Annotated in this window: 53 protein-coding genes, 1 other RNA gene and 2 pseudogenes (1 of these 56 cut by a window edge); 34 read left to right on the top strand and 22 right to left on the bottom strand. The window is 50.0% G+C overall.

Features of this window, described 5'->3' with window-relative positions:
* The 8 genes from BLW37_RS16740 to BLW37_RS16705 form a co-directional block, all read left to right on the top strand.
* Positions 1 to 34: the final stretch of a pilus assembly PilX family protein gene (locus BLW37_RS16740; RefSeq protein WP_091344946.1), read on the top strand. It extends 470 nt beyond the left edge of the window; 34 of the gene's 504 nt are visible here — the last part of the coding sequence; the start codon falls outside the window, past its left edge; its stop codon occupies positions 32 to 34.
* An 18-nt stretch (positions 35 to 52) separates the two neighbouring features.
* Positions 53 to 3487, top strand: coding sequence for a pilus assembly protein (locus BLW37_RS16735; RefSeq protein ID WP_091344945.1), 3435 nt, complete (start codon positions 53 to 55; stop codon positions 3485 to 3487).
* 8 nt (positions 3488 to 3495) lie between these two features.
* Positions 3496 to 3903 carry a type IV pilin protein gene (locus tag BLW37_RS16730; protein WP_091344944.1) on the top strand — a complete coding sequence of 136 codons (408 nt, stop codon included), beginning with the start codon at positions 3496 to 3498 and terminating at the stop codon, positions 3901 to 3903.
* A gap of 82 nt (positions 3904 to 3985) precedes the next feature.
* Positions 3986 to 4444, top strand: coding sequence for a hypothetical protein (locus tag BLW37_RS16725; protein WP_091344943.1), 459 nt, complete (start codon positions 3986 to 3988; stop codon positions 4442 to 4444).
* Positions 4441 to 5406 carry a PilW family protein gene (locus BLW37_RS16720; RefSeq protein ID WP_091344942.1) on the top strand — a complete coding sequence of 322 codons (966 nt, stop codon included), beginning with the start codon at positions 4441 to 4443 and terminating at the stop codon, positions 5404 to 5406. The genes BLW37_RS16725 and BLW37_RS16720 overlap by 4 nt, the downstream gene beginning before the upstream one ends.
* Positions 5407 to 5409: 3 nt before the next feature.
* A complete protein-coding gene (locus BLW37_RS16715; RefSeq protein ID WP_091344940.1) occupies positions 5410 to 5772 on the top strand; it encodes a PilX N-terminal domain-containing pilus assembly protein in 363 nt (120 codons plus the stop codon).
* Entirely contained in the window at positions 5765 to 6604 is an 840-nt protein-coding gene (locus BLW37_RS16710) for a hypothetical protein (RefSeq protein ID WP_091344938.1), read from the top strand. The genes BLW37_RS16715 and BLW37_RS16710 overlap by 8 nt, the downstream gene beginning before the upstream one ends.
* The gene (locus BLW37_RS16705; protein ID WP_091344936.1) at positions 6604 to 7020 is read left to right on the top strand and encodes a type IV pilin protein; all 417 of its coding nucleotides are present in this window, start codon (positions 6604 to 6606) and stop codon (positions 7018 to 7020) included. The genes BLW37_RS16710 and BLW37_RS16705 overlap by 1 nt, the downstream gene beginning before the upstream one ends.
* A 24-nt stretch (positions 7021 to 7044) precedes the next feature.
* Here the strand turns inward: BLW37_RS16705 and BLW37_RS16700 are convergent, their stop codons facing one another.
* On the bottom strand, positions 7045 to 7536 hold the full coding sequence (locus BLW37_RS16700) for a pilus assembly FimT family protein (protein WP_139243742.1): 492 nt from the start codon (positions 7534 to 7536) through the stop codon (positions 7045 to 7047).
* Positions 7537 to 7627: 91 nt separating this feature from the next.
* Positions 7628 to 8458, bottom strand: a complete 831-nt coding sequence (nadE, locus tag BLW37_RS16695; RefSeq protein WP_091344934.1) for an ammonia-dependent NAD(+) synthetase — start codon at positions 8456 to 8458, stop codon at positions 7628 to 7630.
* A gap of 85 nt (positions 8459 to 8543) precedes the next feature.
* Between nadE and glnB the strand changes: the two genes are divergently transcribed.
* A complete protein-coding gene (gene glnB, locus BLW37_RS16690) occupies positions 8544 to 8882 on the top strand; it encodes a nitrogen regulatory protein P-II (protein WP_091344933.1) in 339 nt (112 codons plus the stop codon).
* Positions 8883 to 9011: 129 nt separating this feature from the next.
* Here the strand turns inward: glnB and BLW37_RS16685 are convergent, their stop codons facing one another.
* Positions 9012 to 10544, bottom strand: coding sequence for a cryptochrome/photolyase family protein (locus BLW37_RS16685; RefSeq protein ID WP_091344931.1), 1533 nt, complete (start codon positions 10542 to 10544; stop codon positions 9012 to 9014).
* A 137-nt stretch (positions 10545 to 10681) separates the two neighbouring features.
* Between BLW37_RS16685 and BLW37_RS16680 the strand changes: the two genes are divergently transcribed.
* From BLW37_RS16680 to BLW37_RS16670, 3 genes are all read left to right on the top strand, one after another.
* Positions 10682 to 11095, top strand: a complete 414-nt coding sequence (locus BLW37_RS16680; protein WP_091344929.1) for a TraR/DksA family transcriptional regulator — start codon at positions 10682 to 10684, stop codon at positions 11093 to 11095.
* Between the two features lie 67 nt (positions 11096 to 11162).
* Positions 11163 to 11858, top strand: coding sequence for a ZrgA family zinc uptake protein (locus BLW37_RS16675; RefSeq protein WP_245785762.1), 696 nt, complete (start codon positions 11163 to 11165; stop codon positions 11856 to 11858).
* A gap of 78 nt (positions 11859 to 11936) precedes the next feature.
* Entirely contained in the window at positions 11937 to 12413 is a 477-nt protein-coding gene (locus tag BLW37_RS16670; RefSeq protein WP_091343718.1) for a hypothetical protein, read from the top strand.
* 112 nt (positions 12414 to 12525) lie between these two features.
* On the opposite strand, the gene BLW37_RS16665 is transcribed toward BLW37_RS16670, so the two are convergent.
* Entirely contained in the window at positions 12526 to 13542 is a 1017-nt protein-coding gene (locus tag BLW37_RS16665; RefSeq protein WP_281248660.1) for an IS1595 family transposase, read from the bottom strand.
* A gap of 358 nt (positions 13543 to 13900) precedes the next feature.
* On the bottom strand, positions 13901 to 14125 hold the full coding sequence (locus BLW37_RS16660; RefSeq protein ID WP_425426628.1) for a hypothetical protein: 225 nt from the start codon (positions 14123 to 14125) through the stop codon (positions 13901 to 13903).
* Between the two features lie 230 nt (positions 14126 to 14355).
* Between BLW37_RS16660 and BLW37_RS16655 the strand changes: the two genes are divergently transcribed.
* From BLW37_RS16655 to gapS6b, 3 genes are all read left to right on the top strand, one after another.
* A complete protein-coding gene (locus BLW37_RS16655; protein ID WP_091343714.1) occupies positions 14356 to 15315 on the top strand; it encodes a hypothetical protein in 960 nt (319 codons plus the stop codon).
* Between the two features lie 274 nt (positions 15316 to 15589).
* Positions 15590 to 15946 carry a GapS6a family protein gene (gene gapS6a, locus BLW37_RS16650; protein WP_091343711.1) on the top strand — a complete coding sequence of 119 codons (357 nt, stop codon included), beginning with the start codon at positions 15590 to 15592 and terminating at the stop codon, positions 15944 to 15946.
* Positions 15947 to 15949: 3 nt separating this feature from the next.
* Positions 15950 to 19246 (top strand): GapS6b family protein, encoded by a 3297-nt coding sequence (gene gapS6b / locus BLW37_RS16645; protein WP_091343709.1) that lies wholly within the window; start codon positions 15950 to 15952, stop codon positions 19244 to 19246.
* 7 nt (positions 19247 to 19253) lie between these two features.
* Here the strand turns inward: gapS6b and BLW37_RS16640 are convergent, their stop codons facing one another.
* Both BLW37_RS16640 and BLW37_RS16635 read right to left on the bottom strand, forming a co-directional pair.
* Positions 19254 to 20765, bottom strand: a complete 1512-nt coding sequence (locus BLW37_RS16640) for a hypothetical protein (protein WP_091343707.1) — start codon at positions 20763 to 20765, stop codon at positions 19254 to 19256.
* A gap of 296 nt (positions 20766 to 21061) precedes the next feature.
* The gene (locus tag BLW37_RS16635; protein WP_091344927.1) at positions 21062 to 21601 is read right to left on the bottom strand and encodes a DUF3299 domain-containing protein; all 540 of its coding nucleotides are present in this window, start codon (positions 21599 to 21601) and stop codon (positions 21062 to 21064) included.
* 48 nt (positions 21602 to 21649) lie between these two features.
* Between BLW37_RS16635 and BLW37_RS16630 the strand changes: the two genes are divergently transcribed.
* Positions 21650 to 22363, top strand: a complete 714-nt coding sequence (locus tag BLW37_RS16630) for an ABC transporter ATP-binding protein (RefSeq protein WP_171907658.1) — start codon at positions 21650 to 21652, stop codon at positions 22361 to 22363.
* Positions 22357 to 23613 carry an ABC transporter permease gene (locus BLW37_RS16625; protein ID WP_091344925.1) on the top strand — a complete coding sequence of 419 codons (1257 nt, stop codon included), beginning with the start codon at positions 22357 to 22359 and terminating at the stop codon, positions 23611 to 23613. The genes BLW37_RS16630 and BLW37_RS16625 overlap by 7 nt, the downstream gene beginning before the upstream one ends.
* Here the strand turns inward: BLW37_RS16625 and BLW37_RS16620 are convergent.
* Positions 23597 to 24352, bottom strand: a complete 756-nt coding sequence (locus BLW37_RS16620) for a substrate-binding periplasmic protein (protein WP_091344923.1) — start codon at positions 24350 to 24352, stop codon at positions 23597 to 23599. The two genes, BLW37_RS16625 and BLW37_RS16620, sit on opposite strands and share 17 nt — an antisense overlap.
* 278 nt (positions 24353 to 24630) lie before the next feature.
* Here BLW37_RS16620 and BLW37_RS16615 point away from each other — a divergent pair, with 278 nt between their 5' ends.
* The gene (locus BLW37_RS16615) at positions 24631 to 26274 is read left to right on the top strand and encodes a diguanylate cyclase (RefSeq protein ID WP_091344921.1); all 1644 of its coding nucleotides are present in this window, start codon (positions 24631 to 24633) and stop codon (positions 26272 to 26274) included.
* A 30-nt stretch (positions 26275 to 26304) separates the two neighbouring features.
* Here the strand turns inward: BLW37_RS16615 and BLW37_RS16610 are convergent, their stop codons facing one another.
* From BLW37_RS16610 to BLW37_RS16600, 3 genes are all read right to left on the bottom strand, one after another.
* Entirely contained in the window at positions 26305 to 27330 is a 1026-nt protein-coding gene (locus BLW37_RS16610) for a metal-dependent hydrolase (RefSeq protein WP_091344919.1), read from the bottom strand.
* The gene (locus tag BLW37_RS16605) at positions 27330 to 27725 is read right to left on the bottom strand and encodes a cupin domain-containing protein (protein WP_091344918.1); all 396 of its coding nucleotides are present in this window, start codon (positions 27723 to 27725) and stop codon (positions 27330 to 27332) included. The genes BLW37_RS16610 and BLW37_RS16605 overlap by 1 nt, the downstream gene beginning before the upstream one ends.
* 89 nt (positions 27726 to 27814) lie before the next feature.
* Positions 27815 to 28090: a Rossmann-fold NAD(P)-binding domain-containing protein gene (locus tag BLW37_RS16600; RefSeq protein WP_091344916.1), complete on the bottom strand. Its 276-nt coding sequence runs from the start codon at positions 28088 to 28090 to the stop codon at positions 27815 to 27817.
* A 177-nt stretch (positions 28091 to 28267) separates the two neighbouring features.
* Between BLW37_RS16600 and BLW37_RS16595 the strand changes: the two genes are divergently transcribed.
* Both BLW37_RS16595 and rluF read left to right on the top strand, forming a co-directional pair.
* Positions 28268 to 30208: a bifunctional 2',3'-cyclic-nucleotide 2'-phosphodiesterase/3'-nucleotidase gene (locus BLW37_RS16595; protein ID WP_171907657.1), complete on the top strand. Its 1941-nt coding sequence runs from the start codon at positions 28268 to 28270 to the stop codon at positions 30206 to 30208.
* A 23-nt stretch (positions 30209 to 30231) separates the two neighbouring features.
* Positions 30232 to 31011: pseudogene (gene rluF, locus BLW37_RS16590) on the top strand (23S rRNA pseudouridine(2604) synthase RluF); the annotation flags it as partial.
* A gap of 50 nt (positions 31012 to 31061) precedes the next feature.
* Here the strand turns inward: rluF and BLW37_RS16585 are convergent.
* Positions 31062 to 31931, bottom strand: a complete 870-nt coding sequence (locus tag BLW37_RS16585) for an MBL fold metallo-hydrolase (protein WP_091344909.1) — start codon at positions 31929 to 31931, stop codon at positions 31062 to 31064.
* Between the two features lie 83 nt (positions 31932 to 32014).
* On the opposite strand from BLW37_RS16585, the gene BLW37_RS16580 reads away from it, so the two are divergent.
* The 3 genes from BLW37_RS16580 to BLW37_RS16570 all read left to right on the top strand — a co-directional run bounded on the left by BLW37_RS16580 (position 32015) and on the right by BLW37_RS16570 (position 34207).
* On the top strand, positions 32015 to 32905 hold the full coding sequence (locus tag BLW37_RS16580; protein WP_091344907.1) for a MaoC/PaaZ C-terminal domain-containing protein: 891 nt from the start codon (positions 32015 to 32017) through the stop codon (positions 32903 to 32905).
* A gap of 106 nt (positions 32906 to 33011) precedes the next feature.
* A complete protein-coding gene (locus BLW37_RS16575) occupies positions 33012 to 33590 on the top strand; it encodes a hypothetical protein (protein ID WP_245785761.1) in 579 nt (192 codons plus the stop codon).
* Between the two features lie 209 nt (positions 33591 to 33799).
* A complete protein-coding gene (locus BLW37_RS16570; protein WP_091344904.1) occupies positions 33800 to 34207 on the top strand; it encodes a YccF domain-containing protein in 408 nt (135 codons plus the stop codon).
* 125 nt (positions 34208 to 34332) lie between these two features.
* On the opposite strand, the pseudogene BLW37_RS16565 reads toward BLW37_RS16570, so the two are convergent.
* From BLW37_RS16565 to smpB, 3 genes and pseudogenes are all read right to left on the bottom strand, one after another.
* Positions 34333 to 34632 (bottom strand): annotated as a pseudogene (locus BLW37_RS16565) (type II toxin-antitoxin system VapC family toxin); the annotation flags it as partial.
* Between the two features lie 92 nt (positions 34633 to 34724).
* Positions 34725 to 35085, bottom strand: a transfer-messenger RNA (tmRNA) gene (gene ssrA / locus BLW37_RS16560).
* 155 nt (positions 35086 to 35240) lie between these two features.
* Positions 35241 to 35720, bottom strand: a complete 480-nt coding sequence (gene smpB / locus BLW37_RS16555; RefSeq protein WP_091344902.1) for an SsrA-binding protein SmpB — start codon at positions 35718 to 35720, stop codon at positions 35241 to 35243.
* Positions 35721 to 35824: 104 nt separating this feature from the next.
* Here smpB and BLW37_RS16550 point away from each other — a divergent pair, with 104 nt between their 5' ends.
* Positions 35825 to 36268 (top strand): type II toxin-antitoxin system RatA family toxin, encoded by a 444-nt coding sequence (locus BLW37_RS16550; RefSeq protein ID WP_091344898.1) that lies wholly within the window; start codon positions 35825 to 35827, stop codon positions 36266 to 36268.
* A complete protein-coding gene (locus BLW37_RS16545) occupies positions 36261 to 36614 on the top strand; it encodes an RnfH family protein (RefSeq protein WP_091344897.1) in 354 nt (117 codons plus the stop codon). The genes BLW37_RS16550 and BLW37_RS16545 overlap by 8 nt, the downstream gene beginning before the upstream one ends.
* An 83-nt stretch (positions 36615 to 36697) precedes the next feature.
* On the opposite strand, the gene BLW37_RS16540 is transcribed toward BLW37_RS16545, so the two are convergent.
* The 3 genes from BLW37_RS16540 to nadK all read right to left on the bottom strand — a co-directional run bounded on the left by BLW37_RS16540 (position 36698) and on the right by nadK (position 39782).
* Positions 36698 to 37057 (bottom strand): outer membrane protein assembly factor BamE, encoded by a 360-nt coding sequence (locus BLW37_RS16540; protein WP_091344895.1) that lies wholly within the window; start codon positions 37055 to 37057, stop codon positions 36698 to 36700.
* 62 nt (positions 37058 to 37119) lie between these two features.
* The gene (gene recN / locus BLW37_RS16535) at positions 37120 to 38787 is read right to left on the bottom strand and encodes a DNA repair protein RecN (RefSeq protein ID WP_091344894.1); all 1668 of its coding nucleotides are present in this window, start codon (positions 38785 to 38787) and stop codon (positions 37120 to 37122) included.
* Between the two features lie 113 nt (positions 38788 to 38900).
* The gene (gene nadK, locus BLW37_RS16530; protein ID WP_091344892.1) at positions 38901 to 39782 is read right to left on the bottom strand and encodes an NAD(+) kinase; all 882 of its coding nucleotides are present in this window, start codon (positions 39780 to 39782) and stop codon (positions 38901 to 38903) included.
* Between the two features lie 140 nt (positions 39783 to 39922).
* Here nadK and hrcA point away from each other — a divergent pair, with 140 nt between their 5' ends.
* The 7 genes from hrcA (at position 39923) to BLW37_RS16495 (ending at position 49683) form a co-directional block, all read left to right on the top strand.
* Positions 39923 to 40936, top strand: coding sequence for a heat-inducible transcriptional repressor HrcA (hrcA, locus tag BLW37_RS16525; protein WP_091344890.1), 1014 nt, complete (start codon positions 39923 to 39925; stop codon positions 40934 to 40936).
* 68 nt (positions 40937 to 41004) lie between these two features.
* On the top strand, positions 41005 to 41598 hold the full coding sequence (gene grpE, locus BLW37_RS16520; RefSeq protein WP_091344889.1) for a nucleotide exchange factor GrpE: 594 nt from the start codon (positions 41005 to 41007) through the stop codon (positions 41596 to 41598).
* 100 nt (positions 41599 to 41698) lie between these two features.
* A complete protein-coding gene (locus BLW37_RS16515) occupies positions 41699 to 42634 on the top strand; it encodes a sugar kinase (RefSeq protein ID WP_091344887.1) in 936 nt (311 codons plus the stop codon).
* 92 nt (positions 42635 to 42726) lie between these two features.
* Entirely contained in the window at positions 42727 to 45543 is a 2817-nt protein-coding gene (locus BLW37_RS16510) for an FAD-binding and (Fe-S)-binding domain-containing protein (RefSeq protein WP_091344885.1), read from the top strand.
* Between the two features lie 87 nt (positions 45544 to 45630).
* Positions 45631 to 47541 carry a molecular chaperone DnaK gene (dnaK, locus tag BLW37_RS16505; RefSeq protein WP_091344883.1) on the top strand — a complete coding sequence of 637 codons (1911 nt, stop codon included), beginning with the start codon at positions 45631 to 45633 and terminating at the stop codon, positions 47539 to 47541.
* A gap of 56 nt (positions 47542 to 47597) precedes the next feature.
* Complete coding sequence (dnaJ, locus tag BLW37_RS16500; RefSeq protein ID WP_091344881.1) at positions 47598 to 48731, top strand: molecular chaperone DnaJ; 1134 nt, start codon at positions 47598 to 47600, stop codon at positions 48729 to 48731.
* Between the two features lie 136 nt (positions 48732 to 48867).
* Positions 48868 to 49683 carry a M48 family metallopeptidase gene (locus BLW37_RS16495; protein ID WP_091342560.1) on the top strand — a complete coding sequence of 272 codons (816 nt, stop codon included), beginning with the start codon at positions 48868 to 48870 and terminating at the stop codon, positions 49681 to 49683.
* A 14-nt stretch (positions 49684 to 49697) separates the two neighbouring features.
* On the opposite strand, the gene BLW37_RS16490 is transcribed toward BLW37_RS16495, so the two are convergent.
* Positions 49698 to 51041, bottom strand: coding sequence for a Na+/H+ antiporter NhaC family protein (locus BLW37_RS16490; protein WP_245785698.1), 1344 nt, complete (start codon positions 51039 to 51041; stop codon positions 49698 to 49700).
* A gap of 460 nt (positions 51042 to 51501) precedes the next feature.
* Between BLW37_RS16490 and BLW37_RS16485 the strand changes: the two genes are divergently transcribed.
* The gene (locus BLW37_RS16485; protein WP_171907595.1) at positions 51502 to 52416 is read left to right on the top strand and encodes an SGNH/GDSL hydrolase family protein; all 915 of its coding nucleotides are present in this window, start codon (positions 51502 to 51504) and stop codon (positions 52414 to 52416) included.
* Between the two features lie 56 nt (positions 52417 to 52472).
* On the opposite strand, the gene BLW37_RS16480 is transcribed toward BLW37_RS16485, so the two are convergent.
* Complete coding sequence (locus tag BLW37_RS16480; RefSeq protein WP_091342556.1) at positions 52473 to 53402, bottom strand: SPFH domain-containing protein; 930 nt, start codon at positions 53400 to 53402, stop codon at positions 52473 to 52475.
* Between the two features lie 26 nt (positions 53403 to 53428).
* Positions 53429 to 53860 carry an NfeD family protein gene (locus BLW37_RS16475; protein ID WP_091342554.1) on the bottom strand — a complete coding sequence of 144 codons (432 nt, stop codon included), beginning with the start codon at positions 53858 to 53860 and terminating at the stop codon, positions 53429 to 53431.
* Positions 53861 to 54071: 211 nt separating this feature from the next.
* On the opposite strand from BLW37_RS16475, the gene BLW37_RS16470 reads away from it, so the two are divergent.
* Positions 54072 to 55226 carry an iron-containing alcohol dehydrogenase gene (locus tag BLW37_RS16470; protein WP_091342552.1) on the top strand — a complete coding sequence of 385 codons (1155 nt, stop codon included), beginning with the start codon at positions 54072 to 54074 and terminating at the stop codon, positions 55224 to 55226.
* A gap of 31 nt (positions 55227 to 55257) precedes the next feature.
* Here the strand turns inward: BLW37_RS16470 and BLW37_RS16465 are convergent.
* A partial coding sequence (locus tag BLW37_RS16465; RefSeq protein WP_171907656.1) for an InlB B-repeat-containing protein occupies positions 55258 to 57268 on the bottom strand: 2011 nt, incomplete at its 5' end.

Below are 57268 nucleotides of genomic sequence, written 5' to 3'. Positions count from 1 at the left end.
CGGTATTATGTTGCAAGTTTTGTTTCGTCGCTAACGAACACAGGAGCTAGAAATGGCCACGTTAAAATCCAGTCAGTTGTACTGCCTTATTGCAAGCCTTGGATTAGGGCTATCGGTTGCTGAAGCTTCAGTAGCGATTTCCAATATGCCTTTGCAAACCGGGAGCGCGGTAGAACCAAACATCTTGTTTATCATTGATGATTCAGGTTCCATGATGTGGGAAACCATGCCAGATCAGTTGACGACCCACTTTGGCACAGATCTGAATAATCGCTATGCGATGTGGATGTTTCCCCGCGTAGCTGGGTTGTTTGGTTCCGGGGATTACAACAACACCCGAGTGGTTCGCTTTGCGGGCAACACAGCCGCACACTTTCGTTCCCCGCGCAATAACACCATGTATTACAACCCAGCCTTTACTTATCAGCCCTGGTCAAATGCAGATGGTACTTTGATGGCCAATTCAACTCCAGCGGCAGCGCTGAATCATCCATTGGGGGGCTTTGGTAGCAGAAACTTGACTGCCAATAATACCCAATCAGCTCGCTGGATCAATGAAGATGGGACTCATACCAGTGAAAGCCAGACTTTTTTCCCCGCGGTTTATTACCACTACAACGGCAGTGATCATTTATGGCTGGAAAGCAGTTACGAGCGTGTTGAAATCCGGCCAGCCAATGCACCTTTCTCCGGCCATGGACGTGAGGTAGTGTATGCCGATGGTACCCGTAATCGCACCGATTGTGCCGTTGCCAATGCTTGTACCTATGAAGAGGAAATTCAGAACTTTGCCAACTGGTATACCTACCATCGAAACCGCTTGTTTGCCTCACGAGGAGGTATAGGCCGGGCTTTTGCGTCTCAGGGAGAGAATTTGCGTGTTGGTTATGGGACTATCAATAAAGGCAGTTCAACCATTGATGGAGTAGCCACCCGTACAGTGGTTCGGGGAGTGCGGCGTTTTGCCGGCGCGGATAGAGATGCGTTTTTTCATGAGTTGTACACTCGTCCCGTTCCAGCTCAGGGCACTCCACTTCGTTTAGCGTTGGATGGTGCTGGTCAGTATTTTTCCAGAACCGATAGTCGTGGCCCATGGGGGTTAAACCCGGGTTTTGGTACTGAACCAACCATAGAGCATCTCACCTGCCGGCAAAGCTTCAGTATTTTAATGTCGGATGGGTATTGGAATGGCACGACGCCTTCCGGTATTGGCAATCAGGATAACAGCAATGGTCCTTTGCATAGTCGCCCGGAAGGTGACCCCTATCAGTATACTCCCAAAGCGCCATTTGCCGATGGTCATTCGAACACGTTGGCGGATGTAGCTATGAAGTATTGGAAAAATGATCTGCGACCAGATCTTGATAATAGAGTGCCTGTAGCAAGTGACAGTATCAACCCTGCTTTCTGGCAGCATATGGTGACTTTTACGGTTGGACTTGGTGTTCAGGGCAGTATTGATCCACAAGAGGCTTTTGCTGCCATCGATACTGAAACGTTCATTGAGTGGGATGATCCTACCACTTCAAATGCCGCAAAGATTGATGATATGTTGCATGCTGCAGTAAACAGTCGTGGAGGTTTTTTTAGTGCCAATGATCCGGATACATTCGCTAAAGAGCTAACTGAAGTTTTAAACAACATTCAAAATCGTCAAGGCTCAGCATCGAATTTGGCTGGAACCACGACATCGCTGGAAACTGATCAAATGGTATTTCAGGGGCGCTTTCGATCTGGTGAATGGTCAGGTGAGCTTTGGGGCTATGATGTAGATGCTATTGGCTCAGAACCTAGGTGGAAGGCAGGTGAGAGATTAAATAACCGAAACTGGCAAAGTCGCAATATTCAGTTTCTCAGTGGTGGAGAGCAAAAAGCATTCATTTGGGATAATTTGAATGCTACTCAGAAAGGTTGGTTGCAGTCACAGGCCTTGGTGAATTTTATCCGTGGTGATCGTTCATTTGAAGCCAGAGAAAATAAGCCTGAGTATAAATTCCGTAATCGCGTTTCTATTTTGGGTGATATTGCTCATTCATCACCTGTCTATGTCGCCGAGCCTGAAAACCGGTTTTATGATCGGTTTCAGTGGACTGAGCTAAATGACTATCGTACTTTCGTGCAGCAAAATAGAAATCGCACGCCTGTGGTCTTTGTTGGTTCTAACAGTGGTATGTTACATGGTTTTTCTGCTGAAACCGGTGAGGAGTTGTTTGCCTACATTCCATCGCAGTTATTACCAAAGCTGTCTGCTTTGGCTGCTACGGATTATTTTCATGAATACTATGTGGATGGTAATGCCAGTGTAAGCGATGTTTTTATTGGTGGTCAGTGGCGTTCTGTCTTGGTAGGCAGTCTCGGCCGTGGTGGTAATATGTTGTTTGCATTGGATGTCACCAACCCGGCAGACCCTAAAGTGATGTGGGAGTTTTCAGATGCGCGCTTAGGGACTATGGTAGGAAAGCCAGTGGTTGGTCGTCTAAATGATGGTAATTGGGCTGTTATTACAGGTAATGGCTACAACAGCAATAACCATAAAGCGGGTTTATTCTTAATCAACGTCCAAACTGGCTCTTTAATCAAGTACATTGATACCGGGGTTGGCCAGAATAGTTTGGATAGCAGCGGCCGCACATTGTCCAATGGCCTGAGTCAGGTCGAAACCTGGGATGACGATAACGATGGCAACGTCAATTATGTGTTTGCCGGCGATTATCAGGGCAATGTTTGGAAGTTTGATTTGAGTCACAGCAATGAAGGGCAATGGCGTTCTTATTACCGTCAGGGCAGTACACCACTGCCACTTTTTACTGCGGAGAACGATGAAGGGATCCGGCAAAACATCTTAGGTGGTGTTTCTGTTGCCGCCGATCCTGATACCGGCAAGCGGTGGGTCTTTTTTGGCACCGGAAGTTATTTAAGCAATGATGACCCTGCCAGTACCGATGTGCAAAGCTGGTATGGCTTGATTGATGATGGCCAGATTACCAGCCGGGCTCAGCTAACGGAGCGCAAAATCACCGAGCAAAGCCTTGCCAGTGGCCGTCAGGTGCGGGCTATTGAGTCCGGTGATGCCGTCACCAATAAAGGGTGGTACATTGATTTAATGGTGAACGGCCAAAAAGAAGGCGAGCGTATAGTGAACCAGCCTCGAATAATCGGCCGGGCATTGGTGGTCAACTCTATTATTCCTGATACCGATATTTGTAACCCGGGTGGCTCTGGTTTTGTGATGGCGATTGACCCGTTCAAAGGTGGACGGTTGGCTCGCAACTTCTTTGATGTAAACCGGGATGGCAGCGTGGATGACGGCGATATGATGAGTGGCGATGTACCAGTCAGTGGTGTTGGTTTTGAGAGTATGACCGGAGAGCCATTATTCATGGGCAGTACCATGGTTACTCCTCTTGCTGATGCCGAGATTGTTGAGGATCTGGTCGACACTGGAACACGAAGAGGCCGGGTATCCTGGCGGGAGATGACAAATTGAACAGCTGTATGATGAAGTGTCAGCGGGGCATTACCTTGGTAGAGCTGATGATTGCAGTCGCCATTATAGGTATCCTGGGAACCATTGCCTACCCGGCATACCAAGCGCATGTGGAACGTTCGAACCGCACGGCAGCTTCAGGCTGTCTGTATGAGTTATCTCACTTTTTAGAGCGGCACTATACCTCCAATATGACCTATGCCGGTGCTGTTTTGCCGAATGCTCAATGTCGGACGGATACCGCAGCGCGCTACACTTATACCTTGACGGAGCTTGCAGCCCGAACGTATCGGTTATCTGCAATCCCGCAAGGACCACAAACAAACGATAATTGTGGCACCTTGACATTGAATCAGGCTGGTCAACGGGGTGCTGCCGGAGGCACAGATCCAGCTGTAGTACAGCAATGTTGGTAAAAAAATAAACTATTAATATTGATCTTTTGGTTTTTTGTTGTAATTTTATAGTTAATATTGGTTAACTATTGAGCATAAGGACATGCGATTACAACAAGGAATCAGTTTACTCGAAGTATTGCTGGCTGTTTTGCTGCTAAAAGTCTCCGTATTAGGGGCTTTAGCCGGCCAGCTTCATGCCCGCCAAATAGTCACTGAGGCGACGCAACGCACCCAGGCCACAGCCATGGCAGCTGACTGGCTCAACCGGATGCAGGCCTCTGGTCATAGTTTCAGTCAGATCGCACCTTCGCCTGAATGCAATGCCAGTACCCCCTGTCCGCCGGAGTCGTTAGCCAGTTGGCTGCATCAACAGTGGCAGCAGCAATGGTGGCATAGTTCCGCCTTAGCACAAGGAGGCTATTGCAGCCAACAGCTGGCTGCCGGCATTGAGTTTGTGGTGTACTGGTATGGCCGACAGTTATTGACACAAACCAATAATGACACCGCTTGTGACTCAGTGAGTGGTGCAATGTCACTTCGCTTGCAGGCTGCCTTATGAGAGTGGCAGTGCAGCGGCAGTATGGCCTTAGCCTGGTCGAGTTGATGATTGCAGCTACTTTGGCATTAAGCTTACTGGCTGTGCTGTTAACAACCACCAGTAAGCAGGCACAAATGAGCCGGGAAACCATGCAACTGGCAATGTTGCAGCAACAAGGGCAGCTCCTGCTGAATTTACTGCAAACGGAGTTGCAGCACCTGGGGTTTTGGGCTGGCTTTAGTTTGGAGCAGATGCGCCAGTTGCAGGCGCCGGCAGCTCCTGTGATAGGCGATTGTAGTCAGTTGCCGCTGGATAGCGGGAGTTTTCCAGAGCCACCGGCTTTGCTCATCCCCCTCTATGCTGAGTTTGGTGCCGGCCATGGCATTAGTTGCCTTGGCCAGGGGGCGGAACATTCTTCCATTCTTCAATTCAAGCGCCTGCTGGCACAGCCGCTGGAGCATGCTGAGTTGAAACCAAACCGCTACTATCTGCAAGTTGAAGCAGGATCCTTGCGCTTGGTAGATAGCGATACAGCCAGTGCCTCTGGACCTGTCGAGTTTTGGCCCTATCTCCATCAACTCTTTTATGTGCAGTGGCAACAAGATATTCCCGTATTGATGCGAAAGCGTTTAATCCGAAACCAGGCGGGGAGCCCGAGGTTGCACACCGACTCGGTCATGGATGGTGTGGAAATGCTTTATTTTGAATTCGGTATCGACAGTACGTTCGATGGCCGGGCCAATTACTTTTTACCCTTGCAGCAGATGCAGCCAGAGCACTGGTATCAACAAAGTAGTCGTATTGTCGCCATTAGTTACTATGTATTGCTTCGATCACTGGATGCTGACCGTCACTACCTGAACGACCAGTGGTACCCGATGGGGCAGTCCGGATTCCAGGCCCCGGGGGACAATTATCGCCGGCTGCCATTACAGGGAACTCAGTACTTTCATAATGCGGCTTTGCAAAATCACGGAGGATGAAACATGCGATTAGATCGGGGGTTTGCACTGATCACCACATTATTGTTGGCGGCAGTGATGCTGATGTTGGTATTGGCTTTGCTTCAAAGCAGTATGCTCAGCATGCGTATCGCTGACTCTGGCCAGCAATCTTTGCAGCTACGACAAGACGCCTGGCGTATGCACCTGCAACAACCAGTCAGCACAGGGACATCTCTGTCTGAGGTTCGATGCCCTGCTCAGTATGCAGCCTGGCATGCTGATAGCCTTCATTGCCAACGTTATATACTGCTAAGCCCGCCAGAGCCGGGGCTCTGGCAGAGCAGTCAGGTGGGAAGTATCCAGCTTCAGCTGAGGTTGACAGTGCAGGATGTAAGCGATGATTAATCTACTGTCGTTACTCTTTGTATTGGCGGGTAGTCCGGTGCCTTTGGGGTGTTTTGAACAACAGCCCGAACTAACGGATTTTGAAGTCAGCGGTCAGGGCGTTATTTATCGCAACGCCTATCATGGCTCGCCACTGTCCGAGCCAAAGATGGTTGCCGATCTCAGTGCATCGGGCTGGTTGTTTAGCACACAGCATCGAGTAGTTGCTAGTTACTTACCACACACTGCATGGGTTGGACAGCAGCGTTTTGAACAGTTATTGCTGCTTGCTTATCATCCGGGACTGCAGTCTGAGCAACTGGTTGTGGTTCGGGTGTTTCCTCAGCAGTCAGTAAGTTGGCAATTTGATCAGCTGCTGCCTTATCTGGATGATGCGGTACTGACAACAGAGGATTGGGTGGTGACTGCCTTATGGCAACAGCAACAGCAGGCAGCTGGTTGGTGGCGGCCTATTCCAGGTAAGGCAACACAGTTGCCTGAGCTTTATGCTGGCATCCTCTATTTACCAGTTGCTGAGTTCGATCCTGGAGATGACTGCCCGCCTTATCCACTGGATTTAAGTGTTCACATCATTCATATGCACTCAGGTCATACGGTTTCCCCGCCAGAAACGGTGCAGTTGTCTGAGCCGGGTCCCTTGCAATGGAAGCTGAAAGTGCAGGGAGAGTACCTTGGGCTTTGGCTGCAGCATAAAGAGGATAACTGGCTGCTGCAGTCTCAGTTGCCGCAAATTTTATCGGATTGTTTGCAATGTACCAGTGTGATTGAACACAGCAGCTGGCCAAAAATGCTTCCTGTGGCGCATTTCTGGCTGGAAGAGGGAGCTTACTGATGAAACAGCATGTCGTTAAAGCTTATGGTATCACCCTGATCGAGCTTTGTTTGGTGGTGGTTATTATGGCGATTTTGGCAACAATGGCTTATCCATCCTACGTGCAGTTTGTGCTCAAAAGTCATCGGGTAGAAGCCGTAGAGGCGTTGTTAGCTTTGGCGGCGAAGCAAGAGTTGTACTTTAGCGAGTTTCGTCGTTACAGCGGCTCACTTGCAGAGCTAGGAATCAGTGAGCCGCTCACTCTGTCTGGTCGCTATCAACTAAGTGTACAGCTGTTTGACGATGGTATGAGTTTTTTATTGCGGGCTCAGGCATTGGGCGTACAAAGTCAGGATACAGACTGTGCGGCGTTTAGTGTCAATCAGCTGGGGCAGCGGAATAGTGCAGTACCTTATGCTGAGAGCTGCTGGCGTTGATGGTATATCGCCTTTAACACCTGTTCAGCCGGGACAGGGGGAGGAGTGGTGTTGCAGTCGGCTGCGGCCAGCCTGATTCAGTGTCAGGGTGTAGTGCCAGTTCATGCCTTGTTCCGGGCAATAACGAAAACTACCATTCTCAAGTGGCCCCAGGCTGCCATCCCGACGAAAGCTTAACTGCTGCCGGTGATAACTGAGTTGGTGTGAAGGATGAACGGCAGGCAGTTCCCGTACCGGTTTCCATTCATTGAATTGCCATTGACTGATTTGTAACGGGTGCATGGACCAATTATCGCTGCAGTCACCTCCGTTCAGTGGACAAATCCGAACACTGGTTGCCTGGCCACTGGCCAGAACTCTGGCATAGGCCAGCTGCTGGCTCAGCTGTTTCATATAAGCTTCGGCACGTTGCTTGCTGATGAAATTATGCCAGGACGGTACTCCAACGGTACTGAAAATGATGATGATCAGCAGAGCCACCATCATTTCGATTAAAGTCCAGCCGTTGCGTTTCATGCCGTTATCATAAAATCACCTATAATGGTGAAATTATGATTTGTTGGGTTTAAATTGTCAATTTTATGTTTATATAAAATCTATAATATGATTAGTCGTAAATAGTGGGGATGGGCCGCCGTTTATGCTGGGTACTCAGGTAGATGTGCACCAGTCGTTGTTCTACCTGGGGGGGAACTGGCTTCCCTTCCAGAAAGTCATCAATATCATCATAACTCAGGCCAAGAGCGGCTTCATCGGCTTTTTGTGGCTGCAAGCACTCCAAATCGGCTGTTGGCACTTTTTGTACCAGCTGTGCTGGGGCTCCCAACCAGGCTGCCAAAGCACGAACCTGGCGTTTACTCAGGCCAAACAAGGGAGCTAAGTCGCAGGCCCCATCCCCCCATTTGGTGTAAAAGCCGGTTATATTTTCTGCTGAGTGATCGGTCCCAAGTACTAGCCCGCCTAATAAGCCGGCCAGATGGTATTGAATCACCATGCGGGTGCGAGCTTTGACATTGCCTTTGCTAAAATCGACCCGATGTTGGTCGCTTACCGCAATCCCCATAGCGGCCATAGCGCTGGAGGTTGCCTGATGGATGGCATCAGCCCCAGGTTGCACATTGATGCTGAGTGCTTTACTTGGCTGGATAAAATCAATGGCTTGTTGCGCTTCTGCTTCATCGGCCTGGCTGGCGTAAGGCAAGCGCACGGCAATAAACTGATACTTTTTTGAGCCTGTTGCATTTAACTCATCGACCGCTAACTGAGCCATCCTGCCGCAAGTGGTGGAGTCGACACCGCCACTGATGCCCAGTATCAGGTTAGTTAAACCGCACTGCTGCAGCTGACGTTTAATAAAATCGACCCTGCGACGGACCTCTGTTGCCGGGTCGATAGAAGCTTGTACCCGCATTTCTGCAATAATGTGTTCTGGTGTCATCACGGTTTCCTGCTTGGCGGCTTATACCCAATCGCTTTCAGATAATGCTATCATAGAGTTAGTCTGGGTTCAGGTAGTTATGTGCATGAAAAAAATTGAAGCGATTATCAAACCTTTTAAATTGGATGATGTGCGTGAGGCATTAGCCGAAATTAACATCACTGGCATGACCGTGACCGAAGTCAAAGGCTTTGGCCGGCAAAAAGGCCATACCGAGCTTTACCGTGGCGCTGAATACATGGTGGATTTTTTACCAAAAGTGAAACTGGAAATTGTGGTAACAGACGACCAGGTTGAGCGCTGCATTGAAGCCATCACGAAAACAGCGCATACCGGCCGCATTGGTGATGGTAAGATCTTCGTGCTGGATGTCGGCCGGGTTATCCGGATCCGTACCGGCGAGGAAGATGAAGAAGCTATCTAAGCGAATTTGGTAGTGTTTTGCCTGGCTTTGCAGCGGTGGGCAGGTTTTGATCTGGCAGACAATGCTCTGGCTTAAAGCCAGTTCAGTGCAGTAACTGCGACCGACGAACTAGAAAGGGCTTGCACTACCTCATAAGTGCTCTATTTGTATCAGCAGCTGTGCTGCATGTTGACGGATAGCTTGCTGTTCCTGCTCTGGTTTTTTATGCCACTGTTGGTAAGCCAACTGCAAGCGGGCATTGCCACGTAATTGCTCATTATTGCGATCAAGAAAGCCCCAGTACAGGGCATTGAACGGGCAGGCGCCTTCGCCATGCATTTTCTTCACATCGTAAGGGCAGTGCTGGCAGTAATTGCTCATGCGCTGAATGTACTTGCCACTGGCTGCATAGGGTTTGGAGGCAAGCACTGCATTATCAGCAAACAACGCCATGCCCAGCGTGTTGGGCAGTTCAACCCACTCAAAAGCATCGGCATAAACCGCCAGGTACCAGTCAGTCACTTCATCGGGACTAAGCCCGGCCAGCAGAGCAAAGTTACCGGTGACCATCAAACGATGAATATGGTGCGAGTAGGCATGATCAACGGTGCTTTGTATCGCTTGTTGCATACAGCGCATTTTGGTGTTGCCACTCCAGTAAAATGCTGGCATGGAGCGGTTGGCTGCCAGGGTATTGCGTGTTTTGTATTCCGGCATCAGCAACCAGTAAAGACCACGGACAAACTCTCGCCAGCCAATCAACTGGCGTATAAAGCCCTCGGCTGCATTCAGCGGCACCTGGCCGTCTTTGTAGGCCTGCTCTACTTTCAGACACATCCAACGCACGTCCAGTAAGCCGATGTTCAAATACATCGAGCAGATACTGTGAAATAAAAAGGGCTGATCCAGCAGCATGGCGTCTTGATAATCCCCAAACTGAGCCAACTGCTGCTCGACAAAATGCAAAAATGCCTGCCGCGCCTGTTTACCGGTGACAGCCAGCCGAAAGCTGGTGGCATCGCCCATATGCTCCGGGAAATGCTGCTGTACCAGCCCGATCACTTCCCGGGTAGTGTCATCAGGCTCAAACTGGAGCGGGGGGATCTGGACCAGATCGGGTGGGCAGGCTTTTCGATTGGCTTTATCGTAATTCCATTTGCCACCTTCAGGCTGATTTTTGTCATTCATTAACAAGTGACTGTAACGACGCATTTCCCGGTAAAAATACTCCATGCGAAATTGTTGCCGATCTTTGGCCCAGTTGGCGAATTGCTGCCGGCTACACAGAAAGCGATCATCGCACAGTTGCTCTAGCGGTAAGTCGAATCGTTGCGCCCAGCTCACTATTTCCTGCTCTAAACGATATTCACCGCACTCGGTCAGCACAATGCTGGTTAGCTCGGGGTGCTGTGAGATGGCATAAGCCACCGCATCGGTCAGACTGAACACAGACGGCTGTTCAGCAAACTTCAAGTACAGTAGCTGATGCCCCAGTTGCTGCAACGTATCGGCAAAATGACGCATAGCACTGAAAATCAGTACCAGTTTGTGACTATGATGTTTTGCGTAGCTGGCTTCAGCCATCACTTCAGCCATCAGAATCACATCGTCGTTTGCTACTGCCTGCAAGCTGGCTAGGGCGGGGCTGAGCTGATCGCCCAGTATTACGACTAATCGAGGCATGATGTTGTCCAGTTATGGTTTGATTTAAGTTACGTAGGCTTGGCAAGGCACGATCAAAAGAATGGCAATGAAAGCGTTTAAGTCTGCTGGTGAAAGAAAGTTGTTATGTTATATTGTATCTTTTCAGGAGGGCTTATATGTTAACAGAACAAGCGTTGCTGCAAATGCCGGCAGAGGATTACATGAATGCCAGCCAACTGGCTTATTTCGAACAGCTGCTGCGCCAGCAAAAACAGGATCTACAGCGGCGAATAGAACAAAGCAAGCAATCGCTTGGTAACCGCGAGGTGGAGCCTGATGAGCTGGACAGAGCTTTGATTGAAGAGGAAAATCGCCAAAGCTTGCGTCTGGTTGAACGTGAATACTTTTTATTGCGCAAAATTGAGCAGGCGCTGGATCGTATAGCCAGCAGGGAATATGGTTATTGTAAGGAGAGTGGACAGCCGATTGGTTTGAAGCGCTTACTGGCAAGGCCAACGGCAGAGCTAAGCCTGGATGCGAAAGAGCGGCAGGAAATGCAGGAAAAACACTTTAGTAAGCGACGGGGCTAGCTACTTTGCAAGCGGCAAGGCAAAGCGTATGATGGCATATAAACTCGGTGTAAAGAGCGGGAGTAGAATGATGACAAGAGTAAATGCATTGGTAGTCACCACTTTGGCAAGCAGCTTGGTATTAAGTTCAGCTTTGATAGCGTCTGAAACGCAAGCCAACGAGCATCGTCATGCTCACAGCCATGCGCATCAGCATGACCAGGTGAAGCCCGCAGAGCAATCACACGAACATGCCGCTTCAGAGTATGACCATGACCCTGGCTCCTCGCATGATCACAATCACAGCCATGATCATGACCATCATCACGATGATGAATTTACGCAGCTAGCTGCCCATGTGCATGGTGAAGCCTTGTTAACTTTTGTACTGGAGGGCAACGAAGCCATCCTTGCGTTGCAAACGGCTGCTTATAATATTGTTGGTTTTGAGCATGCGCCCTCCACCGATGAGCAGCAGCGTGAAGTGCAAGCTGCTTTATCCATGCTATCTAAAGGCAGTTGGTTTGAGTTAAACCGTGATACCGGTTGTCAGGTTGAGCAGGCGGATGCCAGTACCGACTTAACTCGTCCAGGCCATCAGAACCATGGTGATTTTTATGCCAACTTTACCCTGCTCTGTCACAACCCGGCCCGGTTGCAGTATCTGGATTTGTCGCTCATTCAATTGATGCCGTCGCTTGAGCGGGTTCAGGTGCAGTGGGTGGTGAATGAGCGCCAGGGCATGAATACAGCGACCTTACGGGAAGGACGCATTCGTTTTTAATGTGCATCACTTCAACCACCGCTATTATGTAGCTGTTGCACAGGAAAAATTTTAGGGGAGCAGGTATTCTGCTCTCCTATGACGATTCGAACACCTTCATCATTAAAATGGCTGATTGATAAATACCAGAAACAGTGTCAGCAGCTTACTGCAGTTGAGGATTCAATTGCTGAGTTAACCGTAAAACGTGAAGTCTTGCGGGATTGTATTAACTCTTTGGCTAAAGTAATTGAGATACATGAAGTTCCTATTTCAGCTGTAGACATCCCCCCATTACGAAAAAACACGAAAAGAACCAATTTAGCTTATGGTTTAGTGACCAAGCTAATATATAAGTATCTTGGTCTATTGCCTGTTGACCAGGATGCTTCAGTTTCAGAGTTTTTTTACTTCATATTAGAGCAGTCAGGATGGCACAACTATGATCCAGAGAGCATCCGTCTGTTTCGAAAGGCAGTAAGACAGCGCTTACAAAATATGGCTTATCAAGGAAAGCTTCAAAGAACCCAGTTCGGCTCCCATCATTCAGAAGCACGTTATCGCGCTAAAAAATAAATTGACCTCATATTCAGATTTTTCCATACAACTATAACTTAAATAGGGCGATTGGTATCGCCCTATGCTAAGTCACGTTTTGATATCTGAAAACGAGAGGTGAACTAGTTCATTACTTATTTTCGTTAAATAGTAATTCACTTCCTCTCCTGACACCCTCACCATAACATCTCCACCAGCGTGAATAGCCAACAATCAGAGAGCGCCTCAGTGCATCAGTGAATCGGAAGCCTTCAGTAGTTCTCCGATGATCTTCTCGCCATGTCATCTCGTTACAGTAATCAAGCATGTACCTAGCCATCATCCGATGAAAAGTACCGTATTCACTCCTCCTAAGTCGGCTGAAGAACGACTCTGCTTGATTATTATTTACACCGTCAATTGTTGAGTACTCCTTTGAGTGTTCTACTGTCTCGTGAATGAACCGTGATGAAAACATCGAATAAGCAGGGCATTCGTCTGTTCGCACCAAAGCTCCTTTTTCAATGTAATTCTGGGCGATAAACCTAGCCGCACTGTCATCTTCTGCTTTTGCCAGGAAGCATCTTGTCCTGACCCCGCCTAAACCAGGTGTTACTTGCCTAACAACCATTACTATTCGGCGGTTTCTCTTCTTTCTCTCAAAATTTGCTCGAGATATTTTACTGCGCTTTGCCCCTTGGCTTTTGCCAAGCTTTATTTTTTCAGCAATGGCTTCTGGCTTAGCTTTGTTTCTAAATTGTCCACTTCTGGGCTTACCTCCGAAGTGTCCACCATCGACATGCACCTCCCCAGACATAAGAGCTTTATCTTCAGTTCTCATTAGTGCCTCACGCAATTTATGGCAAAATATCCAAGCAGTTTTATACGCAACACCCAGTTTTCTCGATAATGATGAAGCTGAAATACCGTTTGGACTGGACGTAAAAACGAACAACATAAGTAACAACTTTTTGAATGAGAGTTTTCTATCTGCCCAGACTGTTTTTGTTGTCACACTGAAATAAGCATCACAGTGCTTACAACGCCATTGCCTCCTGCTGGCTCGAAAAAAATGCTGGTCTATTGCTCCACACGATAAACAGGACTGAGTTGTTTGATTGCCCCATCTAACTTCACAAAAAAACTTGAACGCATCCTCTTCCGACATATCGGCTATGTCCATTATCGATAGATCCCTAACCGCGCTTGATAACAACCAATGTTGAGACATATTACCTCCCCCTGGCATTTCCTCGGCAAAACCTTGCATCTACCGAGAAAAGTCAGCATAGAAAATTAATTAAAATTCAGTTGGTTGAGGCGATAAGTTGTCGCACGAACTCAAGAAGGCTTCTTTTCGTGTTGACAACTTAATGTGAAAGGGACAAAATCGTGAGTATCAAAGGGGTTCGCATTTCTTTGATAAATCACTCAGGCCAGATGTTACCGCATCTGGCTTTTGTGTTTCCGGCCCCATTTAATTCATGCTCTAGCTATTCATAGCGTCCTCCCTTTGCAGATAACGGTTAATCTTTAGTGGATTTTAAGGCTTCATTCGCTAGCCAAATGGCAATGTCTCTGACCAAGGCGAACTTTCCTCGCCTGTTTTCTATCGTAAAAACTCTTACCGGCACTGTGTTTCTAGTCAACGATTGCCGAAATGCCTCATCAGAGCGATATCCTAACGAACTCCACAACGCCTCACCGGTAATAACAGGTGAGTGATGCAGTTTTAGTAACTGGTTTTCCAAATGCTCTACCAGTTTCTGGAGCTCTTCGTCTTCGCTCACGACTGAATTCCTTGCTTTGATGTGACAGAGCAAGACTAACTACGATTAAAGTGTTTTAATATGGTTTTTCTAAGGCCTGAATGACCAGTGAAATCACCTCCATGAATTTTTATCAGACTGATTTTACTTATCTATTTTTTTATCAACGATAATTTGGCACAGGTCATGCCAAACTTTTTCGCCCCAAAAATATGTTTACTTTTTCTGACTACAAGAAGCTAAAACCGGATATCAGAGCTATTGCGACTCGATATTGGGCTGAAGTTGTTAAGCAACGGCTTGGTGTTACTACGCCTAATCAGATACTAGCGAAACACCTGGGTGAAGAAGTCACTTCTATACCAGGTTGGTCGAATAATTCTTCAAGGTTCTGGAATAGAATGTTGCAGGGTAAGGCGTTGCTCAGAGAAAACAGCGCTGACAAAACGGAAGGTTTACTACCAGGGACAAAAGCAATTTTTACTCATTCACTGTGGCAGTTGCTTGGCAGCAACAGCTTTGAGCAGGTATTCATCAACAAAATTCTGTTATCTCTTTCCCCTGAAATCAGAGGCTGCATCTTTAAAGTAAACTCAGATGGGAGCTTGCACCGGAAAACAACATTGAGCACAAAAACAGCCCAATTTATATGCTCTTCAAATAGCTTGGATGCTTTGACTTGTTTACTGGCACTTACTCTAGAAGCAAAAAAGCAAGGGCGACTGCCAGTACAGCGGCATTATGAAATGGGAGTGATGTCTATCTTCTTCCGGATGGCTGCATTAACGGGGCTGAAGGTTGTTGCTATGCAGGTTTACGAATTGATTAGCAACATCTTCAACCAGAGCGCTGACGATATAAAAAGAATAACAGCTTACGATGAGAGCCTGCCAATCCCTTCACGGATATTGCCAGCACAATATCCACAAACTCAAAGAGCATTGGGATATCTCGAGACTATTTTAACATTGGCTACGCAGAAAAGGTTGATCGGCGAAGATGATAAAGAAAGGGCCATTTTCCTTAATCAAATAAATCATACCAATATTGCTGATATGCTCATGGAACTGGTGTCCGTTGAGCAGAAATTTGAGTTAATAGGAACCAATAGCACTGTTTTATCAAAGGTTTTAAGGGAGGTAAAAAAGCACAGAGCAACAAAATCAGACTAAATTGATTCTATTAGAAAGCTTCACAATACGGATAGAACCGTTTTTGCGAGGGCCTTTGCATTAAAGTGATGTAAGCTTACAGTAAAATTTAGAAAGTATTAAATCCGGACATTACGTTGTTATATGGGGACTCCGGTGCCGCCATGTCGATCGCTGAGCCATTTCGTTGTTAATGCGGGGCTGCTCTGCCGCCGCTATACCTAACCTAGTTGGCTAGTATAATTAATTCAAGCTATCTTGTCTAAGTGATTAATTCTCAAATTTAGGTGGATATATGGAGTTTCTAAACGCAGCAATATTATCAGGGTTAATCTATGATGGTATTAAAACCGGAGCATCAATAGGTGTTGACATGCTAAAGACCAAATTAAGGGCGTGGACAATCGATGATTCGGAATTATCTCAACTAGCCAAGCACTTGAGGGATGCTGGGATTAATGAAGAACTTAACCAATTGGCAATTGAGAGAAGAATTACTGAACATCAACCTCTGTGTAGTTTGATCCAGAAAATTAGGCCTTCAAATTCAGAGATGCACGTAAAACAGGCATCTGGAACTGGTCACAATATATGTAATACTGGAGACAGCAATATAACGGTTGGTGACATCATTGTTAATGACAAAGGATAGTTAATGAGCAGTCGTGACATAAATCAGGCCTCGCTAGTAGGTCATAATATAAACGCATCTGATAACGCGACTGTAAACGTAGGCGGTATTAACTATATCATTTCGGGGATTACTTCAAATGACCTTGTAGGTTACTCTAAGAGATTTTTGAAAGAAATAACCCATAGAAACATAAAGTCAGCAAAAATATACTTAAATAGCCTGGATTATTTTGACTCGCTTGACCACGATAGTAGAAGTATCAACTCTGTATTTAAGTTTAAGCTCAGCCTTTACAATGGTGGTGAGGTGCAAAAAATAGATAGGGAGCTATTTTTAGATCTTATAAAAAACAAGGGTGTAGGACCTGTAATGCGTGACATAGTAGAGTCAATTTTCATAGAGTATTTGTCTATGAGCTCTAATTGTGATGCAAGAGAGCGGTACAATAAAATAGAAGATAAAACTGATTTTACGAATGAAATTTTTTATGAAAAGGTCGCTAATTTAAAAGATTTATACTCACGTGTTGATGCGGGGTTATCGAACGTCTCAGAGAATGAGTTATGTGCGTTGGTTAGATGCGCATTCAGATGTGAAGATATCAACTTAGCTGTTCAACTCTCAACTCAGCTCAATACAGAGTTTCCAAACATTAATAGCGACATACTGTTAGTACTTGCTAGAGCTTACCAAAACAATAAAGAGATTGGAGCCAAACATTTCTGGCTAATTGATCGTTGTTTAATGACAGCTCTCGAGGGCCTTGTCGATAGATGCATAAATTTGTCAGAAGAAACAGCCGACCCGCGCGTAACCAGAATTGCAGCAGTGTTGCTCGCTTCAACATGGTATCAGAACCAAAAGTTGGCGAAACTATGCTTGGATAACATTACTGAGGCAGAAAAGGCAAATCCAAATATAGGAAGATACATAAAACCTAACAATGAAACATCGTGCAAGGTTAAAAATATAAATTATTTACTGAAGGATAGTAGACTTACAATAGATGAAGTCGACCTTGTTAATTTATTTTATGCTTACTTTGATCATGGCATTTCAAAGCGAGATTTGATGAGTTGGCACAGAAAAGGAGGTCGATTAAATTCGAAAAAATATCGGGATAAAGATTTCCTGGATTTGTTGTTCAATATTTTAGTTCTAGATTCTTCTGATGGAAAAGATAAAATTGATCTATCAAGAAGAGTTGAAAGTTTCTTAGAGAAGCACTCGTCCAAACTTAATGAATTTAATGTGATGATGATTCATTGCTTATGTAAAGGTCTACTTGAGTTTGGTCTAGCCTATCATGTAGTGAGGCTTTTAGAGCCTTTAATTCCACAATTCCCTTGGATTTCACCTGCAATAGATACATATGCCCAGGCTTTGTTGGCATCTGATCAGCATGAAAAGCTAGAATATCTTCTTGAATCCCTTAAAGGGCTTGATGACTCATATGTATTGCGATTAGTCAAAATTGAAAGAGCATGTTTTTTTAGAGACTATGACAATGCGGTCAAGCTTTCTGAGCTTGCGGTTAAAAATTACCCTAACTCGTGCTATTGTTGGTGCATTTTACTTAGAAACCTACACTTATCTAAATGCGAACACTCTGTTTTACAAACTACTTTGGAAATAATCCCCGATGATGTGTTGAACAGGTATAGTGAGGATGGTTTAAGACTACTGCATTTAATATCTAAAACTGATTCAGACTTTGCTAACTCTATCATCTTGGAGTGGTTTATTGATGATCCAGTTGGTATGGCACTGCATGTAACTAATTTGCATTTTAGTCAACTGGAACACTGGAAAGAACAATCCTATAATAAATATCCATCTAACCGTTGCTCTCAAGCGGTGGTATACAGCATAGGGAAGCGTCAACTGACAAAATTGCTTGTAGATAATGCTGATTCTAGTGAGTACTTGATCGACACTGCTTCTCCAGTAGGTATAGCTCTAGTAGAGGCTAGTGAAGGCGAAGAAATAAAGATTGGAGCAACTATTTATAGGGTAGAAGAAAAGCTTCCCCCCATAGTCGGATCATTTCGCATATCTACGGATATTCGTGACAATATAAATGCAGGTAATGATTGTTTCTATAAGTTCACAATTGAAGAAAACTGTGTTGAGGATATCCTACAATTCATAGGCGGAATATCTGATGGTCCGAAGTTATTTGATTCTGAGATTGACGGAAATAAAATTCCACTGTTAATGAGATTAAACAAGACTCATAGCTCGGACTTAATCCGAGGTGCAGTTCTCTATCTTTGCGATCACGAAAGCAACAGATATTTTTACTTATTTTCCCAAGGTGAGTCTGTAGAACATGGGGTTATACTTGACGTCCTCTCATTAGTCTATCTCGCACTTACTGGCTTAGGCAATACGGATGTCAAATTTTATGTCACGCCTGAAACTTACGACATAGTATCTGAATGGTTAACTCGAACTGGTCGTTCTGATTATCTTTCAATAGCAAAGTTGGGCGATAGTTTTGTAAAAACCACTTCAGAGAATGTTAGAAATGATCTTTTCTATAATAACTTAAATCATATTTTTGGGCTTTGTGAGATAATATCACCAAAGCGCATAGATATGCTGGGCTCCCTGACTAAGATTCGAGATGTATTAGATGTTTCGCATTATAGTTCGTTAAAGTCCTCTATTTCTCATGGATTACCATTTCTCTGTTTAGACCAATTTTTATGCGCTTTCTATAGATCCCTGAATATTAGACTAGTGAATGCCAAAAATTTCTTGTCTGATATTAATGCGAAGTTGCCAATTAATCACAAGTATAATGCCGAGTGCTTTGTAGAGTTATCGCTTGATGTCCCAGTCTCCTTTAATGATGTTTTTGAACTTTGTTGTCAAAAAGGAAGAGGTCAATATTTAGCTGCTGAGGTAATAAGAAAACATTCTCATGGTTATCCATCGTATGAGGCTGGGCTCAGAGTTCTTACGGAGTGCTGCACGAGAGCTCTTAGTAGCGCATTTGTAGGATGTAATGGAAGAATATTCGATGCCAAGGGACAGCTGAAACTCTCACAGTGGTGTCACACTGTGAATATCGTATATGCTTGCTGTAGATCTGCAATGATCTTTTTGGATGGAGTCACATCTGAGCAGCGACTATCCAAATTGATAGTAGAGGTCTTAACAACATTTGTCGATTCTAAGCGACTAGCAGTCTTTTCCATGTTCCTTTTTCAGAGATTTGTTAATGGGCACTTCCTAAGTATAGACGCCATTAATGTTGAGATAACCTCTTTAATGGGTAAGAACACGCGGGTTAGGCGATTGGAGCCCTGATTAATTGTTAGATCTTCTCCAGTTGGGCCAGAGGATGGTTAATGAAGTGATCAATGAAAGTTTTTGTTAATGCTTTATTGCCCGATACTCTAATTTTAGCTAGAACATCTCTAAAATCTTTATATACAATTTGATATTTTATTGTATTGCTCTGAGCTTTGCGCAGTTTATCAATCGCTTCATCTGAAAACACTCCTGAAGTCCAAAACTCAAAAGTCATTTTTCTATCTTTCCAATCAGGGTGTGTAAGAGCAAATGCACGGAAAATAGGAACTTGTTCTGTAAGCCAATAATTTATTTCTTCTGCTGTTACCTGATTGTTAAAGCTATATCCCTTTCCCTCGATAAATATTAGCTCCTTCTGGTTTGTGCATATTACATCTGCTTCTTTCACTCCATTCATCGTTTTGCAGAGGCGATTTAACTCTACGGACTGAGCAAACTCAGACCTCATGGCTTCAGCAATAATATACTCGAATAATGCACCTCTTAATCTGCTGGCTGCGCCTTCAATTTTTCCTAATGAATCAAATAGCATATCAATTTTTGCAGGATTTAAGGCTTGTATTGCAACCCTTGAAAGTAGATCGGTTAACTCCCTTAAGTTTCTTGCGGTTTCATTATCAAATATTGCTGCTGTAGTGGCCGGAGAGATGCCAAGGGATTTTAACTTTCTAAAAGCTGGCTCACTAAACGAGTGTGCTAAAAAGAAACAGAGCTGCTTCCCAACATTTTTTAAACTCCTAAGTGCATTGAGCTTCTGTAAAAATGGCTGTATTCCAAGTTCGCTAACTTCATGGTTTAGCAAAATATCACATACAACAAACCCTGGTTTAGGAGTGGAGCCATCGCGACCGAAGCTTATTAGTGGACTGAGATACGATGGACCTGCTAAATCCCATGCGGTAGTGCTGACAGTAGGGTTGTTTTCTAAAGTGCGAATTGCCACTTGGTTATATGAAACGAACCCAAGCTTACGCATCCAGCTTTTGACCCCCCGAAGCATAAGTTCTTCCACAAAGATCCTTGCTTTCATTACCGGGATTAGTGTTTCTATATGATTAGTATGAAGCCCTAAATATACACAGGTGCCTATACCTTCCACATGAATTTCTTTAATCAGGTTAGCATTTTTCAGTGTATTGAGTATGGCATCTACAGATAAGTGTTTCTTTTGTTTTATCGGTGCACCGCAAGCAATTTCAAAATGCTTTTTAGGCATAACACCATCTCGCTCCCTAAGTGCGGTAATTGCAAAGCCATAGGCAGAATTAGTTGCTAAAAGTGCTGATTCAAGTCTTGCCCAGTAGAGGCCACTACCAGCCTGCTCTTTTAAAAATAGAAACTTTGCCCGTCTCGGGAAGGAAAGCCCTAAGCGAAAGATACCATTTCCTGTTCTAGAAACTCGTTGCCTAGCCGCTTCTGGCGACAACTTGAATGCTTTAACCAAGTATTCTGTTATCTCTGAACTTAGAGTGGGTCCATGTTGCTTAAGATATTCATGAACTAAATTAACCATTGTCACACTGCGCTATATATACAAGATAAAATAACAATAGCATCAAAAAGAAGGCTAAGCAGAGAGCCCTTTAAATCTGGGGTCTTGAGAAGGACTTTTTCCGTGTAAATCTAGAGTCTGTCACAGTCCTCAAAATTTAGTATTTTTTGAGTATTCTAAAATGGTGCAAAAACGGTATGAGTTAACTTTACTCACACCGCAGGTCTGCTGTGCAACAGCTACATAATAGCGTCAACCACTAAAAAAGCGCCCGAGGGCGCTTTTTTAGTGGGCACAACTGGTTTGGTCCGCCAGCTTTACCAGGTGTATTCTTCGATGTGATCCGCTTTCAGGCTGTAAGCCGCAAAAGCCAGATCGTGACTTATTGAGTCGGTGGTGAGTACGCCGGTAATCCAAAACGGTGTGTACATCATGTCAGCTGTCAGGCCTTTTGCATCGGTGACATAGATAATCTGATTTGGTGGCGGTGGAGGTACATGGATACAAGCACCAAAGTATGGCACCAGAAAAAAGCTGGTGACATTCTGGTTTTGATCAAACTCCAGCGGGACGATGAAACCAGGCAAACGTATCCGTTGATTGTTAAACTCTTCACGTACTCTGGTCGAAGTCAGCACTTGTTGCCATAAGCTGGCGTAGGGATCGTCAGACGCATCGTCAAACGGTGATGGTTGGCTGTAGTCGTGTTCAATATCTGGCAGCGTTTCCAGCAGCGCCAGATCCTCTTCTGGCATGAGATCAGTCCATTCCAGGGTGCGTACCTCTTCAGCTTGCAACTGGGCGGAAGTAAATGCGACAGACAGCAACAGGATTGCTATAGACAGTGAACGCATCATTGGAGCTTACTCCTGAACTTTGGTATAAATCATACCCATCATCTTACCATGAAGGTTGGACAACCGGTGACTGACAAGCCGAAAAAATATGTAATTGAACTCAAAAATCTGCGTTTTCGCTGGCCTGGCAAGCAAGGTTGGCAGCTGGCGCTGGATAACTTACAGCTGGAAGCTGGTCAGCATTTGTTTATACGTGGTGCATCCGGCTCTGGTAAAACGACCTTACTGAATTTACTCAGTGGCATCACCACACCGAATGAAGGTGGGCTCTGGTTGCAGCAAACCCCAATGCATAAGCTCTCGGCGGCCAAGCGGGATACCTTGCGGGCACAACAAATCGGCGTGGTATTTCAGCAGCTCAACCTGATCCCATACCTGTCGGTACTGGATAATGTGCTGCTGGTGGCAGGTTTTGCTAATCAGTCGGCCGGTGAACTGACAGAACGTGCCATTATGCTGTTGCAGCATTTGGGGCTTAACGATGAACTGCATCACCAAAAAGCCACGGAGTTAAGTGTGGGGCAGCAACAGCGGGTGGCCATTGCTCGAGCATTACTGCTGCGCCCGGCCTTGCTGATTGCCGATGAGCCAACTTCGGCACTGGATGCCGATAACCGTGATGCCTTTATGCGGCTGATGTTGGCAGAGGCCACTGAAAGTGGCACTACCGTGATTTTTGTCAGCCATGATCAGGCGTTGCAAAGCTTTTTCAACTGGCATTTACCGATGGATCAACTTGAGCAGGGAGTACAGCCATGCTGATCAAATTGGCGCGTTTAAGTCTGTGGAATCGCCGTGGGACCGTGCTGATGACAGTGTTGTCTCTGGTGATTAGCATCAGTTTGCTGCTTGGGATTGATCATCTGCGGCATGAAGCAAAGAACAGCTTTACCAGCACGGTCTCTGGTACGGATTTGATTGTTGGTGCCCGCTCTGGCCAGCTGAACTTACTGCTGTATTCGATTTTTCGGATTGGCAATGCCACTGCCAACATCAGTTGGGAAACCTACCAGCGTATACAGCGCCATCCGCAGATCGCCTGGACCATCCCCATTTCGCTGGGCGACTCGCACCGAGGCTACCGGGTGGTGGGTACCAATCAGGATTATTTTGAATTTTATCGCTACGCAGGTCAGCAGCAGCTGCAACTGGCGCAAGGTGTTATTTTTGATGATGTGTACGACACGGTACTGGGTTCAGAGGTGGCGACACGGCTTGGTTATCAGTTGGGGCAGGAGATCGTGCTGGCCCACGGTATTGGTCAGGTTAGTTTTAGCGAACATAAAGATAAGCCCTTTACTGTGGTTGGCATCCTGGCTCCAACCGGCACGCCAGTCGATCAAAGCGTGCATGTCAGCCTGGAAGGGATAGAAGCGATTCATATTGACTGGCAGCAAGGGGCGCCCATGCCAGGGCGTCGGGTAAGTGCCGAGCAGGCACTGGAGATGGATTTAACGCCTAAAGCCATTACGGCGTTTTTGGTGGGGCTGAACTCCCGGGCGGCCACCTTTTTAGTGCAGCGGCAAATCAATGAGTTTCGCGGTGAGCCTTTAACGGCCATTTTACCTGGCGTGGCGCTGGCAGAGCTCTGGCAGATGCTTAGCATGGTGGAACGTTTGCTGCTGGTGATCACTGTGCTGGTATTGTTGGCTGGCTTGGTGGGCATGACCACCACCTTGCTTGCCTCGATGAAAGAGCGGCAGCGGGAGATTGCTATTTTACGGGCCGTGGGTGCTCATCCCGGCACCCTGTTCTGGTTGGTGCAGCTGGAAGTGTTGTTGATAACTTTGGCTTCTTTGGTGTTGGCCATGGCAGTACTGATGGTCGGGCTCTGGTTTGGTCAGGATCTGCTGGCCAGCCGCTATGGCTTGTTTATCGGTTTAAACCCGATTCGTGACAGCAGCTTACAACTGATGGGGCTGGTACTTGGGCTGGCTCTGCTGCTGGGCTGCATTCCTTCCTGGCTGGCGTACCGCCGGGCCCTGACCGATGGCCTTAGCGTGCGCCTGTAGCGGGCAGCAAGCTATGCAAAATGGTGCGGTATTGGTTGCTGGCCTGCAATTGCTGCAGGCCGCGATTAAAGCGCTCCATCAGCTCCTCAGAACGAGGATCCTGCTTGGAGAGCACCAGATACATCGGCCGTTGCTCCAGTACGGGCTCCATGTACTCAATGTCATCGGCGTATTCAGGCAACAAGGTTTGCAGCAGGTAGAGACCGTTGAGCTTATCGGCTGGTACCAAGTCGACCCGCTCCAGAGCCAGCATCCGGAATGCCTGCTCATCGCTGGCAACAGCAATGGTATTTAGCCGTGCGCGAAGTAACCCTTCCGGCTGCGCATAGCCTTGCACCACACCCAAACGATAGCGCGCATCAGCCAGTTGCTGGTAGTTTCGAAATTCCAGTGGCATGGCTTTGCGTTTAAACAACACGATATGATTGGCGTACATCGGCTGCGAATACAAAAAGTGTTCGACTCTGTCTTCGTCGTACCAGGCGGCAATCAGGCCAGCGTAATGGCCCATTTTTGCTTGATGCAAAGCGCGACCAAAAGGCATAAATTCCACATCAATCTGAATGCCTTGCAGCGCAAAGGCTTGGCGGATGATTTCAGTCACTACACCTTGCTGTGGTAAGTCTGCCGCATAGTGAGGGTGGTAGTTGCTACTGGCTAAGACAATGCGCTCCGCTTGCAGCGACACACTTGACAGCAGGCCGACAAAGATCAGCAACCAGATACCCAAGTGTTTCATCAATAGTCCTTTATTCGATACAACTCAGCTCTGAGTATAACGATTACACCAGGGCGATGGGTTGATAAAAAGCTGATATTTATTTGAACCTCGCTTGGTTAGGTTGCGCCATCGTAGCGTGATCCTGCCTGAGCACAAGGAAACCTGGGTTAACATCAAATCGTGTTTTGTTGGCTTGGAAGTTTAAGAAAAACCCTTGGAAAACCTATTTTTAATGGCTTTTAGGCTGGAAGTTCGCTACTTTTTACTCAGATGTTTTTTCAAATGAAGAGCAGGGCATGCCAGCATCGCAACAGCAGATTCAGCAGCAATTGGAAGCCTTGCAACAAAGTTATTTGGTGCGCTTGCAGCAGGATTGGCCGCAAATCGTCGCCATGGCAGGCCAGTTGCTTGATGCGAACGACCGCGGCTGGCAGAGCATTGCAAAAACACTGAAGCAACGTTTCCACACTCTGGCAGGTTCAGCGGGCACTTTTGGCATGCCACAGCTTGGTCAGCAAGCCAAGGCGCTGGAAATGGAGCTCGACTCCTGGCTTGAGATTGATGTGCGGCCAGAAACTGAGCTGAAACAGCAGTTTCTACAGATGGTGCAGGAGCTTAGTAATCACAGTAGTAGCATGCCCCAAGCTATACCGGCACCTTTGTTTCAGGCTGTCGATGATGAATTTACCCGTAAAGCGCATATCCTGGTGTTCAGTAAAGACGGTGAGCTTGGCAAACAGCTGACATCAGCGATGGACCCTTTTGGCCATCAGGTAGTCAGTTGCCGCACATTGGAAGAGTTAAAAGCAGCTGTGGCTGTGCAAAAGCCCGATGTGCTGGTGCTGGATATGCCTCAGAGCCGCCTGGCAGGTGGGCTGAAAAAACTGCTGCAGCAATTGCTGACAAATCAACACCAGCCCACGGTACTGTTTGTCGTCGGTGAAAAAGAAAGTTTTAACCAGTACCTGGCTGCAGTGCGCTTGGGTGCTAGTGGTTACTTTAGCAAACCGGTGGATGCAGCGGCCATTGAGCTGCGTATTCAGCGTTTACTGGCCCTGCGCCAGCAAGCTCGTTTTCGGATCCTGATTGTCGACGATGATGTGATGCTGGCACAGCATTACCAGTTGATTATTGAGCAGGCTGGTATGGAAGCCAAAGTGGTCAACGATCCCACCAAGATGTTGATAGGTTTGCAGGGGTTTCAGCCGGATGTGATCCTGTTGGATGTCAATATGCCGGATTGCACCGGCCCGGAGCTGGCGCAGATTATTCGTTTTAAAGATGAATGGCTTGGGGTGCCTATTGTCTATTTGTCGTCGGAAACGGATAGTCAGCGCCAGTTGGATGCGTTGGTCAAAGCCGGGGATGATTTCATTTCCAAACCCATTACCGATCAGGCCCTGGCTGTGACGGTGTTCGCCCGGGCTCAGCGTGCCAGGCAGCTGGCGGAGATGATGATCCGCGATAGCCTGACCGGCTTGCTGCAACATGCTACCGTGAAAGAGCGGCTGAGCGATGAGATAGCCAAAGCCAAGCGCAGCAAGCAGGAATTGATTGTGGTGATGCTGGATTTGGATCATTTTAAGCGGGTCAATGATCAATATGGCCATTTGGTGGGCGATCAGGTTATCAGCAGTCTGGCAAATTTATTGCAACAAAAACTGCGCAAAACCGATGTGATAGGCCGTTATGGTGGTGAAGAGTTTTTACTGGCTTTACCAGATTGCTCACTGAAAAAAGCCAAAGTCATTATCGATGGCATTCGCCAGTCGTTTCAGGCCATTCCTTTCAGTGCCCAGGAACAGTCGTTTCAGTGTACTTTCAGCGCTGGTCTGGCCCGGGTTGATACCAGCCAATCGACCGATGAAAACATTGACCGGGCCGATCAGGCACTGTATCAGGCCAAGCACAATGGCCGCAACCGGGTAGAGCTTGCCTAATTTGGCCATCACCAAAAAGCTGGCTGTAAGTCAGTCGCAGCCTGGCTGGCTAAGCACCGTGCTTTCCGAGAGTGGCCTGGCTTCCAGCCAAAAACGACGAAAGGCCCAGGCCCACATTTCAAGCATCTGGTAGGGTTTATCCAGTTGCACTACTGCTATCGGCTGAAGCTTTGTGTCTTGCTGGCAAGCCAGGCTAAATTCAAAGGCATAATTGCCCTGCATGCCCATCCGCAAATCGGCCATAGTGAGCAACTGGCCGCGTTGAAAATAACCGACAAAGCCATGGCTGAAACGGGTGAGTTCTTGAGCTTCCGGAAGTTGACTCAGTGTTTTAGCTTGCTCTGAAAAGGCATGCTGACGAAACTCTATCGGGGTTTTGCCATCATTCAATGCATAAAACCCCTCGCGATAGCCCTTTTCGTCCATCACAATAATCCGCCAGACCAAGGTATTCAGCGCTGTCGGTTGCACCAGCCGCTCATAGTGCGCCAGCTCGGGATGCTGCTGATCAAGCTGCCACAACACCCACTGTTGCGCTAACAAGCCCCAGCCTAAGTAGAGCGAAGACAGCAGCAACCCTAATGCATTAAAGCCAAGCCCAGGTCCGGGTAAGCGCCAGGCCAGGGCAACGCCAATCAGCAGTGGCACTGTGTAGAGCGGATCAATCACAAAAATACTTTCCAGCGCAAAGGCATGGTTGCTAAATGGCAGCGCCAGCTGGGTGCCATAGGTGGTAAAGGTATCCAGCAGGCTGTGGGTCACCAGTACCAGCCAGATGGCCAACCACCAGTGCAGGAACAGTGCTTGTTGCTGATGCCAGCGGCAAATCAGCGCTGCCAGCAGAGGTGCGAACAGCGTTTGGTAAAAAAAGGCATGGCTCTCGCCACGATGGCGCAGCATATTGCTTAGGTCATCACCATAATGAATAAACACATCCAGATCGGGCAGGGTGCCGGCAACAGCCCCCCACAAGGCTGCTTTTTTTACCGAGGTGGATTTGCCCATGACTGCAACGGCGACGGCTGCGCCAAGCGCGGCCTGAGTAACAGAATCCATCAGTCGTCTACCAGCACCCGATCCGTTGGATCAAAGCGGGGCGATTGAATGGATAGCACTTTTAGTGGCTGCCCGGAGGTGATTTCCAGTACTCCATGAACAGTACCAGGCGGGATCAGCAGGTAGTCACCCGATTGAATGTTTAGTTCATCATCGGCCAGGCGCATGCGGGCGCTACCCTGCAGCACATAAATTTGCTCGGTATGCCATTGGTGGTAATGGTTGGGCACTGCGCCGGTGATGGTCAGCAAAAAGCTGCTACTATGGTCCGTTGCTGCCAAAGGCTGATTGTGAATGGCAGGGGCATCGGCTGGTGCTATCAGCTTAGGTAAATGCAACACGGCTGATGAACAGGCGATAGCTGGCAAAGCAACCAGAACGGCGAAAAAGCTCATGGGCAGGCCCTCTTCTGCAAAGGGAACAGCTTAAAAGAAGGTCAGTAGTCTGTCCAGTGAACTGCTGCGTTGCAGCGCAGCAGCGATCGTTAGTGGGCGCGGTACAAACGGCAGAAATAGTCGATAATGGAGTCGGAATCAAAACGGCTGAACTTCAATTGATGCTTTTGCACAATGGCGTCCGCCAAAGAGCGCAAGGTGACATCCAACGACTGGCCACAGGGGCGAGTGAGCTCATGACGGCTGAACAAGTAATTCAGTGCAACCGAGGTATAGGATTTCCCGGCGACAGGTTGAACCAACTGCAGTTCATGCAGGCGAACGCCAAGGTTGCGTAATTTTTCTAAGCGACTTTGTTCGTTCATGGTGCATTCTCCATCAAAGTATGCGGGTTATCCGGTACATAAAGGTTATCGTCCGCCTTACTGAAAACTTGAACGCGAATTTACCCCGACTTAGGTCCCAAGGCCGTAAAATTGTCACGGAAAAATGCTACAATCTGCTGATTCAAAACCTGAATGAAGTGGCTTAAAGAGAGTTTCATGAGAAAAATCATCAATTTTGTGTTGCTGACGCTCGTTATGTGGTTCGTAGCAGCATGCTCTCCATCTCCGGAGCGTCAACCACAAGTCGAGCTGCGCATCATGCATACCAATGATTTGCATGCCTATATGCTGGGGTACGATTATTTCCAGCAGCGTGAAACCGATCGTTTTGGCCTGGCGCACACTGCAGCTTTGGTGCATCAGGCCAGGTTGGAGCAGCCAAACAACCTGTTGTTTGATAACGGCGATACCATTCAGGGCAGTGCACTTGGCGACTGGGCTCATGCTCAGGGTTTGGAGTATCTTCAGCAGCAACGGCATCCGGTGATCCGGGCGATGAATTATCTGGGCTATGATGCTGCAGCGCTCGGTAATCATGAATTTAACTATGGCCTAGCGTATCTGGATGCCACCATTGAAGGGGCCACTTTTCCGTTTTTATTGGCCAATGTGTTTGAGCCGGATGCCGCAGTGGATGACTGGCAAGCTAGCCGCTATACACCTTATGTGATTCAAAGCCATAGCTTTGTTGGCACTGATTTGCAGCGCCATGATATTCAGGTGGGGATTTTGGGCCTGGTACCGCCGGACATTCTGCGTTGGGATCGGCACCATCTGGAAGGCCGGGTACAAGCACGGGATATGGTAGCTACCGCTCAGCACTTTGTGCCAAAAATGCGCGCTGAAGGGGCGGATCTGGTTGTGGTGATTGCCCATACCGGCCTGAGGGATTATGGCGACTACCCTGAAGGTGCCGAGCAAGCCGGGCTGTATCTAGCGCAAATTGAAGGGGTCGATGCTTTATTGCTGGGCCATCAGCACCGGCAACTGCCAGGGCCGGATTACCAGGATATGGCCGGAGTAGATGCCAAGCGCGGTTTCATTCATGGCGTACCTGCCGTGATGGGGGGGCAGTATGGCAGCCATCTGGGCGTGATAGATTTAACGCTTAAACGCACCGATGGCAGCTGGCAGGTGGTTGATGCTGCCAGTGAGTTACGCCAGGTTGGCCCAGAGCGCGATGAGCTGCTGGTGGCTTTATTGAGTGAAGAGCAAGCGCAAACCCTGGCGATGCTGAATCAGCCTTTGGGGGCTACCGATGGCGCCATTGAAAACTTCTTTGCCCGGGTAGTACCGAGCACTGCTGTGTCTTGGGTCAATCAGGCGCAAAGCTGGTATGCAAACACCTTGCAGCAGCAAGGTGAGCTGCCGGATTTCCCCATTATCAGTGCGGCGGCGCCTTTTCGCAGTGGCTTTGGCGGGCCGGCAGATTATACCCATCTGGCAGCTGGCCCACTGACCCTGGGTAACATCGCGGATCTGTACATTTACCCCAATACCTTGCGAGTGATTGAGCTGAGTGGCAGTGAACTGCGTGACTGGCTGGAAATGTCAGCCCGGACCTTTAACACCATCGAAGCTAGTAAGGACGAGTGGCAGCAACTGCTGGCACCACGCATTCCCAGCTACAACTTCGACATGATGAGTGGGCTTAGCTACCGCATTGATGTGAGCCAACCCGCCCGTTTTGATGGTGAAGGCCAACAAGTAAGCGATAGCCACCGTATTGTTGAATTGAGCTATCTGGGCCAGCCGGTTCGTGCTGAGCAGCGCTTCTTGCTGGCCACAAACAATTACCGGGTCAGTGGCGGCGGCTTTTTTCCCCATGCCACAACGGCACCGGTGCATTACACCGGTCAAATGGAAGTTCGGCAGATCATTGCTGCCTTCACCCGCGAACAGGCGAAGCAACACGGCGAAGCCATTCCGGTGCAATTGCAACAGAACTGGCAACTAACGCTGCCGGCCGGGGCCCGGCTGGAGTTTCGCAGCAGCAGCCTGGAAGCAGCCAAAGCCAAAGCTGAATCGCATCCTCGCCTGCAGTTTATAGGCCTGGATGATGACGGCTACGGCCGTTATCAGTACCTACCGGAGTAAGCATTTTGAGCGAAGCCGCAGGCATGCGCCTGAATAAATACATCAGTGAAACCGGAATCTGTTCGCGGCGCGAAGCCGATAGGCTGATTGAACAGGGCCAGGTGCTGGTCAATGGTAGCCCGGCCGAAACCGGCATGAAGGTGAGCGATGCCGACAGCATTATGGTGGCAGGCAAGCCGCTCAAAGCCAAGCCTAAGGCGGTCTATTTGGTGTATCACAAACCGGTGGGCGTGGTTTGTACCACCGATACGGCCGTTAAAGGCAATATTGTCGATGCGGTGAACTACCCTCAGCGGATTTTCCCAATCGGCCGGTTGGATAAACCGTCTTCCGGTCTGATTTTGCTGACCAACGATGGCGATATCGTTAATAAGATTTTGCGCGCCGGCAATGCCCACGAAAAAGAGTATCTGGTCAGTGTTGATAAGCCGATCAACCGCCAGTTTTGTCAGCGGATGGCGGCCGGCGTGCCGATCCTTGGCACCGTGACCAAGCCTTGCAAAGTCACGCAAATCGGGCCGGATCGGTTTTCCATTATCCTAACCCAAGGGCTTAACCGGCAAATCCGCCGTATGACCGCTTATCTTGGTTTTGAAGTGACCCGCTTAAAACGCATTCGCATTATGAGTTTTCAGCTGGCCGATTTAAAACCTGGTCAGTGGCGCGAAGTCACCCCAGCCGAATTTGCGTTGCTGAGTGATTTGTTAAAAGACTCGGTGAAAACCGAAGAGGCCTCGCAAGGTGCCGGAGCCGGCATCAAAAAGCGGGGCCATCAACCGCGCATTGAGCGGCCAAAGCGTCAGTACCGTCCGGGCTAGGTCAGCCCATTTAGACAAGAGAACAGGGCGCGGCTTTAATCCGCCAGCGCCTGATACAAAGTGCGGATCCAGCGCTCTTCAGTAATGAAATTCCAGTGCCAATCCTGCCATTGCTCACCCAGGCCGCGGGTGATGATGGCTTCTAGTGTTAAGCCTTCGGCTTTGTACTGCTGCACCTGAGCCAGGGTAGCTTCCATCATCCGTAATTCGCGCTCTAAGCCAGCTTGGTTGGTTAACACGCCATGCCCTGGGATCACTCGGGTGTTGGCATCGATGCTGGCAATGACATGGCGGGTCACGTCCATGTAAGCCTGCAGGTTGCCACCGGCGTTGGTATCGATAAAAGGGAAGCGTCCTTCAAACATCAGATCGCCCATATGCACTACATTCGCCGCTTTAAACCAGACAATGCTGTCGCCATCGGTATGGCTTGGTTGCATGGCGGTCAGTAAAACAGGCTGGCCATTCATGTACAGGCTTAATTGGTCGTTGAATGTCAGGTTCGGCAAGCCTTCGGCCGGGAAATTACTGTCGGCTTGCAGGCGTTTACGCACATTGTCGTGAGCGATAATGCGGCTAGCTGCGGCCAGTTTGGCATTGCCGCCGACATGGTCGCCATGAAAGTGGGTGTTGACCAATACTTGCAGCGCTTGCCCTGTCGCCAGTTCACTAAGTGTGGCTTCAATCTTGCCAGCCATTTCGGCAAACTGGGCATCAATCAGCAAGATGCCATCATCCCCGGTTAGGGCTGCCATATTGCCGCCGGCTCCAATCAGCATGTAAAGCCCGGGGGCCAGCTCGGTTGCTTCTACCTGCACATCGGCAAAGCGGTCGGCCAGTGCCCGGCTGCTAAACAGTAGCAAAGCGCTGCAGAGGGAAAGTGATAGTAGTTGTAATGTGCGCATTGAGGATCTCCTGGGTGGTTGCGAACAACAAACAATAGTCGTTAGTATCAAAGCCTAGTGAATTTCAGCCAAATTGGATCATTTTGGATAAAAATAACGCATTCGCGCGCTCTTTGTTATCAGCGCAGAAATTACCGGCCCTGACAGCCAGTTACTTCAGAGCATTGATGGCGCTTGGTACCAAAGCACCCGAGAGCCTGACAGCCGAAGTACTGTTACCAGCCTTGCCGGATCCGATGGAGTATCTGACACTGTGCCAGCATCCCAGCCAACATAGTGCCCCGTGCTGGTTTCAAGTGGCAAGCTTTCCTTTGCAGCTTTATCTGTTAACTCAGCGCAGATTTCCATTAGCAGCCATTGGCCTGGTGCATCTGATGAACCGCATTGACGTGTTGGCACCACCAGATCCGCTCAGCCCTGTGCGAATGGTGGTGCACTCTGGCTTGCCAGAGCCGCATGCCAAAGGCCAGCTGGTTTGGCTGGAGACTGCCTGCTACCAGCATGGGCAATTGGTGTGGCGTAGCAGGGCCAGCTATTTGCAGCGTCAGCACAAAAGTAAGCCGAAGATGGATAGGCAACCGTCTACTGAGCCAGGCATCGTCTTGTCTTTGCCCAGGCAAAGTACGTTATGGACGCTGCCAGTCAGCCTAGGCTGGCGCTATGGTCGTTTATCCGGCGATCTGAATCCTATTCATCTGCATCCTCTGCTTGCCCGCTTGTTTGGCTTTAAAGCCAACATCGCCCACGGCATGTGGAGCAAAGCCCGCTGCCTGGCCGAGCTGGCAGCACAGGGGGCCTTACCCGAACTGCCTTATCAGGTCGAGGTACGTTTCGACAAGCCCATTTTGCTGCCTGCCACAGTACAGTGTCATTGGCAGTCAAAAAAAGATGGTTGTAATTTTGCGCTGCTATCTGCCGATGGCGCTCTTTGTCATTTGCAAGGCACAATAATGCCTATCCGCAACGATTGTTGATACAACACTGTGGTTGATTTCAGCGCAGGTTCAGGCTGGGAGGCTTCTTATGGAGCTTAAGCATGAAAGCTATCATCAGCCTTTAACCACCATAAGGTATCTAAGTATGACCAAAAGCCTCTGTCGCGTGATCAGTTTCTGTAGTTTGGCACCCTTGTTGGTAGTAGTGGCCGGCACTGCATGGGCCGATACGGTGCTGACCGATGCCAACCTGACTAAATTGGAAGCGGCTTTGCCGGCTCTGGCGAAGGTAGAGCAGGACAACGTTGCTTCGTTGTATCAGGTTCGCTTGCAAGCGCATTGTAACTGGTCGCGCCATGCGACAGAAGTTCGGGCGCAGCAGGAGGGCCAGGGCTATCTGGACGAGGTGGATAGGATTTTGGCAGAGCATGAGCTGACAGCGCCGCTTTTTATGGAGTTAACCGCCAAGGGCAGTTGGCCGGTACTGGACTCGATGCGCCCCATGCTGCAGGTATCGCGGCGTGCGCTACCATTTTTACCAGAGCCACAGCGCCAGCAGACCGTGCAGGTGCTGGATCAAACCGAGCACATGACCCAGGCGATAGGCCCTTGCCTGACCGAAGCGGATAAAGTGGCATTGCAGCAGCATCGCGGACGCTTGCTTGCAATGGCCAGCCGGATGCCGGGTGGCCTCATTCCTGCCAAAGCCGAACTTCTGCCATAACGCTGGCTGGCCCGGGGTGAAGTTGAAGCGGGCAGATGCTACTACCAAAGCAGCTAAATTCAGGTGATATTGACAAATCTTTTGGTAGGATCAGCGATTTCTAGCGGCATTGATTTTTTAAGTAATTGATAAAAGTAAATATTAAAGTTGGCATGTTAGTTGCTTACTGCAGGGAAGTTGTTTGGCAAATTAGTTTGAAAGGATAAAACATGGGATTGTTTCGCTTCATTTTTAATGTGCTCTGGTTTGTGTTGGGTGGTTTTGTCATGGGGCTGGCCTGGTGGCTGGCCGGACTGATTTGCTTTATCACCATCATCGGCATTCCTTTTGGCCGCTCCTGCTTTGTGATTGGCCAAATGGCTTTCTGGCCGTTTGGTAAAGAGAGCATCAACCGCCGTTACATCAACCGGGCAGAAGACATTGGTACCGGTGCTCTAGGCAGCCTTGGCAACATCATCTGGTTTATTTTTATCGGCATTTGGCTGGCGATAGGGCACCTGTTTCATGCACTCCTTTGTTTTATCACCATTATCGGTATTCCATTTGGCTTACAACACCTGAAACTGGCAGCATTAACCGTAGCGCCGATTGGTCAGACGATTGTGAGTAAGGCTTAAAAGCCAACGGGTAAGCTGCCATAAAAATTAGCGCTTGATGTCATCAAACAAGGCATGAAGCGCTGCTTTAGGTTTCACTGTTATGCTTTCGCCTTGCCTGAGTTGTTTGTAAGAAGCTGGCAGCATCAAGTGTGGCTCGTGATCCAACTCTCCAGTCTTAAACCCTTAATGCGTTCAAACTCCGGCAGCTTGTTGGTGACTAAAATTTGTCTTTCACTTCTGGCGTGGCCGCTGATATGCAGATCATTCACCCCGATTGCCGTGCCGCACTTCTCCAGCTCGGAGCGGATATCCCCATAAGGCAAGATCACCAACCGTGAAACAAAATCCTTCATCGTTTGGCGGTTTTGCTCTGGCTTAGCACTTTTTTCAACGCCATGACAAAGTTCTGCGCAAGTGATTGAGCTGATGCACATCAGGCCGGCTACTTGTTAAGGGTTGAAGTGGGGCTTTCTAGACAACTAAGTGGATGTAAAGGCCATAAAAAAGCCAGCTCAATTGAGCTGGCTTTCTGGTTTGGTGGAGCTGGGGGGAGTTGAACCCCCGTCCGAAAAACCTACATCCTCGGTACTACATGCTTAGCCAATTCATTTAGTTAACCCTATGAGCGCCGAATGGCAGGCTATCGTCGGGCGAGCCTGATTGGTTTTAACGTATTGGCTCCAGGCGAAGCCGCAACGCGATCCTGTTTAGGGTGATCCCCCGTTACCTCTGCTTACAGGCATGCAAGAGCGGGAGAGCTATCTACTGCCTATTAAGCAGCGATTGCGTAGTTTTCGTCGTTTGCGACTATTGGTTTGCGGTTTTTTTACGAGGCCTACCGCACCTCGGCATGCACCTAAGAGTTCGTGAATCCCGTCGAATCCAGAATCAGCCCCGAATTCAGTAGTGATTACGCCCACTCAGCGTGAGTCCGGCATTGTACGGGCTTGTCGCCACCTGTACAAGAGTTACTGCCGGTATATTCCGGACCATTTCGGCCCTTATTGCTTAGATGGGGACCTGAAGTGAAAGTTTCAAGCCCCAGGCGAAATTAACGGTGACTGTGTTTCATCATCCGCTCTTTTTCCCGCGCCCAGTCTTTGTCTTTTAGGTCAGAGCGTTTATCAAAGTGCTTCTTGCCTTTGGCCAGATGGAATTCGACTTTGACCCAGCAGGCTTTCCAGTACATGGCGGTGGCTACCAGGGTGTAGCCATCGCGCTCGGTCAGGCCTATTAGCTTGGCCAGTTCGCGTTTTTTTAACAGCAGCTTGCGGCTGCGTTCCGGGTCGCAAATCACATGGCTGGAGGCACTGTTCAGCGGTTGGATCTGTGCGCCAAACAGGTAGGCTTCGCCTTGTTTGATGATAACGTAGGAGTCGGACAGATTTACTTTGCCCTCTCGAATGCTTTTTACTTCCCATCCTTGCAAGCTGATGCCGGCCTCGAACTTATCTTCAAGGAAATATTCATGGCGGGCTTTTTTATTCAGCGCGATGGTACTGCTTTGAGTTTTCGGTTTCTTTTTTGTCATAGCTGCCTAGTATACGGGATCCAACGCTTTCTTTGCTATGGGCTGAGCCTTGTTGGAGCGAACTTTTCTGTTACAATCTGCCACTTGTTGTACGAGGAGAGCCTATGCCGCAGATAGAGCGCAGTGCCCTGGTGTTTTACAGTGCGCAGCAGATGTTTGATCTGGTGAATGATGTCAGTCGCTACCCCGAGTTTCTGCCCGGTTGTAAAGCTGCCCGGATTTTACGTCAAAGCGCAGCCGAAATGGAAGCAGAGCTGGAACTGGGAAAAGCGGGATTAGGCAAATCCTTTACTACCTTGAATCAGTTGGAGGCTCCACACCGTATTGCGATGAGCCTGGTGAATGGGCCTTTTAAAAAGCTGCAGGGCGGCTGGACCTTTACTGAACTGCAAGCCAATGCCTGCAAGGTGCAGTTGCAGCTGGAGTTTGAATTTAGTAACCGACTGGTGGAATTGGCCTTTGGTAAAATTTTCAAAGAACTTACTGCCGCCATGGTAACGGCCTTTACCGAGCGGGCGAAGCAGGTGTATGGAGCGCCGAATGTCTGACAGCATCACCATTGAAGTAGCCTATGCGTTACCGCAAAAGCAATCTTTACTGACGGTGACTGTGCCGGCAGCCGCCAGTGTCGAGCAGGCGATCCGTATGTCTGGCATCCTTGATTTGTATCCGGAGCTGGATCTGGCAACGCAAAAAGTTGGCATCTGGAGCCGGGCAGTCAAGCTCGCTGATCCGCTGAAGTCCGGCGATCGCATTGAACTGTACCGGCCTTTAATTGCCGATCCGAAAGAGCTGCGCCGCAAACGGGCAGAAAAAGCCAAGCAGGAAGGGCGGGCGAATCAGGTCACTGGTGGTAGGCCACTTAAATCGGCCAAAGAGAGCAGCGCGGAATAGCTTTTAGGATATATGACTGAGTAAGCGTACAAAAAACCGGCGATACCAGCCGGCTTTTTTTCGTACAAAATGAGCGGCTGTGGTTAATTATCCAGCGGTGTATCAAACTCTTCGGACAGTTCAAAGTCGCCTTCGACTTTAGCCAGCCGGCCATTGTCAAAATGGACCACCAGCGAACGCTCCATCTTATTGCCATTGCCGTACTGGATGGCGTAATAATAATGCCAAACATTGTCATCAAAGCTATTTTGCGCCACCGGGTTACCAAGTACAAAGCGCACCTGCTCTTTACTCATTTGCACCCGCAACTTATCAATGTCGCGTTGCTCCATGTAATTGCCCTGTGGAATATCAATCCGGTAAATCCAGCTGCTGCAAGCACTTAAAGTGATCACACTGCTTAGGATAATGAGCCATTTTGCTACTACATTCATGCTTTTCATCTTTTTGCCCGTTTCATTCTCACTATCATACCTGAAGCGGCCAATAGCGTACAGCCTCAGACTTAGGGTGCGCACAAAAGTTCACGGGCATTAGCCAGGGCACTGGCGCTGATGTTCTCGCCGGCCAGCAAGCGGGCGATTTCACTGACCCGTTCTTCGTCACTCAGGCTGCGAATACGAGTTTCGGTGGCAATGCCATCGGTGTATTTCTCCACAAACAGCTGCTGATGGCCCTGACTGGCTACTTGCGGCAAGTGGGTAATGCAGATCACCTGGCAGCGTTCCCCCAACTGACGCAACAGCCGGCCAACACCGGCCGCGACCGGACCACTGATACCGACATCGACTTCATCAAAAATAAGCGTAGGGGTGGTGATTTTATCGGCCAGAATCACCTGTACCGCCAGGCTGATGCGGGATAGCTCGCCACCGGAGGCCACCTTATGCAGTGGTTGCAGGGGTTGGCCTGGGTTGGTACAGACCAGGAACTCGATTTTATCCAGTCCCAGTGCACTGGCTTTATCCAATGGCTGCGGGCTTACTTCAATCATAAACTGGCCATTGTGCATGCTCAGCTCGTGCATGCTTTGGCTGATCTGGCTACTGAGTGCTTCGGCAGCGCTTTGGCGCTGCGCGGTGAGTAGGGTGGCGCTTTGCTGGTAGTTGTGTTCGGCCTGTTGCAGCTGCAGGGCCAGCTCATCCAGCCGGGCATCGTCGCGGCTAAGTGCCTGCAATTGCTCACTGAGCTGCTGATGGTGTTGGTACAGCTCGTGTTCGCTGATCTGGTGCTTGCGGCTTAGTTGCAGCCACTGGCTCATGCGTTCGTCCACCTGCTGCAACCGCTCGGGATCGAGCTCCAGTTTTTCGCTGTAATGCCGCAGCTCTCGGCTGGCTTCTTCGACCTGCACCAGCGCTTCAGCCAGCATCTGTTGCACCGAGGCTAAACTGCTATCCAGCTCTGTCAGTTGCTCCAGTTGCTGGCAGGTGCTGCTAAGCGCCTGATAAATGGTGGTGTCATCGCTATCGTACAGCTGGGCCAGCGCACTTTGGCTGTCGCACAGCAGCTGCTGGCCATGGCTCAACCGGCTGTGCTCCGCTTCCAGCTCGGTAAATTCCTGCTCACCCGGCGCAAACTGATCAAGCTCGGCCACCTGATACTCCAGCAACTGCTGCTGTGCTTCACGCTGCTGACAGGCTTGCTGCAATTGCTGCTGCTCGCGCTTTAATTGCTGCCACTGTTGCCAATGGTGTTTGCACTGCTGCAGACTGCTGTCGTGGCTGGCAAAGGCATCCAGTAACTGGCGTTGATAGTCTGGCTTTAACAACAGTTGATGGGCATGTTGACCATGAATGCTTAACAGGTGTTGACCCAGCGCTTTGAGTTGTTGCGCCGGTACCTGCACGCCATTGATGTAGCCACGTGAGCGACCCTCGCTGCTGATCACCCGGCGGATAATGCACTCTTGGCCCATGGCCAAATCTTGCTGTTCCAGCCACTGCTGCGCGCTGACTAACTGACTGACATCAAAACTGGCTACGATATCGGCTTTGTCGGCACCTGGCCGAACCATGGCAGCTTCGGCCCGCTCACCTAAGCAAAGCGATAAGGCATCCAGCGCAATGGATTTACCGGCCCCGGTTTCGCCGGTAATGCTGGTCATGCCCTGCTGCCAGTCCAGCTCCAGCGCGCGCACTATGGCAAAATTACTGATATGAAGATGGGACAGCATAGGGCACCTCGCAAGGTCGATTCACTGTTTAAATAGACAGTGTAAATCTATACAGTATTTTTGGCTTTTGCAAGTAGTAAACCGGTGTTTTTTAGTCAGCAAGCTGCTTGGTGCTAGTACAAACGACTGCCCCAACCGAGTTTGTTTCGCAGCACATGGTAGTAACTGTAGCCGGGTGGGTGGATCAGCCGCAGTGGCCTTGGGTGCTTGCGGATAAAGATATCATCGCCCGGCATCACGGCCAGGATCACATGGCTGTCACAGCTGATCTGCAGATGCGCATCGTTGGTATCGGCTACTTTTAACTGGATCTCGCTGTTGCCAGCCACCACCAAAGGGCGGCTGCTTAGGGTATGCGGAAACATCGGTACCAGTGTCATAGCGTCCAGGTCCGGTGTCAAAATAGGGCCTCCGCCGGATAAGGAGTAGGCAGTGGAGCCCGTTGGGGTGCTGATAATCAAGCCATCTGAGCGCTGGCTAAACACAAACTCGTCGTTGATGTAGGCTTCGAACTCTATCATATGCGCTACTTTATCGGCGTGCAGCACAGCTTCATTGACTGCGCTGTTACTGCTTTTGATATTGCCGTGCCGATGCACCGAGATTTCCAACAGATTTCGCAGCTCGGTTTTGAAGTTGCCGGCCAGGACCTCGCTGAGTGGCTGCTCGAAGCCTTCCGGGGATAGATCGGTTAAAAAGCCCAGATTGCCACGGTTAACACCCAGCACGGCGATATCGGAGCGGGCTAGCACCCGGGCGGCACCCAGCATATTGCCATCACCGCCCACCACGATCGCCAGATCGCAGCGCTTGCCGATATCCACCAAATCCAACACCTTTGCTTCGGTGAGCTCGAGCGTGCGGGCCACTTTCTGTTCCAGATAGACCGTCAGTCCGCGAGCCTCGAGAAAACGGCTCAGGGCCACCAGGGTTTGGTTGGCGCCTTCGTGGTTTGGTTTGCCAATCAGGCCAATGGTTTGAAATGCGGATGTCATGGCACTCTTTGCTGCTGCGGGTTCTTGTTGTCAGTATACCCGGAATTAAAGCCGTCACAACCGCTCACTTGTTTTTGGCGCTGACTTGTTTTTAACAGAATTGCCCCCAGAATAAGCAGAACCAACCACAGGTAGTGATTATGAATGCCCGTCTTGCGCGCGCCGATGTAATTTTAAAAATGATCGTGGAGCAGTACCTGGCCGATGGCCAGCCGGTGTCCTCGAAATTTATTGCTGCTCAGGAAGGGCTGGACGTTAGCCCTGCCACGGTGCGTAATACCATGGTGCAACTGGAGCAATCCGGACTTATCCGTTCTCCACACACCTCGGCCGGTCGTATTCCTACCACCCAGGGCATTCGTGAGTTTTTCAACCGCATGCTGCAACTGCAACCGTTACCGCCGCGCTGGCAGCAGCAGGTGCAAAAGCAGTTACCGCTGGAGCTGCCGGTTTCTCTGTTGTGCCAACGCGCCGGTCAGCTGCTGACCAACTTAACCGGCTGTGTGGCCATTATCAGCCCGCCCAAGGCCGGTGAGCGTATTATTCGTCAGGTCGATCTGGTGCGGTTGGCGGCCGATAGCCTGCTGTTGGTGGTGATCGATGAAGACGGCGATATTCTGCACCGGGTGTTGCATCACAAGGCACAGGTTGATAACGCCACCTTAAGCCAGGGTCTTTGTTTGCTCAACGCGGCTTTATCCGGCGTGCAGTGGCAAGAAGGCATGTCGCGGTTGGAAATCATGGCGCAGCGTGAGCAAGGCACCTTGCAGCAACTGGTCAGCCGGGTGCTGGGGCAATTGGGGCTGGATGAAATGCAGCAGCATCAGCCGCTGATTTATGGTCAGCACCAGCTGTTGTTGTCACCGGAGTACCAACGCAACCCGGCTTTGCAGCAGGTATTTTCCATGCTGGAAAACCCTGCGGGTTTGGTGCGGTTTCTGCAAAGCATCAGCAGCGATAGTCTGGTGAAGCTGGTGCTTGGTAAAGAGACCGGCTTTGCCGAGCTGGCCAGTGTTAGTTTAATTGTGCAGCGGTATCAGCACAATCCACATCGCTTTATTGCACTGCTTGGCCCCAGGCGTATGCCTTATGGCCAATTAGTGCCCTTGATTGAAGCCTGCAGCCGGCAGTTAAATTTAAACTTGAATCCCTAAAATCCATCCCCATATAGCAAGCAGACTTTTGGCATCGTCCAGCCATATGTATTTTGGAGACCTAGTGAATGACTGAGCAACAAGCCCCCCAGACCCAGGAACAAGACCTCGACGCGCAAACCGAGGCAACCACTGAGCAGGCTGAGCAAGATACGGTAGAGGTATCGTCCGAACAAAGCATCATCGACAAACTGGAAGCAGAAATTGCCCAGCTGCGTAAGCAGGTAGCCGATCAGCAGGATGCGATGTTGCGGATTAAAGCGGAAGCGGAAAATACCCGTCGTCGTGCCAGCCAGGATGTGGAAAAAGCCCATAAGTTTGCGCTGGAAAAGTTTGCCAATGATTTGCTGCCGGTGGTAGATAACTTAGAGCGGGCGCTCGGTTTTATCGACAAAGACAATGAAAGCATGAACTCGGTGGCTGAAGGCGTGGAACTGACCTTGAAAAGCTTCCTTGATACGGTGGAAAAATTCGGTGTGCAGCAACTGGACCCGCAGGGCCAGCCGTTCAACCCGGAGCAACACCAGGCCATGTCGATGATGGAAACGGCCGATGTTGCGCCAAACACTGTTACCTTCGTGATGCAAAAAGGCTATGAGCTGAACGGCCGTTTATTGCGTCCTGCCATGGTGGGTGTTTCTAAGGCCCCCGCGTCAGAGTAAACCGTTTCTTGCGCCATCAATAAACCGGCCGAATGGCCGGTTTATTTTTAGACAAAGCTTGCTATGATAGCGCTGTCATTTTTGGGCGGGTAGCAAAAGCATGAAAAAACGGATTGTTTTGCTAGGTGAATGCATGGTGGAGCTGCGGCAACATGATACAAATCTGCTTCATAAAGCATTTGCTGGTGATGTCTTTAATACGGCGGTCTATCTACAGCGAAGCAGCGGCAACAGTCTCGATGTCCAGTTCTTTTCCGCTGTGGGTACAGACAGCTTGAGTGATCAGTTGAAAAGCTATGCCAACACTGAACATATCGGTACTGATTTGTTGTTTCGGGTCGAAGATGCTAATCCGGGGCTGTACATGATTGAAACGGACCTTCAGGGAGAACGGCGTTTTCGTTACTGGCGCCAGGCATCTGCGGCCAGGCAAGTCATGCAATGCTATACGGCACACGGGGACGACACCCTGCTGACGGGCTGTCAGCTGTTGTACTTTTCCGGAATTTCACTGGCTATATTATCCCCGGCTGATCGGCAGTTGCTGTTTTTGTTGCTTCGTAAGTTAAAGACACATGGCTGCAAACTGGCTTTTGACGCCAACTACCGTGCCGGGCTCTGGCAATACAAAGAGGAGGCCGCAGCTGTTTGTATGCAGGCCTATGCATTGGCCGATATCGCCTTGAGTGGCCTCGATGATCACCTTGCTCTGTTTGGTCATCAAAGTGCTCAGCAAATGTCTGACTGGCTGCTGCAACTTGGTATTGAAGAGTTTGTTGTAAAAGATGGTTCCCGTGGTTCATTGGGTTATTGTAAGCAGCAGGCGTTTTACACATTAGCCTGTTCGGTAAAAGAGGTGGTGGATACCACTTCGGCAGGTGATGCTTTTAATGGGGGTTACCTTGCAGCACGTTTGAAGGGTCTAAATGCAGAGGAATCGGCGTTGTATGCATCCAGACTGGCAGCTTTTGTGGTAAGTCAGCCGGGTGCTATTGTAGAACCGGCGGTTTTTGCTGACTTTACGAGGTTACCCTGAAGAGGGTAATGGTACTTCCGTAGTAAAACCCGCTAAAACCTGTTACTTATAACAGCCTGGAGTCGTACCCATGTCGTTAAGGCGGACTGACCATGCCACTTCCTGCTGAGTTTTTGCATACCATGCAAGCGCTGATCCCATCCGAGCGGTTGATTGACGATCCGCTGCGTACTCTGGCCTATGGCACCGATGCCAGCTTTTACCGTTTGATCCCACAGCTGGTGATCAAGGTGGAATCTGAAGCTGAGGTGATCGCCATTTTGCAGCAAGCCTCGCTGCATCAGGTGGCGGTAACTTTCCGGGCGGCAGGCACCAGTTTATCCGGCCAGGCCATTACCGATTCGGTATTGCTGTTGCTGGGCCGTAACTGGCAGCAACGCGAGTTGCTGGCTGATGGCAAAGCCATCCGGCTGCAGCCTGGGGTGATTGGCAGCCATGCCAATCAGTTGCTGGCGCCATTGCAGCGAAAAATAGGCCCGGATCCGGCCTCGATCAATGCCTGCAAAGTCGGTGGTATTGTTGCCAACAATGCCAGTGGCATGTGCTGCGGCACCACGCAGAACAGCTACCAAACCCTGGCAGCCATGCGGCTGGTGCTAGCCGATGGCACGGTGTTGGATACCGCAGATAGTGATTCGTTGGCCAGGTTTCGCCAGCAACAATCAGCACTGTTGCAGCAGTTAAAGCAGTTGTCCGATAGTGCTCGTGCCAATCAGGCACTGGCGGCTAAAATCCGCCATAAATACCGGCTGAAAAATACCACTGGCCTCTCGCTCAATGCGTTGCTGGATTTTGACGATCCCATCGATATGCTCATCCATTTAATGGTCGGCTCCGAAGGCACCCTGGGTTTTATCAGCTCCGTGACCCTAAACACCGTACCCGATTACCCGCACAAAGCCACGGCTTTATTGGTCTTTCCGGATGTGCATAGCTGTTGTCAGGCCGTGACTGTACTGAAACAACAAGCCGTCTCCGCGGTTGAATTGCTCGATCGGCGCAGCTTGCGTGCGGTGGATCAACAAGCAGGGATGCCGGTTTGGGTCGCCGGTCTTTCAGACCATGCCTGTGCTTTATTGATTGAAAGCCGTGCTGAGCAGGCCGATGTGTTGGAGCAGCAACTTACCGATATCCGGCAGGCACTGAGCCCCTTTGAACTGGAGCAACAAGTTGACTTTAGCACCGATCCTAAGGTGTATCAGCAGCTGTGGGCCATTCGTAAAGGCACTTTTCCGGCGGTAGGGGCGGTACGGCCGGTTGGCAGCACCGTCATTATCGAGGATGTCACCTTCCCGCTGGAGCTCTTGGCCGAAGGCGTGCAGCAATTGCTGCAGCTGTTTGAGCGTTATCAGTACCACGAAGCCATTATTTTTGGCCATGCGCTTGAGGGCAATCTGCATTTTGTCTTTACCCAGCGCTTTGATAGTACAGAAGAAGTGGCGCGCTACGAGGCTTTTATGCGCGATGTGGCCGAGCTGGTGGCGGTGCGCTGTGGCGGCTCACTCAAAGCTGAACATGGCACCGGGCGCAATATGGCGCCTTTTGTGGCGCTGGAATGGGGCGAGGATGCTTACCAGTTGATGTGGCACATCAAGCATCTGCTGGACCCTAAAGGCATTCTGAATCCCGATGTGGTGCTGAGCCTGGATCCAGAGATCCATCTGAAGCATTTAAAACCTTTGCCAGAAGCCGATCCTCTGATCGATCGCTGCATCGAGTGTGGTTTTTGTGAGCCGGTGTGTCCTTCCAATGCGCTAACCCTGACACCGCGCCAGCGCATTGTGGCGCAGCGCGAAATCAAGCGGCTTAGTCGTGAAGAACCAGCCAGCCCGCGTCTTGCGCTGCTGCGTGATAGCTACCAGTATCAGGGCGATCAAACCTGTACCAGCTGTGGCTTTTGTGAAAGTGCTTGCCCGGTGGGCATTAATACCGGCGAGCTGACCAATCAGTTACGTGCCCAGTCGGCGAAACCCAGCTGGCTGGCGAAGTTTGCCGCGAACCATTTTGCGGGTGCAACCGGTTTGGCGCGCATTGGGCTTCGGCTGCAGCAAAGTGGCCGCGCTATGCTCGGTGATGCGGCGATGCAGCGGCTCAGTAGTACTTTGCACCGGTTATCAGGAAAACGCCTACCGCTATGGTATCCGGCAATGCCAACTGTTAGCCGCAACAAAGCGAATTCGGTGGCTGATGAGCAGCTGACACCTGTGGTGTATTTCGCCGCCTGTGGCAGCCGGGTGATGGGGCCGGCGGCAGGGGAGCCTGATCAGCGCTCCTTGGCGGAAGTCACTGCCGCGGTACTGGCCAAAGCCGGTTACCGGCTGGTTTACCCGGAAGGCATCGATTCGCTGTGCTGCGGCATGGCGTTTCAATCCAAGGGGCAGCTGGCATTGGCACAGCAAAAAGCCACCGAGGTGGCAGCGGCGCTCAAAGCAGCCAGCAATGACGGTGAACTCGCGATTTATTGCGATACCAGCCCCTGCAGCCTGACCTTAAAACAACAGCTGCCGGAGGATTTGCCGCTGTGGGACAGCATCGATTTTTTGCACGACAAGGTGTTGCCACAGTTGTCACTCACGCCGCAGCAAGAGTCGGTAGCGCTGCATCTAACCTGCAGCGCCGCACGACTAAAGCAACAAGATAAACTCACCGCCCTGGTGCAAGCCTGCAGCAGCAAACCGGTGCAACCGCTGGGTATTCACTGTTGTGGTTTTGCCGGTGATAAAGGCTTGCTGTTGCCTGAACTGAATGCCTCGGCGCTGTATGATCTGCGTCAGCAGGTACAAGGCTGCTGCCAGGGTGTCTCCTCCAGTCGTACCTGTGAAATCGGTTTAAGCCAGCACAGCGGCATCGAGTACCGTCATCTGGTGTATCTGCTGGCTGAGCGTCTGTCGGCAACAGAAAAAATTTAAATCAGTATCCTTGAATCCTGTAAGGGCAATCCCCATAAAGCTGCTAACACGAAATTATCTGTCCTGAATTAGATTTGGAGAGCCGTTATGGGTAGAATTATTGGTATCGACTTGGGTACAACCAACTCTTGTGTCGCTGTATTAGACGGCGACAAACCACGCGTTATTGAAAATGCGGAAGGCACCCGCACCACGCCTTCCATCATTGCTTACACCGATGATGGCGAGACTCTGGTTGGGCAGCCGGCCAAGCGTCAGGCGGTGACCAACCCGAAAAACACTTTATTTGCCATTAAGCGTCTGATTGGTCGTCGTTTTGAGGACGAAGAAGTGCAGCGCGATGTCAACATCATGCCATTCAAAATTGTCAAAGCGGACAATGGCGATGCCTGGGTTGAAGTCAAAGGCAAAAAGATGGCGGCACCGCAGATCTCTGCCGAAGTGCTGAAAAAGATGAAGAAAACGGCGGAAGATTTCTTGGGTGAGCCAGTGACCGAAGCCGTTATCACCGTGCCTGCTTACTTTAACGATGCCCAGCGCCAGGCCACCAAAGATGCCGGTCGCATCGCCGGTCTGGATGTAAAGCGTATTATCAACGAGCCAACGGCTGCAGCGCTGGCGTACGGCATGGACAAGAAAAAAGGCGACGCCAAAATTGCCGTGTACGATTTAGGTGGCGGTACCTTTGATATTTCCATCATCGAAATCGACGATGTGGATGGCGAGCAGACCTTTGAAGTACTGGCCACCAACGGGGATACCCACTTGGGTGGTGAAGACTTCGACAACCGCCTGATCAACTATCTGGTGGATGAGTTCAAAAAAGAGCAGGGCATTGATCTGCGCAACGATCCGCTGGCGATGCAGCGCTTAAAAGAGTCGGCCGAGAAAGCCAAAATTGAGCTGTCTTCCGCCTCCCAGACCGAAGTGAACCTGCCGTACATCACGGCGGATGCCTCTGGTCCTAAGCACCTGAACATCAAGGTCACCCGCGCCAAGCTGGAATCCCTGGTGGAAGATTTGATCAAGCGCACGCTGGATCCATTGAAAGTAGCACTGAACGATGCGGACTTAAGCGTGGGCGATATCGACGAAATCATTTTGGTCGGTGGCCAAACCCGGATGCCTAAAGTACAGCAGGCCGTCACCGAGTTCTTCGGCAAAGAGCCGCGTAAAGATGTGAACCCGGATGAAGCCGTTGCGGTGGGTGCTGCGGTGCAAGGCGCTGTGTTGTCTGGTGACGTCAAAGACGTATTGCTGCTGGACGTAACCCCGCTGTCGCTGGGTATTGAAACCATGGGTGGCGTGATGACCAGCCTGATCGAGAAAAACACCACCATTCCGACTAAGAAGTCGCAGGTGTTCTCAACGGCAGAAGACAACCAGTCTGCAGTGACCATTCACGTGCTGCAGGGCGAGCGCAAGCGCTCGGCTGATAACAAGTCATTGGGTCAGTTTAACTTAGAGGGCATTCGCGGCGGTCGTCGCGGCGAGCCGCAAATCGAAGTGACCTTCGATCTGGATGCCGATGGTATCTTGCATGTGTCGGCCAAAGACAAAGACACCGGCAAAGAGCAGAAGATCACCATCAAGTCGTCTTCCGGTCTGAGCGATGATGAAATCCAGGCCATGGTACGGGATGCTGAAGCCCATGCTGAGGAAGATAAAAAGTTCGAAGAGCTGGTGCAAACCCGCAATCAGGCTGATGCACTGGTGCATGGTACCCGCAAGCAGCTGGAAGAGGCTGGCAGCGACTTGGCGACCAACGACAAGGAAGCCATTGAAACGGCTATCAGCGAGCTGGAAACGGCCATCAAAGGCAACGACAAGGCGGATATTGAAGCCAAGTCAGAAGCTTTGATGCAGGCAGCGCAAAAACTGATGGAAGCAGCCCAGAAGAAAGCTCAGCAAGGCGGCGGCGAAGCCAATGCCAGTGATGCGGGTGCGGCCGACGATGTGGTTGATGCCGAGTTCGAAGAAGTCAAAGACGACAAGTAATGTTCCACCCGGGCTGCGCTCTGGCGCAGCCCTCTTACATAAGTTAGCCCGTATCTATGTCAAAGCGTGACTATTATGAAGTACTGGGCGTCGAGAAAGGCGCCGATGTCAAAGACATCAAAAAGGCCTACAAACGCCTGGCGATGAAGTATCACCCGGACAGAACCAAAGGCGATAAGGATCTTGAAGTCAAATTCAAGGAAATCCAGGAAGCCCATGAAGTTCTGACGGATGAGCAAAAGCGTGCGGCCTACGATCGCTATGGTCACGACGGCGTGGATCCGAGCCGTGGTGCCGGTGGCTTTGGTGGCAATGCCGATTTTGGCGATATTTTTGGCGATGTGTTTGGCGATATTTTCGGTGGCGGTGGCCGCCGCGGTCAGTCGCGGGCGCAGCGCGGCTCTGATCTGCGTTACAACCTGGAACTAAGTTTGGAAGATGCCGTGCGTGGCAAGTCGGTCGACATCAAGGTACCTACCTGGGTAACCTGCGACAGCTGCGATGGCAGTGGTGCCAAAAAAGGCACCTCGGCCAAGACCTGCCCAACCTGTCATGGTGCGGGCCAGGTTACCATGCGCCAGGGCTTTTTTGCCGTACAGCAAACCTGCCCGACCTGCCATGGTCGCGGTAAAATTATCCCGGATCCATGCAGCAAATGCCATGGCGAAGGCCGGGTGGAGAAAACCAAGACCCTGTCGGTGAAAATTCCTGCTGGTGTCGATACCGGTGATCGCATTCGTTTAAGCGGCGAAGGCGAAGCGGGCATGCATGGCGCACCGGCTGGTGATTTGTATGTGCAGGTGCATGTCAAAGAGCACCCAATCTTTGTGCGTGATGGCAATAACCTGTACTGCGATGTGCCTATCAGTTTTGCCACGGCTGCGCTGGGTGGTGAAATTGCTGTGCCTACACTGGATGGTCGGGTTAAGCTGAAAATTCCGGCCGAGACTCAGACCGAGAAAATGTTCCGTTTGCGCGGCAAAGGCGTGCAGTCGGTGCGCGGCGGCGGTGTTGGCGATCTGGTGTGCAAGGTGGTGATTGAAACCCCGGTGAACCTGAGCGAACAGCAAAAAGAGCTGCTGCGCCAACTGGATGCGACCATGGCCGGCGATAGTGAAGCTAAGCACCGGCCAAAGTCCAAAGGCTTTTTCGATGGGGTGAAAAAGTTCTTTGATGATTTGACCAGCTAAGCTGTTTCACACCTTTGGTTTTGTGAAAAACCGCAGCCCAAATTAAACCGCAGCCCAAGTGCTGCGGTTTTTTATCGTTGGTGTTCTTGCGCGCCTCAGATACAATAAAAAAACAGTTTTTCATAGGGATATAAGCATGCGTAAGTTTTTACTGCTCGCCATCGTGGCGGTACTCATTCTGGCGGCCTGCGCCCAGTCACCGACCGGTCGCCGGCAAATCATGTTGTTTAATGAAAACCAGCTGAGCAGCATGGGCGCTCAGACGTTTGATCAAATGAAAGAAGAGCTGACCATCTCCACCGACCGTCAAACCCAACGCTACGTGCAGTGTATCGCCGATGCGCTACTAAAAGTCACGCCAGAGCAATACATGGGTCATGAGTGGGAAGTTGTCGTTTTTGCCGATGATCAGGTGAATGCTTTTGCGCTGCCTGGCGGTAAAATTGGCGTGTACACCGGCTTATTGAAAGTGGCTGAAAACCAGCATCAACTGGCTGCAGTGATGGGGCATGAAATTGGCCATGTGATGGCTGGTCATGCCAATGAGCGGTTATCACGCAGTCAGCTGGTACAAACCGGCCTTGCGCTGACCGATGCAGCAACCCGTGCTGCCAATGTACGTTTTCAGCAGGAGATGATGGCCGGGCTTGGTTTGGGCTCTCAGGTGGGTTTGTTGCTGCCTTTTAGCCGTGAGCACGAGAGTGAAGCCGATATTATCGGCCTCGATCTGATGGCACAGGCCGGTTTTAATCCGGAGCAGGCAGTGGATTTATGGCGCAATATGGCGGCCGCCAGTGGTGGCCAGCGTAGCCCTGAGCTGCTGTCCAGCCACCCAGTACCAGAGAACCGTATTCGGGCCTTGCAGCAGCGGATGCCTCAAGCATCAGCGACCTATCAGCAGCGCCGGGCCCAGGGTAACTTACCCAATTGTGGTAGCCCGGGACCGCTTTAATACGGCAGTGTCCGTTAACTTTGTACATCCTGCCTGGTTGCTGGGACCGGTTTTAACAGCAACCACAACAGGGCGACTACCGCCAGCACCATGCAGTAAAAGCTGGCACTGACCACCTGCCAGGGGCTTAAGCCAAAACTGGCCGCCAGCAAAAGGGCCTGAGCGCCATAAGGCAACAAGCCCTGGCTGATGCAGGCAAAAATATCCAGCAGGCTGGCACTGCGCTTGGGCGTGATGCCATGGTTTTCTGCCAGCTTACGACTGATATCACCACTAATCACAATGGCCACGGTGTTGTTGGCAACGCAAAGATTGGTGCCAAACACCAGGCTGGCAATGCCAAGCTGACCGCTGCGCTCCGCTTGCATTTTGACTTTATCAAAGAAGGCACTCAGCCGCGAAGACAACCAGCCCAGGCCACCTTGCTGTTTGATAAACTCACCCAAGCCGCCAATAAACATCGAGAGTAAGAAAATCTCCTGCATTGAGGCGAAACCGGAAGCCATATCCTGACCAAGGTTCCCCAAAGGATAATTGCCAAACAAAGCTCCTTGCAAAGCTGCCAGTACAATACCCAGTGCTAGCACGGCAAACACATTCAACCCAGCCACTGCCAACACCAAAATGGCAACATAGGGCAGTGCCGCGCTCCAGCTGAACTCTTGGGCGGTAATCTCGGCCGGTACACTGCCAAACCAGACGTAGCCCAAAAGCACAATGGCTGCAGCCGGCAAGGCCAGCTTCAGGTTTTCGCGGAATTTATCTTTCATGCGTGCCCCCTGGGTGCGGGTGGACGCAATGGTGGTATCGGAAATAATGGATAAGTTATCACCAAACATGGCGCCACCTAGCAGGGCACCCGCCAGCAGTACTGGCGATAAACCGGTTTGTTCAGCCAGTACCACCGCTATGGGAGCCAGGGCACCTATGGTCCCCATCGACGTTCCCATGGCCAGTGCTATCAAGGCGGCAATTAGAAACAGGCCAGGTACCAGTAAAGATGGCGGCACCAGGCTCAGGCCGGCATTCACTACGGCATCGACGCCGCCTGTGGCGACCGCAACACTGGAAAAAGCACCAGCCAGCAAATAAATCAAACACATGGTCAGGATGGTATTTTGTCCTGCACCACGGATCAGCGTTTCAACCGCTTGCTGCATCGAGGTGCGGTGCAGCAGCATGGCAATCATCAGCGCTGGCAACACGGCAATATGGGCCGGTAGCTGGTAAAAGGCATAATCCACTCCCAGGCTTTGATAGTAAATACCTGCGCCCAGAAACAGCAGCACAAAGCTGGCCAATGGCAAAAAGGCTAGGGCGCCGTACTGGCGTGGGGTTACCATGGTGTGTTCTGGCATGCATCATCTCCGACCAGTCATAAAAACTCGCTGACTATATAGATGTCCAGACGTCCTGTCAACGTGTTGTAAATCTGTCTGTCACTATCCTTTACGGTATTTTCTTTGTGTATTCAATGCTTTTTTAGCTATTTACTGCTCTGATCAGTAATGACTATCTGCCTTGTTACCAAAATTAGGGAAACTGGGTGGGTGTCAGTAAATTTTACAGTCATAGCTCGAGGTTGCCTGATAAGACCTCCGACATGTTGGGCTGAGCCCTGTTTGAAAAATAGGCACGTTTTTTGCCATCAAACCTTTGAAGACGTGCTTAGCGTCTGAATAAAAACAACAAACAGGGTGGTTAACAATGACAATAAAACTATTTAAGCAACAACTAGCAAGGCTCCAAACGTTTTGCGCAGTGTTGGTATTTACACTACTGACAACACCTGCACTTTCCGCACCGATGTTTTCGGATATGTATATCTTTGGAGATAGTTTATCCGATACCGGCAATACCCGCGCAACCGTGCCGCTTGGGAGCTTTGCTCCTATCGCTGCTGAAGCTGGCTACGGTCCGAATGGACGTTTTTCCAATGGCGATCTTTGGCATGAGTTTATGGCGGATGACTTGGGGCTGAGTACGTCACGCTCGACAGCCGGCGGCAATAACTTTGCCTATGGTGGTGCTCGAATTAACAATGCAACAGGTTTTTCTGCTGGGGTGCTTTGGCAATGGGATAATTACCAAAGCCGTTTTGGCGGTGCTGTGATGGACCCGGCCGCCCTTTATGTGGTTTGGGCTGGCGGCAATGATATGCGGGATCTGGTGGGCAGCTCTGCCCCACTGATGATGATTACTTCCATCATGGGCAACTTTCAGGCCATGCTGACCGAGATGATTTTGGGTGGTGCAGCAACTTTGTTGGTGCCTAATTTACCTGACTTGGGCAGCATTCCGGAATTTAGATCGGGCTCGAACAGTTTTTCAGGGACGGAGGTCAGCACTCTGTGGAATCAGGCGTTGCAGTCGATGTTGCTGGGACTGGCACTGCAGTACCAGGTAGATATTTTTATGCTGGATGTATTTGGTATTTTTGACAGGATTTTAGCTGATCCTGCTTCGGAAGGTTTTGTAAATACAACGGGAGAGTGTCGGTCCATCCGTAGAAACTTCTTGGGGATTGCTTCAGAAGTTAGCTGTGCCAATGCGCATACCTATGTTTTTTGGGATGAAATTCATCCAACCAGCCGTGCGCATCAGGTGCTTGGTCGGGAAGCTTATGCCTTACTGGCTTCAGGGCAAACCGTGAACTTCCAGGTATCCGCTCCGGCCACCATGTTGTTGTTGGTCTCTGGTTTGATGCTGATTCGTTTGCGTCGCCGAGGCTAAACACAAGTCAAAAAAACGGGCCGCAATTGCGGCCCGATAGCATCTGGATACAACCGTTAGAACTTTTTACCACTCAGCAATTCTTGAATGGCACCGACGGAGCCGAGCACGTTGCTGGTCTCAATGGGCAAGAAGATGCGATCCCCTTCTTTGGCAATATTGGGCAGGGTCTGCAGGTATTCACGGCCGAGCAGATAACCAATAACCGTATCCGAGCTCAGCCGGCCATCACCGGAGGATAATACTTCCTCAATGGCTTTACGCTGACCTTGTGCACGTAGAATAGCGGCTTCTTTTTCACCTTGCGCACTTAAAATAGCGGCTTCCCGCTCACCTTGCGCCCGGGCAATAGCGGCTTGCTTTTCACCTTCGGCTTCCGTCACAGTGGCACGGCGCTGGCGCTCTGCCGTCATTTGCTTACGCATTGCTTCTTCAACGTCAACCGGTGGAGCAATATCCAGCAGCTCTACCCGAACTACTTTGATGCCCCAGCCATTACCGGCATCATCCAGCACCAGGCGCAGCCGCTCGTTGATTTCTTCACGCGACTCGAAAATAGAGTCCAGCTCCATCCGGCCGATTTCGGCCCGCAGCGAGGTTTTGGCCAATACTTCGACAGCCTGAATGATGTTTTCAACTTCGTACACAGCTCTGACCGGATCCATAATACGGAAGTACAGCACCCCATTGATGGTTACCGTCACGTTGTCTTTGGTGATCACACTTTGGCCAGGGAAATCCAGTACCGCTTCACGCAAATCAATGCGGGGTGTTTCAACGAATTTCAGGTTACGCAGCATGATAATAGGACGCGGCTTTTCAATAAAAGGCACGGTAATCTGGATGCCGGATTGCAAGGTACGGTTGTAGGTGCCCAGACGCTCAATCACCATGCACTCGCTGTTACGCACGATAAAGATGTTGTTGAGGATTAAAATGATGGCAAAACCTGCCACCCCGAGTAATAAAATTAACGCTAAGTCCATTGCAAACTCCTTGTAGTGATTATGATTTAATCTTGAGGTGCTACCAGTAAAGTAATGCCATCAATACGGCAGACTTTGACTTCCTGACCAGCCCGAAGCCAACTGGTGTCCTCACTGGCTGTCTCTGCTTTTACCGGGTAAAAACTGCCACTCATCTTCGCGACCAGCTTGTCGCCATGTAGCTCTAACACCACGCTTTGCTTGTAACCTGGTTCTGCCATATTGACAGCCTTGGAAGTACCCAAACCCTTTTTACGCAGCCAGAGCGATAGTGGTAAAAACATCAGGCAGCCAAAAGCAAATACAAACAGCGACTGGGTAAAGCTCAGAGCAAATAGCCAGCTGCTGATAGCGGCAGAAAAGGCACCCATCGAAATGGCTAAAATGACGAAGGTGCCTGTCATTAGTTCTACCATGCCAAATGCGATGGCAATAATAAGCCAGACCAATGCCAACATCTTGACTTCCTTAAATTGAAACTTGGTTCACACTACTATACTAAGTTTTGACGCTAAGCCCTACTGTCTTTTTGTAACAGGGTTTAGCAAACCTGTACTTGGCTGGACAAAACAGCAGCAGTCTGTCGCTAAATTCAACGGTTGTACGCTAAAAAGTGATACTGTTGCTGTTTTGATACGTAGCTGTCAGCGAACTTGTTCAGGAGTCTTTATGCAAAATTTTACCTTTCATAATCCAACTCGCATTGTGTTTGGCGAGCAACAGATCGCCGGGCTGGCAGCGCTAATCCCAGATGGAGCCAGGGTATTGCTGACCTATGGCGGTGGTTCCATCAAAAAAAATGGCGTCTACGATCAGGTGGTCGCCGCTCTGGACGGCAAAGTTTGGTTTGAATTTGCCGGCATCGAGCCGAATCCGTCTTTTGATACGCTGTTACAAGCCAGGGATCTGCTTAAGAGTGAGCAGCTGGATTTTATTTTGGCGGTTGGTGGTGGTAGTGTCATTGATGGCAGCAAGTTTATTGCCGCTGCGGCTTGTTATCAGGGTGATGCCTGGGATCTGCTTTGTGGTAAAGCCAAAGTCAATGCAGCCATTCCTTTGGGGTGCGTATTAACCCTGCCAGCAACTGGCTCTGAGAGCAATGGCAATTCAGTAGTCACCCGTTACAGCACCCAGGAGAAAATGGCCTTTTCCAGCCCACTGGTGTATCCACAATTTGCCATCTTAGATCCGACTACCACCTTTAGTCTGCCGCCCCGCCAGGTCGCTAATGGTGTGGTCGATGCCTTTGTCCATGTGATGGAGCAGTACCTGACGTACCCTGCGAACGCACCGGTGCAGGATCGCTTTGCTGAAGGTTTGCTACAAACTTTGATTGAACAGGGACCGCAGGCCCTGGAGCGGCCGGAGGATTACGCTGTACGTGCCAATGTGATGTGGGCAGCAACCATGGCGTTGAATGGCCTGATTGGGGTAGGGGTACCGCAAGATTGGGCGACCCATATGATTGGCCACGAAATCACAGCTTTGCATGGCTTGGATCATGCACAAACACTGGCCATTGTGCTGCCTGCTTTGATGCAGCAGCAACGCCGGCAAAAGCGTGACAAGCTGCTGCAATATGGCAAGCGGGTCTGGCAGCTGGTCCACCAGGATGAAGAACGTCTGATTGACGAGGCTATCAGCCATACCCGGGCTTTCTTCGAGCAAATGGGGGTGCCGACCCGGTTAGCTGATTATGGTATCGATGCCAGTGCCATCGATACCATGGTGGAGCGATTGGTGCAGCATAAGATGGTCAAGCTCGGCGAGCATGGGGATATTACGCCAGAAGTGTCCCGTGTTATTTTGCAAAGTGCTCTGTAAATCTCATACCAGTATTACCCTGGGCTTGCGCTTAGAATGAATAGCGCAGGCCCAGGCTTAGCATCCGAGTACTGAAGTTTTCGGTATCGTAGTGCGCAGCCGCTGCGCTGAGTTGCAGTTGTGAGCTAAGTTGATAACCCATCCCCAGTTCGGCGCCCAGACGAATGCGGCTGCGGCGTTCAGGCGACTGGGCAGCTGTCCCTTCAAATTGATAGCGGCTGCGGTTATCAAACAACGCCAGCCGGGCATAAGGCTGCCAGTGCTGACCCAAAGTAAAGTGGCCAACCAGGCTGAGTTCGGCGCCCCGGCCGCGTTGCGGTTGTGCTTTTAACGTGGCTTGCGGTTGATTCACCGGCAGGCCATCATAGTGCAATACCGCCTCGCCTAAATCCAGCCAGCCGAACTCTGCTGCCAGCCAGTGACTGAATCGATAGCCAGCAAACAGACGATAGGCTGTGTCTGAGTTCGACTGGAGCCTGACAATGCCTGAGACACCTGCCGTATTAAGTTTGCGCTCCGCTGCGCTAGCCAGGTTACCAGAGCTGTGGCTTCTGGCCTCACCGAGCTGCGCGCCGAGATACCAGTTCTGACTGAGTGCTACCATGGGTAGCAGTAACAGGCTGGCAGTAAAGATTTTCAGACTACTTTTCAGGCGATTGAACCGGAAACAGCGGCGCATCACCACAAACATCAGCAGCAGTATGGCGCTTAGTAAACTCGTACTACCGCCACTTGAGGTCACAGTGACACTGCTTGGCTGCCACTGGGCTTTCACCTGCAAATCTTGTGCTGGCATAGTGGTGGGTAGTGCCGGTGACCAGCCACTGAAGGTGTAGCCAGGGCGTGTGGGTGCAGGGGCGCTTATAGAAGCGCCAAAGTCCAGTACCAGATCTGGGATGGCCTGGCCCCCATCCACATCAAAGCGGATCACATACTGGTTGATTTGCCATTGTGCTGTAAGCTGCACATCGCTCTCTGGCATGGTGGCCGGGAAGGCTGGCTGCCAGCCGGTAAAGGTGTACCCTTTACGCCATGGTGCCTCCGGTTCTGCCAGTGAGCTGCCTACTAGAGCTGTAATCTTGGTGATTTCACTGCCACCTGCACTGTCAAAGGAAAGCGTGGCCATTTGTTGCTGTGCCAGTACGCCCGGATCTCGAATGACACTGTTGGCCCGACCATCATCGTCATTGGGTCCGCCATCTTCAATGGTTAGCCGGATGCAGGCATCGCCTTCGTTTAACCCAGCCCGCCAGCTATCGGATGATACTCCGGGGCAGTTGCCGAGTACATTACGTGGTGCACTGTCGATATGGTTGGCTTCATCTTCGACAAAATTCTGCCATAGCCCATTGACCAACTTCCGCCAGACGGCGTTGACTGGAATACTCTGACCGGCAGGCATGGGAATGGCTATTGGAACGGACTCACCTGGGCTTTGCAGTCCTACCAAATCCAGATTGACAATAAAGCCCAGCTGACGATAACCGATGTCATCTAAGCTGCCTTCACTGAGTGCCAGGCCAAACTGACCGCTTTGCCAGGATTCAAGCTCACTGTACAAGCCAAGCGTTAGTTGGAACAGCGCCGGTACTTCGACGAAGAGTGCTGCTTGGCCCTGGTCCTCACACTGAGCCACCCGACTGTTGCTAATGTCTTGCGGGCACAACGGCAAACGGTTAGGCTGATTGCTGTATTGGTTCTGACTGGCCGGTATGCCGCTCACACCGCTGTTGCTGCAATCGGCCACCGGGCATTCAGCAATCACATTCAGTGCTAGTTCCAGTTCCCCCTTACGGTCACCTGCTTCAGCACTGAGTTGCAGGTAGTGGCGGCCGGTCGAGAGCGCGGCTGGATCGAAATGGGCCGAGGCTCCGTTTTGAGTGATAGTAAGTCCCAGACTTTGCCAGTTAAAGTCGGCTGCTATACCGGAAAGCTCTGTTGCTCGCAGCTCGATAATGCCTCCACCGCGTTGTACAACAAGGCCTTCAATACCATCCTGCATGACTGTTGCTTGCAGCGCCAAAGGTGGAGGCTCGGCTTGT

Source organism: Alkalimonas amylolytica (assembly GCF_900107845.1).
In the GTDB taxonomy this organism is placed as follows: domain Bacteria; phylum Pseudomonadota; class Gammaproteobacteria; order Enterobacterales; family Alteromonadaceae; genus Alkalimonas; species Alkalimonas amylolytica.
This window is presented reverse-complemented; position numbering and strand designations above follow the sequence as displayed.

Coding starts and splice junctions, on each gene's coding strand:
- BLW37_RS16735 (WP_091344945.1), top strand. CDS start 53: ATGGCCACGTTAAAATCCAGTCAGTTGTACTGCCTTATTGCAAGCCTT.
- BLW37_RS16730 (WP_091344944.1), top strand. CDS start 3,496: ATGATGAAGTGTCAGCGGGGCATTACCTTGGTAGAGCTGATGATTGCA.
- BLW37_RS16725 (WP_091344943.1), top strand. CDS start 3,986: ATGCGATTACAACAAGGAATCAGTTTACTCGAAGTATTGCTGGCTGTT.
- BLW37_RS16720 (WP_091344942.1), top strand. CDS start 4,441: ATGAGAGTGGCAGTGCAGCGGCAGTATGGCCTTAGCCTGGTCGAGTTG.
- BLW37_RS16715 (WP_091344940.1), top strand. CDS start 5,410: ATGCGATTAGATCGGGGGTTTGCACTGATCACCACATTATTGTTGGCG.
- BLW37_RS16710 (WP_091344938.1), top strand. CDS start 5,765: ATGATTAATCTACTGTCGTTACTCTTTGTATTGGCGGGTAGTCCGGTG.
- BLW37_RS16705 (WP_091344936.1), top strand. CDS start 6,604: ATGAAACAGCATGTCGTTAAAGCTTATGGTATCACCCTGATCGAGCTT.
- BLW37_RS16700 (WP_139243742.1), bottom strand. CDS start 7,536: ATGAAACGCAACGGCTGGACTTTAATCGAAATGATGGTGGCTCTGCTG.
- nadE (WP_091344934.1), bottom strand. CDS start 8,458: ATGACACCAGAACACATTATTGCAGAAATGCGGGTACAAGCTTCTATC.
- glnB (WP_091344933.1), top strand. CDS start 8,544: ATGAAAAAAATTGAAGCGATTATCAAACCTTTTAAATTGGATGATGTG.
- BLW37_RS16685 (WP_091344931.1), bottom strand. CDS start 10,544: ATGCCTCGATTAGTCGTAATACTGGGCGATCAGCTCAGCCCCGCCCTA.
- BLW37_RS16680 (WP_091344929.1), top strand. CDS start 10,682: ATGTTAACAGAACAAGCGTTGCTGCAAATGCCGGCAGAGGATTACATG.
- BLW37_RS16675 (WP_245785762.1), top strand. CDS start 11,163: ATGATGACAAGAGTAAATGCATTGGTAGTCACCACTTTGGCAAGCAGC.
- BLW37_RS16670 (WP_091343718.1), top strand. CDS start 11,937: ATGACGATTCGAACACCTTCATCATTAAAATGGCTGATTGATAAATAC.
- BLW37_RS16665 (WP_281248660.1), bottom strand. CDS start 13,542: ATGTCGGAAGAGGATGCGTTCAAGTTTTTTTGTGAAGTTAGATGGGGC.
- BLW37_RS16655 (WP_091343714.1), top strand. CDS start 14,356: ATGTTTACTTTTTCTGACTACAAGAAGCTAAAACCGGATATCAGAGCT.
- gapS6a (WP_091343711.1), top strand. CDS start 15,590: ATGGAGTTTCTAAACGCAGCAATATTATCAGGGTTAATCTATGATGGT.
- gapS6b (WP_091343709.1), top strand. CDS start 15,950: ATGAGCAGTCGTGACATAAATCAGGCCTCGCTAGTAGGTCATAATATA.
- BLW37_RS16640 (WP_091343707.1), bottom strand. CDS start 20,765: ATGGTTAATTTAGTTCATGAATATCTTAAGCAACATGGACCCACTCTA.
- BLW37_RS16635 (WP_091344927.1), bottom strand. CDS start 21,601: ATGATGCGTTCACTGTCTATAGCAATCCTGTTGCTGTCTGTCGCATTT.
- BLW37_RS16630 (WP_171907658.1), top strand. CDS start 21,650: ATGAAGGTTGGACAACCGGTGACTGACAAGCCGAAAAAATATGTAATT.
- BLW37_RS16625 (WP_091344925.1), top strand. CDS start 22,357: ATGCTGATCAAATTGGCGCGTTTAAGTCTGTGGAATCGCCGTGGGACC.
- BLW37_RS16620 (WP_091344923.1), bottom strand. CDS start 24,352: ATGAAACACTTGGGTATCTGGTTGCTGATCTTTGTCGGCCTGCTGTCA.
- BLW37_RS16615 (WP_091344921.1), top strand. CDS start 24,631: ATGCCAGCATCGCAACAGCAGATTCAGCAGCAATTGGAAGCCTTGCAA.
- BLW37_RS16610 (WP_091344919.1), bottom strand. CDS start 27,330: ATGGATTCTGTTACTCAGGCCGCGCTTGGCGCAGCCGTCGCCGTTGCA.
- BLW37_RS16605 (WP_091344918.1), bottom strand. CDS start 27,725: ATGAGCTTTTTCGCCGTTCTGGTTGCTTTGCCAGCTATCGCCTGTTCA.
- BLW37_RS16600 (WP_091344916.1), bottom strand. CDS start 28,090: ATGAACGAACAAAGTCGCTTAGAAAAATTACGCAACCTTGGCGTTCGC.
- BLW37_RS16595 (WP_171907657.1), top strand. CDS start 28,268: ATGAGAAAAATCATCAATTTTGTGTTGCTGACGCTCGTTATGTGGTTC.
- BLW37_RS16585 (WP_091344909.1), bottom strand. CDS start 31,931: ATGCGCACATTACAACTACTATCACTTTCCCTCTGCAGCGCTTTGCTA.
- BLW37_RS16575 (WP_245785761.1), top strand. CDS start 33,012: ATGACCAAAAGCCTCTGTCGCGTGATCAGTTTCTGTAGTTTGGCACCC.
- BLW37_RS16570 (WP_091344904.1), top strand. CDS start 33,800: ATGGGATTGTTTCGCTTCATTTTTAATGTGCTCTGGTTTGTGTTGGGT.
- smpB (WP_091344902.1), bottom strand. CDS start 35,720: ATGACAAAAAAGAAACCGAAAACTCAAAGCAGTACCATCGCGCTGAAT.
- BLW37_RS16550 (WP_091344898.1), top strand. CDS start 35,825: ATGCCGCAGATAGAGCGCAGTGCCCTGGTGTTTTACAGTGCGCAGCAG.
- BLW37_RS16545 (WP_091344897.1), top strand. CDS start 36,261: ATGTCTGACAGCATCACCATTGAAGTAGCCTATGCGTTACCGCAAAAG.
- BLW37_RS16540 (WP_091344895.1), bottom strand. CDS start 37,057: ATGAAAAGCATGAATGTAGTAGCAAAATGGCTCATTATCCTAAGCAGT.
- recN (WP_091344894.1), bottom strand. CDS start 38,787: ATGCTGTCCCATCTTCATATCAGTAATTTTGCCATAGTGCGCGCGCTG.
- nadK (WP_091344892.1), bottom strand. CDS start 39,782: ATGACATCCGCATTTCAAACCATTGGCCTGATTGGCAAACCAAACCAC.
- hrcA (WP_091344890.1), top strand. CDS start 39,923: ATGAATGCCCGTCTTGCGCGCGCCGATGTAATTTTAAAAATGATCGTG.
- grpE (WP_091344889.1), top strand. CDS start 41,005: ATGACTGAGCAACAAGCCCCCCAGACCCAGGAACAAGACCTCGACGCG.
- BLW37_RS16515 (WP_091344887.1), top strand. CDS start 41,699: ATGAAAAAACGGATTGTTTTGCTAGGTGAATGCATGGTGGAGCTGCGG.
- BLW37_RS16510 (WP_091344885.1), top strand. CDS start 42,727: ATGCCACTTCCTGCTGAGTTTTTGCATACCATGCAAGCGCTGATCCCA.
- dnaK (WP_091344883.1), top strand. CDS start 45,631: ATGGGTAGAATTATTGGTATCGACTTGGGTACAACCAACTCTTGTGTC.
- dnaJ (WP_091344881.1), top strand. CDS start 47,598: ATGTCAAAGCGTGACTATTATGAAGTACTGGGCGTCGAGAAAGGCGCC.
- BLW37_RS16495 (WP_091342560.1), top strand. CDS start 48,868: ATGCGTAAGTTTTTACTGCTCGCCATCGTGGCGGTACTCATTCTGGCG.
- BLW37_RS16490 (WP_245785698.1), bottom strand. CDS start 51,041: ATGCCAGAACACACCATGGTAACCCCACGCCAGTACGGCGCCCTAGCC.
- BLW37_RS16485 (WP_171907595.1), top strand. CDS start 51,502: ATGTATATCTTTGGAGATAGTTTATCCGATACCGGCAATACCCGCGCA.
- BLW37_RS16480 (WP_091342556.1), bottom strand. CDS start 53,402: ATGGACTTAGCGTTAATTTTATTACTCGGGGTGGCAGGTTTTGCCATC.
- BLW37_RS16475 (WP_091342554.1), bottom strand. CDS start 53,860: ATGTTGGCATTGGTCTGGCTTATTATTGCCATCGCATTTGGCATGGTA.
- BLW37_RS16470 (WP_091342552.1), top strand. CDS start 54,072: ATGCAAAATTTTACCTTTCATAATCCAACTCGCATTGTGTTTGGCGAG.